The sequence below is a fragment of the Longimicrobium sp. genome, from assembly GCA_036389135.1.
In the GTDB taxonomy this organism is placed as follows: Bacteria; Gemmatimonadota; Gemmatimonadetes; order Longimicrobiales; family Longimicrobiaceae; genus Longimicrobium.
In genome coordinates this window covers 1-56,553 of the sequence record DASVQP010000032.1, presented here as the reverse complement: position 1 = coordinate 56,553, position 56,553 = coordinate 1, and the positions used below count along the sequence as shown (strand labels likewise).

General features: G+C 69.6%; 54 protein-coding genes and 1 tRNA gene (1 of these 55 only partly in view). 23 read left to right on the top strand and 32 right to left on the bottom strand.

Annotated features, from left to right (window positions below; genetic code table 11):
- Window positions 1-761, bottom strand: partial view of a hypothetical protein gene (locus VF584_07900; protein HEX8210095.1) — the 5' portion only. The gene continues 409 nt to the left of window position 1, outside the view; only the first 761 of its 1,170 coding nucleotides appear in the window; its start codon is at window positions 759-761; its stop codon lies off the left edge, out of view.
- A 176-nt stretch (window positions 762-937) separates the two neighbouring features.
- Between VF584_07900 and VF584_07895 the strand changes: the two genes are divergently transcribed.
- Window positions 938-1,162: a PLD nuclease N-terminal domain-containing protein gene (locus VF584_07895; GenBank protein HEX8210094.1), complete on the top strand. Its 225-nt coding sequence runs from the start codon at window positions 938-940 to the stop codon at window positions 1,160-1,162.
- Window positions 1,163-1,244: 82 nt separating this feature from the next.
- Here the strand turns inward: VF584_07895 and VF584_07890 are convergent, their stop codons facing one another.
- A complete protein-coding gene (locus VF584_07890) occupies window positions 1,245-2,057 on the bottom strand; it encodes a PAS domain-containing protein (GenBank protein ID HEX8210093.1) in 813 nt (270 codons plus the stop codon).
- 148 nt (window positions 2,058-2,205) lie between these two features.
- On the opposite strand from VF584_07890, the gene glgX reads away from it, so the two are divergent.
- A complete protein-coding gene (glgX, locus tag VF584_07885; GenBank protein HEX8210092.1) occupies window positions 2,206-4,341 on the top strand; it encodes a glycogen debranching protein GlgX in 2,136 nt (711 codons plus the stop codon).
- Window positions 4,342-4,460: 119 nt separating this feature from the next.
- On the opposite strand, the gene VF584_07880 is transcribed toward glgX, so the two are convergent.
- Both VF584_07880 and VF584_07875 read right to left on the bottom strand, forming a co-directional pair.
- Window positions 4,461-5,405: a hypothetical protein gene (locus tag VF584_07880; GenBank protein ID HEX8210091.1), complete on the bottom strand. Its 945-nt coding sequence runs from the start codon at window positions 5,403-5,405 to the stop codon at window positions 4,461-4,463.
- Window positions 5,374-5,985, bottom strand: a complete 612-nt coding sequence (locus VF584_07875; GenBank protein HEX8210090.1) for a hypothetical protein — start codon at window positions 5,983-5,985, stop codon at window positions 5,374-5,376. Before VF584_07875 ends, VF584_07880 begins: the two co-directional genes overlap by 32 nt.
- Before the next feature lie 203 nt (window positions 5,986-6,188).
- Between VF584_07875 and rocF the strand changes: the two genes are divergently transcribed.
- The 3 genes from rocF (at window position 6,189) to VF584_07860 (ending at window position 8,183) form a co-directional block, all read left to right on the top strand.
- Window positions 6,189-7,097, top strand: coding sequence for an arginase (rocF, locus tag VF584_07870; GenBank protein HEX8210089.1), 909 nt, complete (start codon window positions 6,189-6,191; stop codon window positions 7,095-7,097).
- 71 nt (window positions 7,098-7,168) lie between these two features.
- On the top strand, window positions 7,169-7,699 hold the full coding sequence (locus VF584_07865; protein HEX8210088.1) for a dihydrofolate reductase family protein: 531 nt from the start codon (window positions 7,169-7,171) through the stop codon (window positions 7,697-7,699).
- A gap of 28 nt (window positions 7,700-7,727) precedes the next feature.
- Window positions 7,728-8,183 (top strand): hypothetical protein, encoded by a 456-nt coding sequence (locus VF584_07860; GenBank protein HEX8210087.1) that lies wholly within the window; start codon window positions 7,728-7,730, stop codon window positions 8,181-8,183.
- Between the two features lie 25 nt (window positions 8,184-8,208).
- On the opposite strand, the gene VF584_07855 is transcribed toward VF584_07860, so the two are convergent.
- The 7 genes from VF584_07855 to VF584_07825 form a co-directional block, all read right to left on the bottom strand.
- Window positions 8,209-9,417 (bottom strand): SufS family cysteine desulfurase, encoded by a 1,209-nt coding sequence (locus tag VF584_07855; GenBank protein ID HEX8210086.1) that lies wholly within the window; start codon window positions 9,415-9,417, stop codon window positions 8,209-8,211.
- A gap of 188 nt (window positions 9,418-9,605) precedes the next feature.
- Window positions 9,606-12,212 (bottom strand): cyanophycin synthetase, encoded by a 2,607-nt coding sequence (gene cphA / locus VF584_07850; GenBank protein ID HEX8210085.1) that lies wholly within the window; start codon window positions 12,210-12,212, stop codon window positions 9,606-9,608.
- The gene (locus VF584_07845) at window positions 12,202-13,491 is read right to left on the bottom strand and encodes a M14 family zinc carboxypeptidase (GenBank protein HEX8210084.1); all 1,290 of its coding nucleotides are present in this window, start codon (window positions 13,489-13,491) and stop codon (window positions 12,202-12,204) included. Before VF584_07845 ends, cphA begins: the two co-directional genes overlap by 11 nt.
- Window positions 13,478-13,735, bottom strand: coding sequence for a hypothetical protein (locus VF584_07840; GenBank protein HEX8210083.1), 258 nt, complete (start codon window positions 13,733-13,735; stop codon window positions 13,478-13,480). The genes VF584_07845 and VF584_07840 overlap by 14 nt, the downstream gene beginning before the upstream one ends.
- A 196-nt stretch (window positions 13,736-13,931) precedes the next feature.
- On the bottom strand, window positions 13,932-14,429 hold the full coding sequence (locus VF584_07835) for a hypothetical protein (protein HEX8210082.1): 498 nt from the start codon (window positions 14,427-14,429) through the stop codon (window positions 13,932-13,934).
- 332 nt (window positions 14,430-14,761) lie between these two features.
- Window positions 14,762-16,201, bottom strand: coding sequence for a M20/M25/M40 family metallo-hydrolase (locus VF584_07830; GenBank protein ID HEX8210081.1), 1,440 nt, complete (start codon window positions 16,199-16,201; stop codon window positions 14,762-14,764).
- A gap of 61 nt (window positions 16,202-16,262) precedes the next feature.
- Window positions 16,263-16,697 (bottom strand): hypothetical protein, encoded by a 435-nt coding sequence (locus tag VF584_07825; protein ID HEX8210080.1) that lies wholly within the window; start codon window positions 16,695-16,697, stop codon window positions 16,263-16,265.
- A 111-nt stretch (window positions 16,698-16,808) separates the two neighbouring features.
- Between VF584_07825 and VF584_07820 the strand changes: the two genes are divergently transcribed.
- The 3 genes from VF584_07820 to VF584_07810 all read left to right on the top strand — a co-directional run bounded on the left by VF584_07820 (window position 16,809) and on the right by VF584_07810 (window position 20,281).
- Entirely contained in the window at window positions 16,809-17,588 is a 780-nt protein-coding gene (locus VF584_07820; GenBank protein HEX8210079.1) for an alpha/beta fold hydrolase, read from the top strand.
- A gap of 489 nt (window positions 17,589-18,077) precedes the next feature.
- Complete coding sequence (locus VF584_07815) at window positions 18,078-19,739, top strand: SpoIID/LytB domain-containing protein (GenBank protein HEX8210078.1); 1,662 nt, start codon at window positions 18,078-18,080, stop codon at window positions 19,737-19,739.
- A 77-nt stretch (window positions 19,740-19,816) separates the two neighbouring features.
- Window positions 19,817-20,281, top strand: a complete 465-nt coding sequence (locus tag VF584_07810; GenBank protein HEX8210077.1) for a hypothetical protein — start codon at window positions 19,817-19,819, stop codon at window positions 20,279-20,281.
- Between the two features lie 131 nt (window positions 20,282-20,412).
- Here the strand turns inward: VF584_07810 and VF584_07805 are convergent, their stop codons facing one another.
- The gene (locus VF584_07805; GenBank protein ID HEX8210076.1) at window positions 20,413-20,793 is read right to left on the bottom strand and encodes a VOC family protein; all 381 of its coding nucleotides are present in this window, start codon (window positions 20,791-20,793) and stop codon (window positions 20,413-20,415) included.
- A 52-nt stretch (window positions 20,794-20,845) separates the two neighbouring features.
- Window positions 20,846-21,631 (bottom strand): helix-turn-helix transcriptional regulator, encoded by a 786-nt coding sequence (locus tag VF584_07800; protein HEX8210075.1) that lies wholly within the window; start codon window positions 21,629-21,631, stop codon window positions 20,846-20,848.
- 148 nt (window positions 21,632-21,779) lie between these two features.
- On the opposite strand from VF584_07800, the gene VF584_07795 reads away from it, so the two are divergent.
- On the top strand, window positions 21,780-22,466 hold the full coding sequence (locus tag VF584_07795; protein ID HEX8210074.1) for a thymidine kinase: 687 nt from the start codon (window positions 21,780-21,782) through the stop codon (window positions 22,464-22,466).
- Between the two features lie 84 nt (window positions 22,467-22,550).
- Here VF584_07795 and VF584_07790 read toward each other — a convergent pair whose 3' ends face one another.
- Complete coding sequence (locus VF584_07790) at window positions 22,551-23,162, bottom strand: hypothetical protein (GenBank protein ID HEX8210073.1); 612 nt, start codon at window positions 23,160-23,162, stop codon at window positions 22,551-22,553.
- A 140-nt stretch (window positions 23,163-23,302) separates the two neighbouring features.
- On the opposite strand from VF584_07790, the gene VF584_07785 reads away from it, so the two are divergent.
- Window positions 23,303-23,788, top strand: a complete 486-nt coding sequence (locus tag VF584_07785) for a hypothetical protein (protein ID HEX8210072.1) — start codon at window positions 23,303-23,305, stop codon at window positions 23,786-23,788.
- 58 nt (window positions 23,789-23,846) lie between these two features.
- On the opposite strand, the gene VF584_07780 is transcribed toward VF584_07785, so the two are convergent.
- From VF584_07780 to VF584_07755, 6 genes are all read right to left on the bottom strand, one after another.
- A complete protein-coding gene (locus tag VF584_07780) occupies window positions 23,847-24,047 on the bottom strand; it encodes a hypothetical protein (GenBank protein ID HEX8210071.1) in 201 nt (66 codons plus the stop codon).
- 118 nt (window positions 24,048-24,165) lie between these two features.
- Entirely contained in the window at window positions 24,166-24,480 is a 315-nt protein-coding gene (locus tag VF584_07775) for a HigA family addiction module antitoxin (protein ID HEX8210070.1), read from the bottom strand.
- Window positions 24,481-24,524: 44 nt separating this feature from the next.
- Window positions 24,525-24,818, bottom strand: a complete 294-nt coding sequence (locus tag VF584_07770) for a type II toxin-antitoxin system RelE/ParE family toxin (GenBank protein HEX8210069.1) — start codon at window positions 24,816-24,818, stop codon at window positions 24,525-24,527.
- A gap of 170 nt (window positions 24,819-24,988) precedes the next feature.
- The gene (locus VF584_07765; GenBank protein ID HEX8210068.1) at window positions 24,989-25,825 is read right to left on the bottom strand and encodes an HNH endonuclease; all 837 of its coding nucleotides are present in this window, start codon (window positions 25,823-25,825) and stop codon (window positions 24,989-24,991) included.
- Between the two features lie 502 nt (window positions 25,826-26,327).
- On the bottom strand, window positions 26,328-26,777 hold the full coding sequence (locus VF584_07760) for a hypothetical protein (protein HEX8210067.1): 450 nt from the start codon (window positions 26,775-26,777) through the stop codon (window positions 26,328-26,330).
- A 207-nt stretch (window positions 26,778-26,984) separates the two neighbouring features.
- Entirely contained in the window at window positions 26,985-28,364 is a 1,380-nt protein-coding gene (locus VF584_07755; protein HEX8210066.1) for an erythromycin esterase family protein, read from the bottom strand.
- 294 nt (window positions 28,365-28,658) lie between these two features.
- On the opposite strand from VF584_07755, the gene VF584_07750 reads away from it, so the two are divergent.
- The 3 genes from VF584_07750 (at window position 28,659) to VF584_07740 (ending at window position 31,878) form a co-directional block, all read left to right on the top strand.
- A tRNA-Met gene (locus VF584_07750) sits at window positions 28,659-28,732 on the top strand.
- A gap of 260 nt (window positions 28,733-28,992) precedes the next feature.
- Window positions 28,993-31,131: a beta-propeller domain-containing protein gene (locus VF584_07745; GenBank protein ID HEX8210065.1), complete on the top strand. Its 2,139-nt coding sequence runs from the start codon at window positions 28,993-28,995 to the stop codon at window positions 31,129-31,131.
- A 501-nt stretch (window positions 31,132-31,632) separates the two neighbouring features.
- Window positions 31,633-31,878: a hypothetical protein gene (locus VF584_07740; GenBank protein HEX8210064.1), complete on the top strand. Its 246-nt coding sequence runs from the start codon at window positions 31,633-31,635 to the stop codon at window positions 31,876-31,878.
- A 140-nt stretch (window positions 31,879-32,018) separates the two neighbouring features.
- On the opposite strand, the gene VF584_07735 is transcribed toward VF584_07740, so the two are convergent.
- The 8 genes from VF584_07735 to VF584_07700 form a co-directional block, all read right to left on the bottom strand.
- Window positions 32,019-34,763, bottom strand: coding sequence for an ABC transporter permease (locus VF584_07735; protein ID HEX8210063.1), 2,745 nt, complete (start codon window positions 34,761-34,763; stop codon window positions 32,019-32,021).
- A 2-nt stretch (window positions 34,764-34,765) separates the two neighbouring features.
- Window positions 34,766-35,107, bottom strand: a complete 342-nt coding sequence (locus VF584_07730; GenBank protein ID HEX8210062.1) for a PadR family transcriptional regulator — start codon at window positions 35,105-35,107, stop codon at window positions 34,766-34,768.
- A gap of 173 nt (window positions 35,108-35,280) precedes the next feature.
- Entirely contained in the window at window positions 35,281-37,308 is a 2,028-nt protein-coding gene (locus VF584_07725) for a S9 family peptidase (protein ID HEX8210061.1), read from the bottom strand.
- Between the two features lie 177 nt (window positions 37,309-37,485).
- Window positions 37,486-37,974: a peptide-methionine (R)-S-oxide reductase MsrB gene (msrB, locus tag VF584_07720; GenBank protein HEX8210060.1), complete on the bottom strand. Its 489-nt coding sequence runs from the start codon at window positions 37,972-37,974 to the stop codon at window positions 37,486-37,488.
- A complete protein-coding gene (locus VF584_07715) occupies window positions 37,971-38,762 on the bottom strand; it encodes a type IV toxin-antitoxin system AbiEi family antitoxin (GenBank protein ID HEX8210059.1) in 792 nt (263 codons plus the stop codon). Before VF584_07715 ends, msrB begins: the two co-directional genes overlap by 4 nt.
- Window positions 38,763-39,153: 391 nt before the next feature.
- The gene (gene gyrB / locus VF584_07710) at window positions 39,154-41,112 is read right to left on the bottom strand and encodes a DNA topoisomerase (ATP-hydrolyzing) subunit B (GenBank protein ID HEX8210058.1); all 1,959 of its coding nucleotides are present in this window, start codon (window positions 41,110-41,112) and stop codon (window positions 39,154-39,156) included.
- A gap of 124 nt (window positions 41,113-41,236) precedes the next feature.
- Window positions 41,237-41,584 (bottom strand): DUF721 domain-containing protein, encoded by a 348-nt coding sequence (locus tag VF584_07705; protein HEX8210057.1) that lies wholly within the window; start codon window positions 41,582-41,584, stop codon window positions 41,237-41,239.
- Window positions 41,585-41,737: 153 nt separating this feature from the next.
- Complete coding sequence (locus tag VF584_07700; protein HEX8210056.1) at window positions 41,738-42,310, bottom strand: hypothetical protein; 573 nt, start codon at window positions 42,308-42,310, stop codon at window positions 41,738-41,740.
- 159 nt (window positions 42,311-42,469) lie between these two features.
- On the opposite strand from VF584_07700, the gene VF584_07695 reads away from it, so the two are divergent.
- Together VF584_07695 and VF584_07690 are read left to right on the top strand one after the other, a co-directional pair.
- Window positions 42,470-42,955 carry a low molecular weight protein-tyrosine-phosphatase gene (locus tag VF584_07695; protein HEX8210055.1) on the top strand — a complete coding sequence of 162 codons (486 nt, stop codon included), beginning with the start codon at window positions 42,470-42,472 and terminating at the stop codon, window positions 42,953-42,955.
- A gap of 2 nt (window positions 42,956-42,957) precedes the next feature.
- Window positions 42,958-43,830 (top strand): fructosamine kinase family protein, encoded by an 873-nt coding sequence (locus VF584_07690; protein HEX8210054.1) that lies wholly within the window; start codon window positions 42,958-42,960, stop codon window positions 43,828-43,830.
- 149 nt (window positions 43,831-43,979) lie between these two features.
- On the opposite strand, the gene VF584_07685 is transcribed toward VF584_07690, so the two are convergent.
- Together VF584_07685 and VF584_07680 are read right to left on the bottom strand one after the other, a co-directional pair.
- The gene (locus tag VF584_07685) at window positions 43,980-44,108 is read right to left on the bottom strand and encodes a hypothetical protein (GenBank protein HEX8210053.1); all 129 of its coding nucleotides are present in this window, start codon (window positions 44,106-44,108) and stop codon (window positions 43,980-43,982) included.
- A 59-nt stretch (window positions 44,109-44,167) separates the two neighbouring features.
- Window positions 44,168-44,350, bottom strand: coding sequence for a hypothetical protein (locus VF584_07680; GenBank protein HEX8210052.1), 183 nt, complete (start codon window positions 44,348-44,350; stop codon window positions 44,168-44,170).
- 237 nt (window positions 44,351-44,587) lie between these two features.
- Between VF584_07680 and VF584_07675 the strand changes: the two genes are divergently transcribed.
- From VF584_07675 to VF584_07650, 6 genes are all read left to right on the top strand, one after another.
- Window positions 44,588-45,550, top strand: coding sequence for an FAD-dependent oxidoreductase (locus VF584_07675; protein HEX8210051.1), 963 nt, complete (start codon window positions 44,588-44,590; stop codon window positions 45,548-45,550).
- 57 nt (window positions 45,551-45,607) lie between these two features.
- Window positions 45,608-45,877 carry a hypothetical protein gene (locus VF584_07670; protein ID HEX8210050.1) on the top strand — a complete coding sequence of 90 codons (270 nt, stop codon included), beginning with the start codon at window positions 45,608-45,610 and terminating at the stop codon, window positions 45,875-45,877.
- 6 nt (window positions 45,878-45,883) lie between these two features.
- The gene (locus VF584_07665) at window positions 45,884-46,144 is read left to right on the top strand and encodes a hypothetical protein (GenBank protein HEX8210049.1); all 261 of its coding nucleotides are present in this window, start codon (window positions 45,884-45,886) and stop codon (window positions 46,142-46,144) included.
- 194 nt (window positions 46,145-46,338) lie between these two features.
- Complete coding sequence (locus VF584_07660; protein HEX8210048.1) at window positions 46,339-47,922, top strand: tyrosinase family protein; 1,584 nt, start codon at window positions 46,339-46,341, stop codon at window positions 47,920-47,922.
- 378 nt (window positions 47,923-48,300) lie between these two features.
- Window positions 48,301-50,787, top strand: coding sequence for an ABC transporter permease (locus VF584_07655; protein HEX8210047.1), 2,487 nt, complete (start codon window positions 48,301-48,303; stop codon window positions 50,785-50,787).
- A 213-nt stretch (window positions 50,788-51,000) separates the two neighbouring features.
- Window positions 51,001-53,271 carry an NADP-dependent malic enzyme gene (locus VF584_07650; protein ID HEX8210046.1) on the top strand — a complete coding sequence of 757 codons (2,271 nt, stop codon included), beginning with the start codon at window positions 51,001-51,003 and terminating at the stop codon, window positions 53,269-53,271.
- Window positions 53,272-53,379: 108 nt separating this feature from the next.
- Here the strand turns inward: VF584_07650 and VF584_07645 are convergent, their stop codons facing one another.
- Window positions 53,380-53,556 (bottom strand): type II toxin-antitoxin system HicB family antitoxin, encoded by a 177-nt coding sequence (locus VF584_07645; protein ID HEX8210045.1) that lies wholly within the window; start codon window positions 53,554-53,556, stop codon window positions 53,380-53,382.
- A 517-nt stretch (window positions 53,557-54,073) separates the two neighbouring features.
- On the opposite strand from VF584_07645, the gene VF584_07640 reads away from it, so the two are divergent.
- Both VF584_07640 and VF584_07635 read left to right on the top strand, forming a co-directional pair.
- Window positions 54,074-55,129: a hypothetical protein gene (locus tag VF584_07640; GenBank protein ID HEX8210044.1), complete on the top strand. Its 1,056-nt coding sequence runs from the start codon at window positions 54,074-54,076 to the stop codon at window positions 55,127-55,129.
- A 393-nt stretch (window positions 55,130-55,522) separates the two neighbouring features.
- Complete coding sequence (locus VF584_07635) at window positions 55,523-56,005, top strand: hypothetical protein (protein ID HEX8210043.1); 483 nt, start codon at window positions 55,523-55,525, stop codon at window positions 56,003-56,005.
- 413 nt (window positions 56,006-56,418) lie between these two features.
- Here VF584_07635 and VF584_07630 read toward each other — a convergent pair.
- A partial coding sequence (locus VF584_07630; GenBank protein HEX8210042.1) for an IS701 family transposase occupies window positions 56,419-56,553 on the bottom strand: 135 nt, incomplete at its 5' end.

Below are 56,553 nucleotides of genomic sequence, written 5' to 3'. Positions count from 1 at the left end.
AGCGTGTCGCCCGTGGGGAGGAGGGTGGCGCGGCGGGCCACCGTGGCCAGGGCGGGTGACCAGAGCACGGACTCCTTGAGCTCGCCGCCCTCGGACACGAACTCCACCTCCCAGCCGTCCGGCGCCAGCTCCAGTGGGAGGCCGGGGGCGGCCTTGATGCCGAGCGCGGTGCCGCGGGCGGCAAGGTCGAAGCACCACTCCAGCGACGGCTCGCCGCTCCCCGTCTGGAAGCGGCGGCCGCCGGCGCGGCGGGCGGGGTCCACGAAGGCGGCGGGGATGCCGTCGAGCGAGAGGTCGCGCACGTCGGCGCACACGCACTCCACCGCCGCGCCCACGCCGTTTGCCTCCGCGTTGATGCAGGCGAGGCGGCTGTGGACCGGGTCCAGGTCGGCGGCGAGCACCGAGCGCCCCTCCGCCAGCGCGATGAGGTCGCCGCCGATGCCGCTGCACAGGTCGGCCATGCGGTCGAAGCCGGCGTAGCGGCGCGCGTGGTTGCGGGCCATCCGCTCGGTGGACGCCTGCTCCAGCGCGGGCGCGGTGAAGTACATCCGGTCCGCGTGGGTGAACTTCGCGCGGGCGCGCGCGCGAAGCCTGGCCTGGCCCACCGCGACCGGGACGAGCTCCGGCGGATGCCTCTCGCGCAGCCGCGTGATCAGGCGGATCTCGTTGGCGGCGGTCAGCGGCTCCGCGGCGAGCTCCGCCATCAGCTCCTGCCCGCCCGGTGCCATCAGCGCATCGATCCACCAGGTCGGGTCGTCCATCGGGCATGCCTTCGGCTGGGGAGTGTGGGTGCCGAGGCAAGCTGCGGGGGGCGGGTGGGAGGCGCAATGGAGGGGCTTCTTCCTACCCGCAGGAACTGGCTTGAATCCCGCGTTACATGGCGCGCGGGAGATGCACTCGTCAACTCGGGATGGGCGCGCCAATACAGGAGGGAGCCATGCCGTTTGGATTGGGGTTTATGGAGATGATCCTGGTGATGGCGATGTTCAGCAGCGTGTTCCTGCTGTGGCCTTGGGCTCTGTACGAGTGCCTGGTCAAGGAGAGCAGCGAGGGAAACACCAAGATCGCGTGGGCGCTCGCCATCCTCCTGGCGCCGGTGCTGGGAGCTCTGCTCTACCTCGTCGTGCGGCGTCCGCAGCGGAGGTCCGAGCTCGGCCGTTGATCCCGCTATTGCAACGCGCTGCCGTGTGAATCTCCTGCGTCTCTGCGCCTCTGCGTGAGGCCAGCAGGAGACCGCGCGTAGCTCAACCCGGCCCCTCCCCGTCCGCCGCGGCCGCGCCGCCGCCAAGCCGGGCCAGCACCGCTTCCTGCTCGGCCGCGCGCTGCTCCAGGCGTGAGCGCTCCAGCACCAGGTCGGTGACTTCCACGCTCACGCTGAGCACGCCGTTCACCTGGCCGTCCACCGAGAAGAGGGGCTGGTAGCTGAAGTTGAAGAAACCCTCGTACATCGTTCCGTCGCCCACACGGTCGAAGGCAATGGGAACTTCGCTGCCCTGGAACGGCTCGCCGGAGGTGTACACGCCGTCCAGGATCTCGAACAGCCCCTGCCCCTCGAGCTCCGGGAGCACCGAGCGCACCGTCCTCCCCTCCAGGTCCCGGCCACCCAGCAGCTGCCGGGAGAACTGGTTCATGATCTCCACGCGGTGGTCGGGGCCGCGCATGACGCTGATGGCCACGGGCGCCAGGTCGATCACCTCGCGCACCGCTTCGCGCACCGTCTCCTGCTGGCGCGCGCGGGTCACGTCGGTGACGTCGCGCATCACCAGGAGTATGCCGTCGCCGGAGGGGACGGCCGTCACCTCATGCCAGGCGTAGCGCGGCGGATGGAAGACCTTGAAGTGCCGGGCCAGCCGCCCCGTGGCCACCGCGCGCAGGTCCCGCTCGGCCGGGGAGCCCACCAGGTAGGGAAAGATCTCCCACCACCCCTGCCCCACCAGGTCCACGCTCCGTTTTCCCAGCAGGAGCTCGGCGCGCCCGTTGGCGTACGCCACGCGGAACTCCGCGTCCAGCCCGACCACGCCGTCCGACACGTGCTCGAGCGCGTCTTCGATCTTCATCTCGGTCCCTTTGACTTCGTGGCCCACGCGGAGACGCGAAGTTGCCGCCGCAAGGCGTCCGGGGCAAGGGTGTCGCCGGTCCGGCCCCCGACTTGCCATCACCCCGCGTCCGGCAGCGGCGGGATGGAATCGATCAACGGAGTGACCAGTGGACATCAAGGTATTGCCGGGGACACGCTCCCCGTTGGGTGCTACGTGGGACGGCGAGGGGGTCAACTTCGCCCTCTTCTCCGAGAAGGCGACGGACGTGGAGCTCTGCCTCTTCGACCCCGCGGACCACACGGTGGAGACGGCGCGCGTGCGGCTGCGCGACACCACGGCGCACGTGTGGCACGGCTACATCCCGGGGCTGAAGCCGGGGCAGCCGTACGCCTTCCGCGTGGAGGGGTCGTACGAGCCGGCGCAGGGGCTGCGCTTCAACCCGCACAAGCTCGTGCTGGACCCCTACACGCGCGCCGTGGCCGGCAAGGTGGCCTGGGCGCCGGAGGTCTTCGGCTACCCGCTGGGCGACCCCGGCGAGGACATGGCGCGCGACGAGCGGGACAGCGCCGCGCAGATGCCGCGCGGCATCGTGGTGGACCCCGCGTTCGACTGGAAGGGCGACCGGCGGCCCCGCACCCCGTGGCACCGCACGGTCATCTACGAGGCGCACGTCAAAGGGCTCACCGCCCTTCATCCCGACGTGCCCCAGGAGCTGCGCGGCACCTACGCCGGCGTGGCGCACCCGGCCGTCGTAGAGCACCTCAAGTCCATCGGCGTCACGGCGCTGGAGCTGCTCCCCATCCACGACTTCGTGGACGACGGGTACCTGATCGACAAGGGGCTGACCAACTACTGGGGGTACAGCACCCTCAACTTCTTCTCGCCGGACGCGCGCTACTCCGGGAGCGGCGACCGCGGCGGGCAGGTGAACGAGTTCAAGGAGATGGTGCGGGCGCTGCACGCGGCCGGCATCGAGCTGATTCTGGACGTGGTGTACAACCACACCGCCGAGGGGAACCACCTGGGGCCGACGCTGTCGTTCAAGGGGATCGACAACCCCACGTACTACCGGCTGATGAAGGACGATCCCCGCTTCTACATGGACTACACGGGGACGGGCAACTCGCTGAACGCGCGCCACCCGCAGGTCATCAAGCTGATCAACGACTCGCTGCGCTACTGGGTGCAGGAGATGCACGTGGACGGCTTCCGCTTCGACCTGGCGTCCACCCTGGCGCGCGAGGAGCACGCCGTGGACCGGCTGTCGTCGTTCTTCGACGTGATCCACCAGGACCCGGTGCTCAGCGAGGTGAAGCTGATCGCGGAGCCGTGGGACATCGGCGAGGGCGGCTACCAGGTGGGGAACTTCCCCGTGCTGTGGACGGAGTGGAACGGCAAGTACCGCGACGACGTGCGCACCTTCTGGCGCAGCGAGCCGGGAACGATCAACGAGATGGCGTACCGCCTGACCGGCTCCAGCGACCTGTACGGCAACGACGGGCGCAAGGCGTACGCATCGATCAACTTCATCACCGCGCACGACGGCTTCACGCTGCACGACCTGGTGTCGTACAACGAGAAGCACAACGAGGCCAACGGCGAGGAGAACCGCGACGGCCACGACCACAACATCTCCTACAACTTCGGCGCCGAGGGCCCCACCGACGACCCGGCGATCCTTGCCGAGCGCGAGAAGCAGAAGCGCAACTTCCTGGCGACGCTCCTCCTGTCGCAGGGCGTGCCGATGATCTGCGGCGGCGACGAGATGGGGCGCACGCAGAACGGCAACAACAACGCGTACTGCCAGGACAACGAGATCTCGTGGCTGCACTGGGACCTGGACGAGCGCAACCAGGACCTGCTGGAGTTCACGCGCCGCGTGGCCACCCTGCGGCGCGAGCACCCGGTCTTCCGGCGCCGCCACTTCTTCCAGGGCCGCAAGATCCGCGGATCGGAGCTGGAGGACATCCGCTGGCTGCGCCCGGACGGCCAGGAGATGGAGGACGAGGAGTGGAACAGCGACATGCGCGCGTTCGGCATCCTGCTGGGCGGCGACGCGATGATGGAGTGGGACGAGCAGGGGGAGCGGGTGGTGGACGACACCTTTCTCCTTCTCTTCAACGGCGCCCCGGAGCCCGCCGCCTTCACGCTGCCGGGCACCCCCACCCCGGCGAACTGGGAGGTGATGGTAGACACCAGCCGCCCGGCCGCGGAGCAGGAGGGGCGCAAGCAGGCCCCCGAGTCGTCGCTGGAGATGCCCGGCCGGTCGATGATGGTGCTGCGGAGGCTGGAGGAGCGGTAGGGGGACGGGGCCCTCACCCCCGCTCGTTCCTCGCTGCCCCCTCTCCCGATAACGGGAGAGGGCTGCGCCCTCGCCGTTATCAGGAGAGGGGGCGTTGGTACCGGGCGGGTGGTTCGTGACTACGGGCGCCCAGCAAGCCAGGCGGACAGGGCATCGAGCGTATCGCTGAACGCGCCGAGGTATTGTTCGCCCGGGTAGCGGTTCGGGTCCGGGACCCGTAGCTCCGCGCTCCGGAAGACCCAGCTGTATCGCTCGAACAGATCGCGCGCCTGCGAGCTCAGGACGTATCCGTTCGTGGGGCCGTCTGCCTCGCCCCAGGCGGCTACCGAGAGGAGGAAAGCGTACACGGCAGCCCAGTGGTTCCAGGCGGGTACCCCTACGCCGGGGGAGTTCTCCCACGAGAGGAGGCGGATGAACCCGCGTGCGAACCCGGGGCGCGCCGCGTATTCGACGGGGTAAGAATCCCGCTCGTCCAGGAATCCGCCGAGCACGAGGTCACGGGCCGCCACACGCACGTTCTTGCCGGCGTACCCCACCGCGCGGGCGATCTCCTTCGGGGCGGCGGGCACTCCGTCCAGCGCGAGAAGGAAGGCGAGCACGTCAGGCTTGGCGCTCACTCCAAAACCGGCGCGCAGGCGCAGCAGGAGCGTTCCGGGACCGTTCAGCCCCAGCTCCGATGGACCTTTGCCGGCGCGTACCGTCACCTCCCCGGTTCCCTTCCCCTTCCAGCGCGGGTCGCCGCCCTCGTGGGCCCAGCTCCCAAACTGGTCCAGCCGGCCCGCGACGTGCGCGGGGAAGCCGGCCCGCAGCGTGTCCGTCCGTCGTGTGCTCATCAGCGTCGCTCCGCGCGGCGCCCACCAGGCCAGCACGTCCACCAGGCGGCGCTCCGCCTCCCAGAGACCCAAAGAGGCGAGTACGAGCGCCTCCGGGTCCAGCATGCTCGACGGCTGCTTCGCGCCGCCCCCAAGGAGCATGGGGTTGAGCACGCCCCACTGGGCCCACACCGCCTTGAGGGCGGTCTCCTGCGCCCGGCTAGCGAGTGCGTCCCTGGTGCTTTCGGACATGTTCGAGCGCCTCCGGAATCTGGGCGTGGAAGACATCACTGGCGTCCTGCGAGGCAACCCACGCCGCGGCGCGGTCGAGCTCGTCCGCGTCGGGGTCCAACCTTATCAGGTCCTGCATGTGGACGCTGCGGGGCCCACGGTCCATGGCCGCAAACAGCTTCAGCGCGATCATCGCCTCCCGGCCCGGGACTCCGATGTGCAGGCCCCCGAAGTGATGCCACTCCAGATCCTCGGCGAGCCCCGGAGGCATCCCGGCAAGCCATTGCTTCGCCACGACGGTGTTCATCCAATCGGCGTCTAACCCGAAGTCTCGCGCGACGCGCCGGATCCCCGCCTCCAGTACGTCCGACAGTGGCTCGGGCGTAAAGAGCACCGCGGCCCCACCCCCAACGGCGGGCACCCCTCGGGCGATCACGTCCACATCCGAGGTCCCGCGGGCGGTGAATCCGCGCAGATTCATCGCCACACCCCCAACAACGACCAGGTATTCTGGGTGCCCCTGCGCCTCCAGAAATGCGCCGAGGGCCTGGAGCGCCTTGGCCAGTGGTCCCAGAGTGTCGCCTTGGAATTCTTTTTCCACGTTCAGCGTTCCTGTGAGTTACGCTTATCGTTCCACACAATTACTATAAGAGTAAATCAAACGAAGGTCCAGAGGGCTCCACGTGGCGGGCGCTCCACCGTCATTCACCGGCGAAACGGATAGCGTGCAAGCGCTGGCGCGCGGAGTGCCGCCCCGCCAATTTGATGGCGCGACAGCTAAGAACACGGACCGCACGAGGAGCGATGAATCTGGAGATCGTAGGCGCCCTGATGGACTTCGGCTCGGGGCGCCGGGGTGTGGACATGGGGCCGAGCGCGATCCGGTACGCGGGGCTGCAGGAGCGGCTGGAGGTGCTGGGGCACCGAGTGACGGACCGGGGCAACATCGGCGTGCCGCCCAGCGAGACACTGCAGACCGGCGACCCCAAGCTCAAGTACCTGGAGCCCATCCTCTCCGTGTGCCAGCGCCTGGGGGACCAGGTGGCGGAAAGCACCCGCCAGGGAGCGGTGACTCTGGTGCTGGGCGGCGACCACTCGATCTCGATGGGGAGCGTGTCCGGGGCGGCGCGGGGGCGCAACCTGGGGCTGATCTGGCTGGACGCGCACGGCGACTTCAACACGCACGAGACCAGCCCCACCGGCAACATCCACGGGATGCCGCTGGCGGCGCTCTGCGGGATCGGGCACGAGCACCTGGTGACGGTGGGCGGCACCGCCGAGTCCACGCCCAAGATCCTCCCCAAGAACGTGGCCGTGGTGGGCGCGCGCGACCTGGACACCACCGAGCGCGACCTGATGCGCGACGCGGGGATCGCCGTGTACTCCATGGAGGCCGTCGACCGCTACGGGATCGGCGAGGTGATCCGCCGCGCCATCGACAGCGCGTCGCTGGGCACGGACGGCATCTACGTGAGCCTGGACCTGGACGTCATCGACCCGATGTACGCCCCCGGCGTGGGGACCCCGGTCCCCGGCGGCCTCACCTACCGCGAAGCCCACCTCGCCGCCGAGATGCTCGCCGAGACGGGCCGCATCGTGGGCCTGGACCTGGTGGAGGTAAACCCCATCCTCGACCGCAGCAACGCCACCGCGGACCTGGCGGTGGAGCTGGCGCTTTCGGCGCTCGGGAAGCGGGTGTGGGGGACGGTGTAAGGGTTACAACCGGTTGCATGAACACAATTCAGAACCGCTGCGGATGTGCCCGCGCAAGGATGAAAGTCGGTATGGCTAAGCTCGTGTTCGGAATGAATCAGTCCCTGGACGGCTACGTCGACCATATGGCGTTTGGCCCAAGCCCCACGCTCTTCCGCCACTTCATCGAGGAGGCTCTGGGGCAGGCGGGCAGTGTGTACGGGCGCCAGATGTATGAGATCATGCGTTACTGGGACGACGATCAGCCTGGATGGGATGCAGACGAACACGCCTTCGCGGCGGCTTGGCGGAACCAGCCGAAATGGGTCGTCTCGCGCACGTTGAGTTCGGTCGGCCCCAACGCCACGCTCGTTGGGGATGATCTTGAGGGCGCGATCCGCGAGCTGAAGGCGGAGCGCGATGGGGAGATCGAAGTTGCTGGCCCGCAGCTGGCGCAAAGCCTCACCGAGCTTGGCCTGATCGACGAGTATCGGATCTACCTGCACCCGGTCGTGCTTGGTCACGGGAAGCCATATTTCGCCGGACCGCGGCCGCCGCTCCGCCTCGTCGCTCATGATCGGATCGACGAGGATGTGATCAGGCTGACCTACGTTCCTGCTTGATCCAGCCACTCGCGGGATGGGGAAGCCAATGCGAGAGGACGATGCCGGTGATGGGCGCAGAAAGGGCGCGGCGAGGTGGTGGGTGCTTGCCGCGCTGCTGCTCTTTGTGACGTACTACGCGCGCCAGCACATCCTTGATGGGCGCGGGCTGGTCCGCGAGATGTTGACGGCGCCGGGGGTGCCATCCACGGGAGGGGCCATCTACGTGAGCCCGGTCGTGCTGGCGCACGTGCCGCTCGGCTCCTCGCAGCAGACCGCGGTCAGCACGCTGATGTGGGAAGGATTCTCCGTGGAGGTGTTCCCTGCCTCGCTCTACGAGTGGCTCGGCTACAACTGTGCGGACTGCGATCGCGGCATCTGGGGCCGGTACAACCAGAGCTACCTCACCGGAGGACAACGCCTCGCCGTGGGCATCGGACTGCGAGGCGGGAGGGTCGTCCACCTGGAGGCGTACCGCGCCAAGCGGATCATCGAAGTCCCCTGATCCCGCAGCACTCACGCACTTCCGTTCACGCGATCTTGCGCAGCGCGGCGGCGAGGGCGTCCGCTTCCTCAAAGGTGTTGTAGAAGACGAAGGAGGCGCGCACGGCTTCCTTGACGCCCAGGGCGCGGAGGAGGGGCTCGGCGGCGAGCTTGCCGGCGCGGACGGCGATCCCCTGCTTGTCCAGCTTCTTCTCCAGATCGCTGGGCTGCTGGCCCTCCACCACGAACGACACGATGGAGATGCGGTCGGCGGGGTTGCCCAGCACGCGCACGCCCTCGATCTCGCCGAGGCGGAGGGCGGCGTAGGCGGCGAGATCGCGCTCGTAGGCGGCGATCTTCTCCAGGCCGAGCTTCTGCCAGTACTCGATGGCCGGGTCCCAGGCGGCGACCTCGCTGAAGGCGGGCTCGCCGGCTTCGAACTTGTGTGGGGGCGGCATGGTGGTGTAGTCGTCGAAGCTCACCGACTTCACCATCAGCGACCCCCCGTCGCCCGGCGGCATCTTCCTGAGCATCGACATCTTCCCCCACATGAAGCCGACGCTGGAGGGGCCGCCCATCTTGTGCCCTGACGCCGCGTAGAAGTCGCACCCGATGTCGCGCACGTCCACCGGGATGTGCGGCACCGCCTGCGCGCCGTCCACCAGCACCGGGATGCCGCGCGCCCGGGCCAGCTTCGTGATCTGCTTTACCGGCTGCACGCCGCCCGTCACGTTGGACACGTGGCTCACCCCGAGCACCTTCACGCGGTCGGTGAGCATCGCCTCCAGCCGCTCCAGGTCCACGTCCCCCGCCGCGTCGATGGGCACGGCGCGGACGTGCGCGCCGGTCTCGCGCGCGGCCTGGATCCAAGGGATGATGTTGGAGTGGTGCTCGATCTCGGTCAGCAGGATCTCGTCGCCCCTGGAGAGCCCGTCCATCTCGAAGGAGCGCGCCACCAGGTTGAGGGCCTCCGTGGCGCCGCGGCAGAAGACGACCTCCTCCGGCCTCGCCGCGTTGATCAGCTCCGCCACGCGCTTGCGGGTGTCCTCGAAGGTCTTCGTCGCCTCCTTGCTGAGGGTGTGCCCCTCCTCCGCGCGAGCATACTCCTCCCCGTAGATCTTTGCGATCCGGTCGATCATCACCTGCGGCTTCTGGCTGCTGGCCGCGTTGTCCAGGTACACCAGCGGCTTCCCGTGCACTTTGCGCTGCAGCACGGGAAAGTCCTCGCGGATCTTCTCTACGTTGAGCGATGCCATCGTCGCCCTTGGCTGATGCGAATCTGCACGACCCCCCCAGCGGTCGAGTCGGGGCAAGCGCAGGCGCTATGAATCGCGCCCCTACGGGTTCTGTGCATCCCCACGCCCCCTCTCTCGATAACGGCGAGGGCGCAGCCCTCTCCTGTTATCGGGAGAGGGGGCAGCGAGGAACGAGCGGGGGTGAGGGCCTACCCGCTGAACCCCTCCACCTGCTCCAGCACCTTTTCCGGCTCCGCGGCCAGGATCACCACCACGTCGCCCTCCTCGATCATCCGCAGCGCGTGGATGACGGCCTCCGTCTCGTCGAGCACCTTTTCGTAGCGCTCCGGGGGAAGGCCGCCGGATTCCAGTCCTTCCGCCAGGATTCCCATGGCCTCGCCCACGGGGCGGCCACGGCGGTAGGCCTCGTTCTCCTTGAGGATCACGTGGTCCAGCGCGGCGAAGATCGAGCCGATCTCGCGCATGTCCTGGTCGCGCCGGTCGCCGGCGATGCTCAGGACGCCGATCCGCCGCCGCGCATCCATGCGCACCACGAAGTCGATGAGGCCGCGCACCCCGGCCGGGTTGTGCGCGTAATCCACCACCACCTTGCCGCCGCGCACCGGCAGCACGTTCAGCCGCCCCGGCGTCGCGGCGCGCGAGGGTACAAAGGCGCGCAGCGCTTCGGCGATCTTGCCCGGCGGAATGGCCTGCGCGTGCGCCACCGCGGTCGCCGCCAGGATGTTCTCGAGCTGGAAACGCGCCGCACCCCCCATCGTCAGCGGCACCTCGGCGACCGGGACGACGGGGAGCCGCTCGGAACCGAGGCGCAGGACGATGCTCTCCCGCCCATCCTCCAGCTCGACCGTGACGGCCGCGCCTCCGGACGCCAGGTGCTCGGCGACGGCAGGGTTCTCCGCCTCGCCACTGACCGAGATCAGCACCACGTCGCCGCGGGTGCGGGAGCGCATGCCGAGGACGAGCGGATCGTCGGCGTTGAGCACGGTGTGGCCGCCGGGAGCCACCGCGGCGGGGATCACCGCCTTTACCTCCGCAAGCTGCTCCAGCGTGTGGATGCCTCGCTGGCCCATGTGGTCGGCGGACACGTTGAGCACCACGCCCACGTCGCAGCTCTCGAAGCCCAGCCCCGACTTCAGGATGCCGCCGCGCGCCGTCTCCAGCACCGCCACGTCCACGCGCGGATCGGAGAGCACCACGTTGGCCGCGAAGGGGCCCGTGAGGTCGCCCTCCATCAGCAGGACGTCCTGGTGGTAGACGCCGTCCGTGGTGGTGAAGCCGACCCGCCGCCCCGTGTGCCGAAAGAGGTGCGCGATCAGGCGCGTCGTCGTCGTCTTCCCGTTGGTCCCCGTGATGGCGATCACCGGGATGCGCGTCTCGCTGCCGGGCGGGTAGAGCATGTCCAGGATGGCGCCGGGCACGTCGCGCGGCGTGCCGACGTCCGGATCGGTGTGCATCCGGATGCCGGGCGACGCGTTGACCTCTATGATCGCCGCGCAGTTCTCATCGAAGGGCACGCCCACGTCGTCCGTCAGCACGTCCACTCCCGCGATGTCCAGCCCCACCGCCGCCGCCGCGAACTCGCACAGGGCGCGGTTGCGGGGGTGGATCTCGTCGGTGCGGTCGATGGAGGTGCCCCCGGTGGAGATGTTCGCGGTGCCGCGGAGCTGCACCGCCTCCCCCGCGTCCGGAACGGAGTCCAGCGTGCGGCCGGTGCGCGCCAGGAAGCGCTCCGTGAGGTCGTCCAGCGGGAGCGGGACGAGGGGCGAGGCGGGATCGTGCGGGTTGCGCTTGGGGTTGCGGTTCTCCTCCTCCGCCAGCTCGCGGATGCTGCGCGTCCCATCGCCCACCACGTGCGCGGGTACGCGCTCCGAGACGGCCACCACCCGTCCGGCCACCACCACCACGCGGTGGTCGCGACCGGTGACGAAGCGCTCCACGATCACCCGCGGATGCTCGGCGACGGCGATGGTCCACGCGGCGCGCACGGCGGCCTCCGTGTCCAGCCGGCCGGAGATGCCGCGGCCGTCGTTGGCGTCCAGCGGCTTGAGGAGGACGGGATATCCCAGGTCCTCCGCCAGCTCGACCGCGTCGTCCAGCGAGGTGACCACCTCACCCTCGGGGACCGCGAGGCCGATCCGCTCCAGGATCTCCTTGGTGCGGTGCTTGTCCGAGGTGATGTCGGTGGCGATGACGCTGGTGAAGTCCGTCATCGCGGCGTCCAGCCGGCGGAGGTTGCGGCCCAGGCCGAGCTGCACCACGCGGTCGCCCGGGGCGCGGCGCACCGGGATTCCGCGGCGGCGCGCTTCCGCGATCAGCACCGAGCCCGTGGGGCCGGGGTGCGTGCGCGCGTACAGCTCGCGGAGGTCGCCGACCACTCTGTCCACTACGACCGCCTCGCCGCGGATGCACTCGCGTACCAGGGCGGCGGCTTCGCGCAGGGCTTCGATCCCGAGCGCCTCTTCATCGAAGCCCAGCGCCACCACGGCGGGATCGTCGCCGGCGGCGGGGGCGATGCGGCAGAAGGCGGGCGGCGAGCCGGCCTGCGCCTGGAGCACGGACGCCACGCGCGCGATCACCTCGGGCCACGCCGACCCGTCACCTACCTCCACGGCGGGGAGGACGGCGCGCAGCCGCTCCGCGAAGCCCTCCACTGCCGCGCACGTCGTCCCGGCGAGCTCGCCCTCTTCCACCTCCGCGACGGCGGCGGGGCCGGGCGCCCACAGGCTGCGGCCGCGCAGGGCACCCACGCCGCGCAGGCGGAGCCCATCCGCCAGCTCGCGCGGATCAGACGGCATCGGCGGGCTCCCGCTCGTCCGCGCCGCGCAGCACGCCCTCGCGGATCATGGCGACAAGGTCGCTCTCCGCGTCCGCGCCGCGGCGCACGGTGTACGAGGCGGGGAGCCCCTCCTCCAGCGACGCGCGCCCCGCATCGTCCCGCTCCATCGCCTCGGGCTCGGGGTGGACGAAGCACCCCTCCGCCTCCACCACCACGCGCGCCGTGTAGTCCGCCAGGTCGCCGACCGACGCGGTGGCGCCGCCGGTGACATCGAGCGGTGTGGCGAAGTTGGCCCCGACGTCCGCGCGAAAGGGCTCCAGCCCCGGCACCACGACGGTCCCGCCGCGCACCAGCAGGTCGAAGACGCTGGTGTCGTTCTCCTCCAGTGACTCGTACTCCTCCACCGGCACCTGCTCGTAGCTGCCGTCCGCCAGCGCCTCCAGTGCGGTCAGGATGGCGACGAAGCTGAGCTTGCGCAGGAACTGCTTCTCAGCGTCGTCCGGCCAGTAGCCGCACTCCAGCAGCAGCGAGGCCGCGCCCGAGCGCTGGGTGTATTCGCCGGAGCCGGCGGGGTTGTACTCTTCCTGGAACCGCGCCACGCGCCCCTCCGCCAGCGGCTCCACGGCACGCCGGATGGCGCCGCACAGCCGCTTCGCGCGGATGCGCCGCTCGTCGTCCTCCATGTCCGGATTCCCCGGCGTGGCCAGCATGGCGAGCGCCGTGATCCCGCCCTCCTTCCCCACCCGCTTGCGCACGTCCTGGTCGTGCAGGTTCAGGACAAAGTCGGGGCGGAACTCGTCGTGGAACTTTTTGAACGCCCGCATCTCCGGCGTGCGCCAGGCGCGGGCGTCGCGGTTGATGTCGATCCCCTGCGCGTTGGTGCGGATGAAGCGCTCTGCCCCGTCCGGGTTCAGCATGGGGATGGCGGCGATCGTCAGCCCCTCCGCCAGGCGGCGCACCCGCTCGTCGTCCGGCTCGCGCGCGAAGTAGCAGAGGAGATCGGCGAGGCCCATCGTGTGGCTGGGCTCGTCGCCGTGCATCTGGCTGAAGAGGAGGACGCGCAGCGGGCCGCTTCCGAAACGCACCGCGTAGAGCGGCCGGTCCTCGGCGGAGCGCCCGATCTCCTCGCGCGAAAGGCAGCCCGCCTCGTCCACCAGCGTGCCGAGGATCTGCCACAGCTCGGCGTGGGTGAACTTGCGGGTGGTGAGTGCGGGAAGGGCGTACGCTTCGTGGAGAAGGTCCCGTTCTGCGTCGAACGTCATCCGGCTCGTCTGCTGGGGGTGCTCAAGGCTCGCCATGGAGCTTGGTCCAGCGCGAGGAAGGGCCGGGGGCTCTGGTCCCGGCGAGGATCGCGCGGCCACGCCGCTCCAGAAAGGCCAGGAGGCGCGCCAGCTCGTGCTCGCGCTCGCCGGCGTCCTCGGCCCAGGCGCTGCGCGGGTACGCGGCCCCGCACCGCGCGCACGCCACCGTGCACCCGCCGCGGCCCTCTCCGTGGAGCGTCCAGCTTCCGGTGCAGTCCGGGTGCGAATGGTCCAGCAGCAAGGGATCCTCCTTTGATTTGCCGTGCCGCTCGCAATCGCACCGCGCATGCCCCGTCCGTATCAGCGCGAAAGGCCGGCCTCTTCCTGGGACCGGGCCTCGTTGTTCCTCACACAGAGACACAGAGAGTTACAGCAAGCAAAAAAGAAGAGGTTCTCTGCGCATTGTAGTTCCCCTCCGTGTCCTCTGTGTGATGCCCTCAAAAGCGGAGGTTGAGCCCCACGCCGATCGTCAGGTAGTCGAGCTCGTCGATGGTGCGGTAGCGCACCATCGGGGTCAGCGACAGGTTCTGCCCGACCGGGTAGAAGCCGCCGAGGCCCGCCTCCAGCCCCGTCTCGTCGTCCTGAAAGAGCGCGCCGAGCTGGAAGTACGGGTTGTAGATCCCGCCGCCGGTCCCCAGCGTCACCCGCCCGCCCAGCTCGAAGCCGTCGGACGTGAGCTCGTCATCCAGCCCGTCCACATCGAACTCGAAGCTGCTCCACCCGCCGTACAGCCCGAAGAGCGGGGTGAGCTGGAACGCGCCCGTGATCCCGAACCCTACCCCCGGCTCCAGCACGTCCGCCGCATCGCCCACCGGAACGCCCAGGTCGAGGCGCCCCTCGACGGAGATCGGAATCGTGCTCTGCGCCTGCGCGGCATCCGCCCCCGCCAGCGCCGCCGCCGCGATCACCAGCCCCGCAAAGATTCCCTTCTTCATGTTCCCCTGTCCCTTGTTGGTAGAAGTGACCGTCCGCCGTGGAGGACGGAACCAAGCGCACGCTCCGCACCCCGCCGATCCGCAACCGCAATCCCCACAACGGCATCGCCCCAAATGACGAAGCCCGGCGCATGCGCGTCGGGATTCGAATTGGGCAAGAACCGGGCAGGGAGGAAAGCAGTGCCTCCCGGGCCTGGCGACTGAAGTCGCGGCAACAACAGCAGGAAGTCCGCCTTCGCGGACTCGCCCCGCCGATGTCAGCCCCGGGCCCGCTGTTCTCCCCCTCCCCCACGCTCCCCCGCGTGCGGGGGAGGGGGCCGGGGGGTGGGGGCCTACCGCACCACCCCGCTCAGCACCCGGTACAGGTACTCCGTCGCCCACCCGAGCGCCGCGACCGGCACGCGCTCGTTGTCGCCGTGCATGCGGATCTCGTCCTCCTCCGCGAGCGGCATGGGGAGGATGCCGTAGGTCGGGATCCCCGCGCCACGCAGCACCGCGCCGTCCGTGGCGCCCGTGGACATGAAGGGGAGCACCACCGCGTTGGGCGCCATCGCGCGCGCGGCGGATTCCATCGAGCGGTACAGGTCCGTGGCGACGGGCGAGGGGTCGGGCGCGGGGAGCGGGTCGCCGTCCACCGCGAATCGCACCGACGGCTCGCCGCCCACGCGGTTCATCTCCGCCACGATCTGGCGGATGTCGTCGCCGGGGACGATGCGTACGTTGAAGGTCGCCTTCCCCTCGGACGGGATCACGTTGGAGCGGAAGCCGCCGTTGAGCAGGGTGAGCGAGGCGCCCGCGCGCAGCACCGCGTTGTGCAGCGGCTCGCGCGACAGCGTGGCGGCGGCCTGGTCGATCTGCGCCTGTGTGGCGCCGGGGGCCGTCAGCGCCTGCATCGCGGCGCGCATCTCGGGATTCCGCTCCGTCGCGGCGAGGCGGCTGAAGTAGAGCCGCGACGTCTCGATGAGGCGCACGGGCGGCTTCCACTCGTGCACGCGGGTCACGGCGCGGGCCAGCGCCGCCAGCGCGTTGCCGGGAAGCGGAATGGAGCCGTGCCCGCCCGTGCCCGTGGCCGTGGCGACGACGTTGTAGGGGACCTTCTCCGTCGTCTGGATGTTCACGGTGCGGATGGTGCCCTCGCGCACGCGGATGCGCCCGCCCTCGTTGAGCGCGAACTCGGCGCCGCCCAGCAGCTCGCGGTGGTGCGCCACCACGCTGTCGATCCCAACATTCGGGCCGCCCTCCTCCGCCGCCGTCGCCAGGAAGATGACGTCGCGCGTCATCCGCCCCCGGTCGCGTGACAGCTCCTGCATGGCCACCAGCGCGGCGGCCAGCATCCCCTTGTCGTCGATTGCGCCGCGGCCGTACAGGTGCGCGCCGCGGATGGTGGGGACGAAGGCGTTCGTCTCCCACTTGGTGCTGTCCGCGCCCACCACGTCCATGTGCCCCATGACGATGACGGGCCTCTTTGTGGCGCGCGCCGCGCGGAGCCGGGCCACGAAGTTGGCGCGCCCCGGCGCCACGTTCAGCACGTGCGTCTCCACGCCGGGCACGGTGCGGAAGACGGAGTCGAAGTAGGCCGCCGTCAGCGCCTCGTTCCCCGGAGGGTTCTGGGTGTTGAGGCGGATCAGGTTCTGGAGGTGCGCCAGCGTGGCGCGCCCGGTCGCCGCGCGGTCGTAGCGGGCGGGCGCGGGCGCGGCGACGTCGTACTGCGCCGCCGCCGGTGCGGCGACGAGGGCGGCCAGCGCGGCCGCCACGAGGGTCTTCTTCAGCATCGATGTTCCGCGTTGGGGTGTGGCGGATGTGTACGCCGCGAGGCCCGCGATGGGTCCAGCGTCAGAGCGTGTCGCGTTGGATCAGCAGCGGGACGCCCTCCAGCGCGGAGGTGGTCAACGAGCCCGCGATTGCGTGGCGGTTCTCGCGCAGCACGGCCGGCGTCGTGCCGCTGGGGGGCGCGATGGTGTCGCGCCGGAACGCGGCGTCGAAGGTCAGCGGCACGAACCCCGGCGCGCTGAGCGTCAGGTCCACGTTGGGGAAGCCGAAGATCCCGTCCACCCGCACCTGCACCGTCTGCCCCCGCACGCGCACCGTGCCGCTCCCGGAGATCTCCTCCTCGTTCTGCGTGAGATCGAGGTCGAAGTCGTAGCGGGACGTATCCGCGAGCGTGGTCCCGGTCCAGCGGCCGGTGACGTCGTACTGGCCGGGGTCGAACTCCACGCCACCGCACGCGGCCAGGAGGACGATGAGGGCGAACCCCGCAAAGAAACGCATTCTGATGTCCGTCGGGTGAAGGAAGAACGTGTGCCCGCAAGTTTACCCGCGCGTCTCGTGCACAACAAGCGGTGACCCGCTCCCGGCAGCCTTCTTGCCAAAACCGGGCGCATGTTCAAGAAGCAAATCCATCAGACGACGCGCTCCGAGGGGCCGTGGGACGGCGGGCGGAGGATCGTGGTGGACTTCCGCACCACGGGCGATCCGGTGCCGGCGGTCCTCCTGGTGCCCCGCGACCGCACGCCCGCCCCGGCCGCGCTGCTCCTGCACGGCTACACCTCTCGCAAGGAGCACATGAGCGAGGGCGTGGGCGCCGCGCTCCTCAAACGGGGGATCGCCTCGCTCTCCATCGACCTCCCGCTGCACGGCACGCGCAACGACCCGGTGCAGGCGCAGGCGAGCCGCAACCCGCTGGCGCTGATGAAGATCTGGCGGCAGGCGGTGTCCGAGTGCTCGCTCTCGCTCCGCTACCTGGCCGCCCGCCCGGAGGTGGACGGGAGTCGGCTGGCGGTCGCGGGATACTCGCTGGGCTCCTTCCTCGCCGTGCTGCTGGCGGCGCAGGAGCCCTCGGTCCGAGCCCTCGTCCTCGCCGCCGGCGGCGACCTCCCGTCCGGCACGCCGTTCGCCGCCGTCGCGCGCACCGTCGCCGACCCGCTGCGCGCCATCCGCAAGCTGGACGGCCGCCCGCTGCTGATGGTGCACGGCCGCGGCGACCGCACCATCCGCCCGGACCAGGCGGAGCGCCTCTTCGCCGCCGCGCAGGAGCCCAAGGAGCTGCGCTGGTGGAACGCCGGCCACATCCTCCCCCCCGACGCCATCGGCTACGCCGCCACCTGGCTCGCCGAGCGCCTGGGGGAAGGCGAGGAGCGCTCCCTGGCCTCGGGCGAGTGAACTCGCTGCAACAACAGCACAAAGTCCGCCTCCGCGGACTCGGGGGCCAGATCCGTTCTTCGCCGCGGTTTCCGGTGCCGCGTAGGGGCGTGATTCATCACGCCCGCCCTTGCCCCCACCCCAGCCCCCGCCCCGCGCCCCGAAACCGGTAGGGGTGGACCTGCGTGTCCGCCCGCCCTCGCCCCCACCTGATCCCGTAGGGGCAGCCCCACGTGGCTGCCCGTGTCCCGTCAGTGCGCCGAGCCCCGCACCAGGAGGCGAGTGAACTCGCTGCAACAACAGCACAAAGTCCGCCTCCGCGGACTCGGGGGCCAATGTCGCGTTTCTCGAGCCGGCTTTAGCCGCCTTCCCGTATTTTCAGCCGGGGGATTCATCCCCCCGGTGACGCCGTCCCAGCACCACCCCTTGCGTCCAGCCCCCGCAAGAAGCTTCTTCACATATCCAATCTCAGCCACAAACCGCGCACGCCCAACCCGACCCGAGGCACGGATGAGCTCACGACGGATTCGCATCGCCCTGCTGGGACTCCTCGCCGCCGCGGGCGCGTGCGGCGAAGGGCTGCCGACCGAAACCGGCAACGCGCCGCGCCCTGGCCCCGCGCGCCGCGCAGTGGAGCCGTACAGCGGCACGATTCGCATCGGCGTCGTGCCGTCGGCGGCGTCGGTGAAGGTGGGCGCGACCGGGACGTTCGAGGTGCGTGAGAAGGGGACCAACGCGCTCCTCCTCACCGGCACGGCGGGCGAGCAGGTGACCGTCACGTGGGACACCGTGCCCGTCTCCGTCACCAGCCGGCGGCTGCAGGTGACGTGCACAGGCAGCACCACGGACCGCGACCAGCGGCTGGCGAACGGCACCGCGGCCGGCTTCCCCACCGCCGCCGAGTACGTCTCCGCCTCCGCGTGCTGGCGCGTGTACGTGGGCGAGCGGCCTCTCCCCATCGACACCGCGGCGGAGCGCATCTACAAGGACCGCGTGATCGCCGCGGGACAGGCTACCTCGGCCGCCTTCTGGCGCACGACGACGCTCCCGCAGAACCTGACGCGCTACATCACCACGCGCACCACGGGCGCGCAGGTGCTCTCGGCGGGGGCGCCGCGGGTGGTGCCGGCGAGCGGGCAGGCACTCATCAACGGCGCCAAGTACCGCGGCATCGCGGAGGTGCAGCAGAACGCCTCCGGGCTCCTCGCCGGGATCAACGAGCTGCCGATGGAGGAGTACCTCTACGGCGTCCTCCCCCGCGAGCTGTCGCCGGTCACCTATCCCGAGATCGAGGCGCAGAAGGCGCAGGCCGTCGCCGCGCGCACGTATGCGCACGCAAACCTGGGCAAGCACTGGAACAACGGCTACGACCTGGGCGCCACCGTCGCGGACCAGGTCTACGGCGGCTTCGCGGCCGAGCACGCCACCTCCAACAGCGCCGTCACGGCGACCGCGGGGATCGTAGCGACCTACAACGGCGCGATGATCGACGCGCTCTTCTACGCCACCAGCGGCGGCCACACCTCCAACAGCGAGGACGTTTTCAGCGCCGCCCTCCCCTACCTGCGCGGCACGTGGGACGCGCCGGCCGAGAAGGAGCTGTCGTCCACCGCCGCGCTGCTCACGGACCTGCGCACTCCCACCTGGACGGGCGCGTACGGTGGCTTCCACAGCTACCACCGCTGGAACCACCGCTGGACGATGTCGCAGATCAGCTGCGTGATTGGCGACTTCGCCAACAAGCCGGTCGGCAAGGTGAACGCGATCAACATCCTGGGCCGCTCCCCCACGGGGCGCGTCACGCAGATCGAGTACGTGACCGACGCGGGGACCTTTGTCGACAACAAGGGCGCCATCCGCTCGTCGCTCCAGTACGTCAACGCCGGCGTGCCGACGCTTCTACCCAGCAACCTGTTCGTGGTGGAGCGGCTGACCGATGCGTCCGGCCAGCTCACGGGCTACGCCGTGTACGGCGGCGGCAACGGCCACGGCGCCGGCCTTCCCCAGACGGGCGCCGTGGGCATGGCGCGCGCCGGCCGCACCTACACCGAGATCCTCAAGAAGTACTACACCGGCATCGTGCTGGAGAAGAAGACGGGGACGCGCCGCGACGGCGTCTCGTCCACACCGGGCGGCGGCACGGCGGACCCGTACGACTGCACCAGCGCGTAGGCTGGCACCGCCTGTGCAATCACAGGCGGCCCAACGATAGGCGGGCGCCGCGGGTCCCAACGAGGGCGAAAGGACGGATGGTGGATCAGCAGCAGCACCCGGAAGAGCGCGAGGAGCAGCCGGAGGAGCGTGTACCGCGCCACGCGGGAGAAAAGCCCATCGCGCTGGTGGACGGCTCCAACGTGGCCCATTCCGGCGAGGGCGAGCGGGCCCGGCTGCAGAACATCGACATCGTGGTCGAAAAGCTGATCGAAGAAGGATACCGGCCGATCGTGGTGGTGGACGCGGCGCTCCGCCACCAGATCGACAACCGGCCGCTGTACGAGCAGCAGGTAGGGGATGGGAAGATCCGCCAGGCCCCCGCCGGCACGGACGCGGACTACTTCCTCCTGGCTTTCGCGCGCGAGCTGGACGCCTCCATCGTGAGCAACGACCGCTTTCGCGACCGGCAGGAGGTCTTTCCCGAGGCGCACGAGCGGATGATCCGCTACATGATCGTGGCGGACGAGGTGGTGTTCGAGCGGCGCAACAAGCGGCGGTAGTGCGTTACAGGACCGACAGAAGGGCCTCACACCGAGACACGGAGGAAACGGAAAGGACACAGACAACCTCTGTTGTCCTTTCAGTTCCCTCTGCGGCTCCGTGTGAGGCTCTTTTTTTCTTGTAACTGGCGTCAGGCCCCGAACTGCGCGAAGCCGACGAGGTTCCCCGCGGGCTCGCGCACAAAGATCTCGTCGGCGCCGTAGGGTGTCTTCCGCCGCGGAACCACCCGCTCCACCCCCTCCAGCGCCCGCTCCACGCCATCCAGGTCGTCCACCTCGATGAACAGGAGCGATCCCTCCATCTGCAGCCGCTCAGCCAGCTCGGGAGCGTCGGCGTGCACGCTGTCGCGCGTCTGGTACATCACCTCCACGCCGTCCTTTTGCAGGATGAGGAAGCCGAGATGGTCCTCGTGGGGCACCTCGGCGGTCCGCGCGAAGCCCAGGCGGTCGACCCAGAAAGGGATCGCGGGCTCGATCCGCTCGACGTAGAGGATAGGGGTCAGATTCTTCATGGTTGGCATAGGCGTCGTTTCGGCTTCAGGTGAGTGGGGTGGTCGCATCACACTACGGCGCCCCGGCCGCCGACGCTTGTACGGATGCGACACGCTCGGCGCGCCACACGTGCGGCGCCACCCCCGCGAGCCGCACAAACTCGTGGTTGAAGTGCGCCTGATCGTAGTAGCCCGCCCGCAGTGCCACGCGGCCCAGGGGGAGCTCCGCGCGCGCCATAAGCGAGATCGCCGCTTTCAGCCGCGCCACGCGGGCCGCCTGCTTGGGGGTGAGGCCCACGTGGTCGTGGAAGATGCGCTGCAGCCGCCGCTCGCCTACGCCGAGCTGCGCGGCCAGCTCGCGCACCGGGAGTGCCCCAGCCGTCGAGCACAGGCGGGCCCACGCCGCGGCGGCGATCGGCTCCGGCGCGTCCCGGAACCGTGCCCCGAGCACCTCGGCCAGCACCGGCACGGCGTCGAGCGCGGACCCCGCGTCCAGCACCGGCGCGCAGAGGGAGCCCAGCCCCAGCTCCTCCAGACCCGCCGCCCGGTCCGTCAGCTCGCCCGCGGGGAGTCCCAGCGCGGCGCCGCCGGGGCGGAAGCGGACCCCCACGATCTCCACGCGTCCGGCTACCTGCACGGGGACTGCGCGCGTCATGGCGCCCACCGCGTAGCCGCGCGGGCCGCTGCGTGGCCGCGGCGGCTCGCCGAGGTCGAAGATCAGGTCGGTGCACCCGTCCGGCAGCACCCGGTTGAGCACGGGGGCAGGCAGCGCCCCGTCCGAGCGCAGCGTCCATAGGCACTCCACGCGCGCGGCGAGGGCGGACGGCGGATCGTGTTCGCGGTACAGGGGCGCGGTCATGGGGAGACGATAAGGCGTTTCCTGGCGGTGGACAACGGGCACGGCGTGCGGCGGGGTGCTTGTGGCCGGGGAGCGGCTTCGGTTACAATGGTGGGCCCGCACCGCCCCCGCGGGCGCCTTCCCCGTACCGCCACGCAAGAGCCTTCAGTTGAGAGATGTAGCGCTGTACCACGGCGACGGCCATGGCTGGATCGAGGTCGTAACCGGAGTGATGTTCAGCGGCAAGAGCGAGGAGCTGATCCGCCGCGTCCGCCGCGCGCTGATCGCCCGGCGCAGCGTGCAGCTCTTCAAGAGCGCCCTGGACGACCGCTACCAGGGAGTCACGCGCGTCAGCACGCACAACGGCGCCGGCGTCGATGCGGTCCCCGTGCGCGACAGCCGCCAGGTGCTGGAGCAGGCGCACCCGGAGACGCGCGTCTTCGCTGTGGACGAGGTGCAGTTCCTGGACGACGGGATCGTGGACGTGATCCAGCTCCTGGCCGACCGCGGCGCCCGCATCATCGTGGCCGGCACCGACCTGGACTTCCGCGGCGAGCCCTTTGGCCCCATGGCGCGCCTGATCGCCGTGGCCGAGACGGTGGACAAGCTGCACGCCATCTGCGTGCGTTGCGGCAACGCCGCCACGCGCAACCAGCGGCTGGTGAACGGCGAGCCCGCTCCGTACGAGGCACCGGTCATCCAGGTGGGCGGCCAGGAGGCGTACGAGGCGCGCTGCCGCCGCTGCCACGAGGTCCCCTCCGCCACGCGCGACCAGACGTCGCTGCTCGATCTGCTCGGCTCCGGGTCTCACGAGGCGGTGGTGCTCACGCACGAGAGCCTGCGCAGCCCTGCGTAGCCTCACACCGGAGACGCAGAGGGAAACTGAGAGCCACAGAGAAGACCTTCTCTGTGGCTCTGTGTCTCTGTGTGAGCCTGCCGTTCAGTCGTCCTCGTACAACCGCCGCTCCTCATCGCGCATGATGCGTGTGAGCGCGTCCTCGAACGACACCCGCTCGCTCATGGCCGTGGCCTGCGCCTGGATCCAGAGCTGGCGCATCACCACCCCCAGCAGCGGCACGCCGAGCCCCTCACGCGTGCGCCGCATCTCCGCCACGCGCCGGGCCAGGGGGAGGATCTCCTCCGGGATGTCGTCCTCCGCGGGAACGTAGGCGGCGCCCGCCGTCTCCGGAGTGCGCCCGTCCCCCTCCGGCACTTTGGGCCGCCCGCGCGCACCCCAGCGGCGTGGGTCGCGCGCCACGCGCAGCGCCAGGCTCCCGTCCGCAAAGGGCTGCCACCACTCCACCAGCCCGCCGAGCAGTTCCTCCAGCAGCTTCTCCACCGACACCCGCACCGGCCCCTTGCGCCCGGGCCGGCGCCCGCGCTCCACCACCAGCAGGAGGTCGGCGCCGGGCTCCTCGTGCGCGAAAGTCTGGATCCAGCGCAGCGCCCGCACGCGCGCCGTCTCCGGCCCCTCGTTCTGGAGGTCCAGGCGGCGGGTGGGCGGGTAATGGCGCGCCTCGTACTCGCGGGCAAGCTCGTTCAGTCGCGTCAACGCGGGCTCCTCGCCTGGGGGTACGATGGCCCGCTGTTGCACGGAAAGGGCCGCGCCGGGAACGCGGATTGCACGGCAACGCGCTGAGACACAAGGACGCGGCCCGAGGCGGGCGCGCACACCGCAAGGGAGGGGGAACGATGGCACGCTACGACCGGGGATACGACTACGGCCTGCGCGGCTTCCAGGAAACGACGGGCCCGCAGCGGCGCAGGGTGACGGCGCACTTCGTGGATCACATGCGCGGCTCGGGCGAGGACCCGCGCGACCTGCGCCCGCAGCAGGACATCCGCCGCGGGGTGCACGCGTACGGCAACGACTACGACCGGCCCGGCATGCGCGCCGGCTGGCAGCCGCACGTGAACCGGGTGACCGCCCGCTACAACCTGGATTACGTCCGCGAGCAGCATCCGGGCGAGTACCCCATCAACCCGCACCCGTACGGCGGGGACATGGAGTGGCGCGTGGGCGACTTCAACCAGTACCAGCGCCCGTACCAGACCAAGGGCGGCTCCAGCACCTTCCGCGGCGGCGGACGCCCCGTGGGCTGGGAGCGCGACCGGGCCCGCTACGACTACCTTTACCCGGAAAACCGCGGACGCGGCTACGAAGGCCGCTGGTTCTGACCGCCCCCGCACGAACGACGGCCCGCCCGGAGCTCCGGGCGGGCCGTTTCGCATCCCATCAGGCTCGCACGGACGGTATGGCCGGCGCGTTCCCCGACTCCACCGCCGCCACGAAATACTCCTTCAGCACGACGGGGAAGAGCGCCTCCGCCCTCGACTCCGCCACCACCGAGAACCCCTCCAGCTCCTCGATCGTGACCAGGTAGTACGGCTCATCCTCGGCCGACTCCTGCACCGCCCGTCCATGCACCGTCCACATTCCTCCACGCGGACAAACGTGATCCGCCCCGGAGTTTCCAAGACAGGCCGACGTCCGTTCGCCTGATGGCATGCCGATCACGGTAAGCGGGCCGTGCAGAGACCCTGTCTAGGCAAGTTTACGCCGCCGGCTCGTACCGCTCAATCTCCTGCAGTTCCTCGACCCCCGCCGCATGCATCGCGTGCCAGAGATCGTATCCCTGCTGCAGGTTCAGCCAGAACCCGGCAGAGCTCCCGAACAGCCTCTCTAGACGGAGCGCGGTATCGGGGGTGATGGACCGGCGCCCGTTGATCACTGCATCCAGCCGCTGTCGGTTCATCCTGAGAAGCTCAGCGGTGCGGGTGATGGTCAGCCCGTGCGGACGGATGAACTCCTCCAGAAGGATGACCCCGGGGTGCTCCGGCTCCGCATGGGTAGGTACTCGTACGTTCATGGTCCCTCCAGTGACTGTGTATCCGCTGCCTCATCCGAACGCATTTAGTGGTAGTCGACCACTTGGACATCGGCCGGACCCATCGGCGTCCACGTGAAGCAGATCCGATACTGGCCGTTGATCCGGATACTATGCTGCCCCTCGCGATCACCCCGGAGCGCCTCCATCGCGTTCCCGGGTGGAAAGCGCAAGTCCTCGAGCCGCACCGCCGCGTCAACCATTCTCATTTTCCGGCGGGCGAGTTTCTGAAGCTCCGCAGAGATCGTCTTGCTCGCGGCGCGGCTCGCCAATCCGTTGAACACGTCCTCAGTGCCCTGGTTCCTGAAGCTTACGATCATCCGCGGCAGCTCCGTTGGAGTGACCCGGAATTGTATTGTGGAACGTTCCGCATGTCAATGTTTACTTCCGGCGCGTCGCCGATTTGTACCGCCGCGGCGACAAACACGGGGGCTCCTCCCCGTCACCCGACGGAGAGGAGCCCCGGAACACCCTTACGACCTGAGCGCCGCTACGCCGCCCGTCCACGCGGTGGCCTACTGCGGTCGCGCGCGCCGCGTCCGCCACGCTGGTCCACGCGCGGCTTGCGGCGGCGCCCTCCACGCTGGCGCCGCCATCCGTCCAGCGACACCACGCCGGGGCCTTCCTCCTCCCCGACCGCGAGGGGGTCGCTGTTGCGCAGGGCGGAGCGGCTCCGCTCGCGATCCAGCTCTTCGGCCACGCGCTCGGCGGGAACGTCCCACAGGACCGAGAGCGCGCCGACGAGGGTGGCCAGCGTCTGCTCCAGCGTCGCGCCCACCGTCCCGGCGACGGAGCCGAACGCGGGTAGGGGACAGCCCGGCCCCTGGGCCACGGACAAACGCTCGCGTCCCCGTTCCAGCCGCACGCCCACCGCGCTGACGATGCGCCGCGCGGCGTAGCGCCGGCGATGCAGGCGCCGGCCGCTGCACAGGTGGCGCAGCCGCTCGCGCCAGTCCTCGCCTGAGCCGGCGCTGTCGCCCAGGAGCCAGACGGCGGCGTAGAGCTCGGCGAAGACGCGCAGGTCCAGCTCGCGGACAGTGGCCGGCGGCAGAGTATGCAGGTAGTCGAGAAACGCCGCGATGCGGCGGGGACGGGCGAGGAGAAAGAGGACGACTTCCTGGCAGCCGCGCCGGTGGTTGCAGCGTGCGCAGGCGGGGACGATGATGCGGGTGTCTCGTCTGCGCCCGCCCTTGGAACGGGGGATGACGTGATCGCGGGTGAGGGGGCGGTCCGGTGCCGCGGGGGCCCGGCAGTACACACAACGTCCGGTCTGGATGCGGTGCTCGAGCTCCCTTTGCAGGGCACCGCTTCGGTCGTTTCGCCGCACGAACTCTCCCGGTAATGGGGGTCGGCGGTGCGCGCCCGGGCTGGCGCGTCCTCCGCCTTGCGCGGCCCCGTGGCGGCCTTCCGGGCCGTCGCGGGGTGTTGTGTCACTCTGTGCCTCGATTAGCTAGAACGATGCCACCCCCCGAATGGTTCCGTCACACGTTTGTACCGCTGAAAGTCTGGATTGAATTCGGGCAGGCGCACCGGGGTGAGGAGACGATGGGGAGTGCATCCAGCAGCCGTCCACCGCAATATGCAGCGGTCCGCGCGCCGTGACCAGTATCTTGAAAAAGCCCTCACTCGGAGACGCGGAGGGTGCGGAGAGAAGGGAAAACGAAAGCCGCGGAGAACCCCTCCTGCTGTTCTTCCTCTGTGGCTCTGTGTCTCTGTGTGAGCCATGCAGTTGCAGTTCTCCGCGCCACCGCGTCTCCGCGTGAGACCGGCAGTAAAAACGCCCCTCGGCCGAAAAGCCGGGGGGCGCATCGATGCTCGTGGCGGGTCCGCTACTCCCCGGACTTCCCTTTCACCGCGCGCTTGGCGGGCGCGGCTCGCTTCGGCGCCGGGTACGACTGCTCCGACGAGTACTCGCTCTTCACGTGCCGCAGCAGCCACTGCTCCACCCCGGTGGCCGTCTCCGGCGCGTCGGAATGCTTGCGGATCAGCGCGAACATGGCGCGGATGTCGCCCGTCGCCCGCTCCAGCCCCTTGGGAAGGATCAGCTTGAGCGGCGTGGGCGAGGGCGTCTGCACCAGCGACTCACCGACGCGGTCGCCGCGACCCTGCCGCTCGATGAGCAGGTTGCCCAGCTTCTCCCGCGTACGCGGGTGGGGCACCTCGATCGTACCCGACACGAACTTGCGCACCTGCTCACGCCCGCGCCCGATCAGCCGGCCGGCCTCCCGCAGCCCCATCTCCTGCACCAGCTCCGCCAGGAACGCGCGCAGCACCGGCACCGGGATCTCCGTCCACGACGAATAGCGGCGAGGAGATTCTCCCCCGCCGGCCAAGGCCTCTCGGCCACTCTGTCCACTACGCTCAGAAGGACACTGGGGATTTTACGCCGCCCGCGAATTGCGCGCAAGAGAGGTCAGCGCGCGAAATAAGCGGACATCGCAAACTGGTGTCGCGGTTGGCGCAAAGGGGCGTATCCAGCGTCGTTTTCACCTCAATGGGGCCACCGCGTGCGTGGTGTCGAAGTGGATCACCGCGTCGAACTGCCGCGACAGCGACGCCTGGAAGTAGTGGCTCGCCCGCTCCGTCTCCGACAGGTAGAGCACCCCCACCGCGCGCTCCAGGCGCGGCTTTTCGAGCACGGATTGCAGCGCCTGGTTGCCGCGGAAGACCAGGAGGAAGTTGCCGATCCCCGTGTCGTGGAAGAGCGCGCCGTAACTTCCCGCGAGCGAGGGGCGGAGCGGCCTGCGCTCGGCCCGCCCGCCCCACTCGCGCGCGGCCAGCACCGTGCCGGTGTACGTGGTGAAGCCCACCAGCACCGCGCGGCCGTCGGCGCGCTGCCGCATGAGCTGCCCCACGTTCCACTCCCCCTGCTCCCCCGGCTCGGTCACGCGCGCGTCGCCCATGTGCGTGTTGTGCGCCCACCCGACCACTTTCGGCGTGCGCCCGCCCGCCTGCAGGTGCGCCGTGAGCGCGTCGAGGATCTCGGCCATGTGCCGGTCCCGCAGGTTCCAGGGCGAGATCCCGCCCACGAACGACATGCGGTAGTACTCCTCCGCGTTCTGCACGACGCGCGCGTTCTGGAGAACGGAGAAGCGCGCCTCCGCCTGCGCGGGGTCGCTGGGCCTCGGCATCGCGGCGAAGCGCCGCTGGAGATCGGCGAGGACCGCCGTGGCCTCGTCGCGGCACGACCGGGACTCGCGTGAGGCGGCGGCCTCGCCGTACGCCTCCGGCCGGTCGCGGTACGGCTCGAAGCAGCGCAGGCGCTGGCGCGTGCTGCGCGCGGCCTCGGGATCGATCGTCTCCAGCGTGCGCACGATCGCGTCGACGGACTCGGTCAGGCTGTACAGGTCCATCCCGTAGAACCCCACCTGGGCCTCGGCCGGCTTGCCGGCGTTGTAGCTGCGCAGCCACTCGATCAGGTCCCGAGTGGGCGCGTTGGGCCACATCCACTCGGGAAAGCGCGTGAAGCCGGAGAGCGCCTCCACCGCCGAGCGGTCGTTCCCCATCCCGCGCACGTAGCGGTTGACGCGCTCGGCATCCGGCCAGTCGCCTTCGATGGCCATGGCGGTGAAGCCCTGCTCCTCCACCAGGCGGCGGGTGATGCGGGCGCGCTCCCGATAGAACTCGTCCGTGCCGTGCGTCGCCTCGCCCAGCAGGACGAACGTCGCGTCGCGGGTGATCGCCAGCAACGGATCGTAGTCGCGCGGGCCGCCGCTCAGCCGGTGCGCCGCGGTCCGGATGGCCGCCACCTCACTGCCCGCCGCGGTGTCGGCCGGTGCGCCGCTCTCCCGCAGCGGCGTCGGCTGCGGCGCGGAAGAGCACGATGCAAGCAGGGCGAGTACGAAGACGGGAAAGACGATTCTCATCGCGATTCGCGGGTTCGGGGTTCGCTCCGCGTGGGGCGCAGGGCGCATTCCCCGCCGGAAACAGGCGCCGCGACCCGCACGGGTTGACACAAACCCGTGCAGCGCATACATTTGTCCTCGTTGAGCATGGCTGGGGAGATCTGCGTTTGAGCCGACTCCTTTGAAGCAGTGGGGCTGGTCATCGTGGGGAAGGGGGAGTCCTGAGGGACATCGCCGGAGCCGCGGGACGGTCACCAAACGGATCTCATATCCGGCTTCAAACCGCCTCCCTGGCATGCTTGGCGCCACCCGTGTCGCGGGGTGGAGCAGCCTGGTAGCTCGTCGGGCTCATAACCCGAAGGTCGCGGGTTCGAATCCCGCCCCCGCTATGGAAACGCCCGCTCTCTGCATCGCAGAGGGCGGGTGTTTTCGTTGCATCTTGAACAGCTTGTTTCACACAGAGCCACAGAGGGGACCAGCAAGAAGAACGGAAAGAGTTTTCTCTGCGCCTTGCAGTTCCCCTCCGTGCCCTCTGTGTGATGCCTTTTAGCTGGGGGGAGCGTGTGCAAGCATCCCTCCGCCGTCCGTCGTTCAGGATAGGCGGACGGATGCCGCCTGTTCCGAGCTCAACCCCCACCCCCAGGATGCCATGCGCCCATCTCTCGTTCTTGCACTGGCCGCGCTGCTCGCCACGGGTACCACGGCGGCGGCACAGGTTCCCAGAGCCGCGGCCCCGGAGCGCACTCTCCAGCCGTTCCGCTCCATGGCGGAGCTGCGCGGCTTCGTCGCGGATCTCGCCCCGGCCCGATCCACGCCGCCACCCGTTGCTTCGAACCCTTTGTGTTCCACGCCGGCGGCCTCCGCAGCCGAGCGCGGGACGGTCGCCGGGCGGGTGACCGGGCCGGACGGCAAGCCGCTCAGCGGCGTGAACGTGCGCGTCTTATGCGCCGCGGCCGTGACGAATGCCGAGGGACGCTACACTCTCTCGGCTGCCGCGGGCACCCTTGCCGTCACGGCGTCCGTCATCGGAAGGACAACCCGGCAGGTTTCCGTCACCGTCAAAGCGGGTGAGGCGGTGACGCTGGACTTCGTGATGGCTCCGGCGGCCCTGGCGCTGGAAGGCGTAGTGGTGACCGCCACCGCTACTACGGACGCGGTCACGAACAACCAGCACCAGGGGGTGGACGAAGGCGGCATCGTGAAGACGCACGGCGATCACCTGGTGATCCTGCGCAGGGGGCGCCTCTTCACCGTTCGCGTCGGCGGCCCGAAGCTCACCCCCGTCTCGTCGGTGGATGCCTTCGGCCCCGGAATCGACCCGAGGTCCGGCTGGTACGACGAGATGCTGGTGTCGGGCGACCAGGTGGTGGTGCTCGGCTACAGTTACCGCGGAGGAGGGACTGAGATCGGTCTCTTCGGCATCGATGCCGCCGGGCGGCTCCGCCACCGCTCCACGTATCACCTGCGCTCCAACGACTACTACTCGTCGCGGAACTACGCCAGCCGGCTGGTCGGCGATGATCTCATCTTCTACACTCCGCTCGATCTGCCGCTGGACGGGAGGGACCCCGCCGGATGGCTGCCGGCGTTGCGGCGCTGGCACCCCGGAGCACGGGAGGGAGAGTTCACCCCCATCGCCACCTCCACGCGCGTGTACCGCCCGGCGCGGCCGCTGGGGGATGGCGGCCACCCGGCGCTGCATACGGTCACCACGTGCAAGCTCCGCAGCACCCCCATGTCGTGCGAGGCGACCGCCGTAATCGGTCCGCGGGGGAGCGTGTTCTACGTGTCGCCGAGCGCGGTGTACGTGTGGACCACCGCCTCGCCGTGGGATGGAGCCGAGCGGGCCGGCGAGTCCGTGCTATACCGGATGCCCCTGGACGGGTCCCACCCTTCCGCGCTTGGGGTTTCCGGAAGCCCGGTGGACCAGTTCTCCTTCCTGGAGAGCGACGACCGGCACCTGAACGTGCTGGTCCGCTCCGGCGGCCGCGGCGCGCGGATGTGGTCCGCGGAACGGGGCGCGGGGGCGCTGTCGCTGCTGCGCGTTCCAGTCGCCGACTTCGGGGACGGGCGCCAGGACGCCGGGCCGCTGCGCTACCGGCCGCTTCCCCGCGCGGGATCGGGCGCGGTGCAGAACCGGTTCGTCGGGCGCTACCTGCTCTACGGGGCCGGGAACGGGTGGGACCGTCCCCGGGCGGCGCCGAACGCGGTGGTCTTCGCGGTACCCTGGGCACGCAACGGAACCCCCGTACGGCCCCTTGCTCTGGGTCACGCGGTGGATCGGATCGAGGCGATGGGCGGCGACGCGCTGGTGGTGGGTGCGGATGCGCACGACCTGCACTTTACCGGCGTACGCCTGGCCGCTCGCCCGGAGCTGGGTGCCCTGTACACGCGGCGCGGCGCCTCGCAGGGCGAGACGCGGAGTCACGGCTTCTTCTATCGTGCGGACGGCCCCGCGAGCGGTGTGCTGGGGCTGCCGGTGCGCCGCACGGGGAAGGCGGGGTACGAGCAGCTGGAAGAAGGCTCCGCCTCCATCGTCTTCCTGGCGAACCAGGGCGCGGCGCTCGATGAGCTCGGCGAGCTTGCGGCGCAGCCGGAGCGCGCCGTGGAGGATGGCTGCGTTGCGTCGTGCGTGGACTGGTACGGCAACGCGCGGCCCCTCTTTTTGCGAGGCCGCATCTTCGCCCTCATGGGCTACGAGCTGGTGGAGGGCGTGATGGACGGAAACCGCATTCGCGAAGTGCGCCGGACCGACTTCACCCCCCGTCGCGCTACCGCCTCCCGCTGATCGCAGAGCACAGAGGCACGGAGGCGATCGTCTCCGTGCCTCTGGGTCAGCTCGCGGTCGCAGAGTGCCCCGCGGCGGAATTGTTGGATGCCCTGTCCGCGGCCCACCAGCTCCTCCTGCACAATAAGTGCACGTTTTCGTGTTAAGATGTGACTTACGAGCAGTTCTGCGCGCTGATAGGGAGCGTCCGTGTGGCGCTGCCCGTTGGCTAGAATAACTGGTCACTCACTGAGGAGGACAGCATGGGCGAGTCGGCGACCGCTCGGGTGAGCATCGAGTCCGGTCTAACCAAAGAGGTGGGCAACAACCGACATGGCAGCAAGTGTCCCTTGCAGTGCTTCAACGAAGAGACGGTTGCAATTCTTGGGGATAGTGAGCAGGGCGTGGAGTGGCGCGGTTCGACTCAGCCGGAGCGCTCTTCAAAGATCTCGGGATTCACCAGATCGTTTAGACCGCCCGGTTGACCGCGGCGGGTTCTGTCCACGTGCAGTACTCTGAATCATGCGCAACCCTGACGATAGGTTTGATCATACCGGAAGGCTCCGCCCGCAGGTGGTAGAGCGAATTGGACGCGAAGCAGTCGCCGCCGCCGGGCGCGAACACAAGAGGGCAGGACGGGACATCTACTACACGGACGCGGCTTTTCCCGGCTACGTGATCCGCGAAGCCCCGGACGGCTGCCACGAATCGCTGGAGAAAGATGCGGCCGGCGAGCTTTGCGTCGTTCGTAGCCTGGAAACGGGATGAAAAACGGCGAGAACCGCTCACGCAGTTCTCGCCGTTTCCTCTGTGTCTCTGTGTGAGGCCGCGTTCCCGCGTATTCCTTCACAGAACTTCTGGACAGGTTCGACCGAAGTCCGTGGACCCCGGCGGCCGATCCTCGAATCCTACTCCACCCGCATCGCCACCATCGGCTCCACCCCGAGCGCACGCCGCGTAGGGACGACGCAGGCGAGCAGGCAAACCCCCAGCATGAACGCCGCGTAGGCCGCGAGCAGCGCGACGTGACCTACCGAGAGGGCGCTCGGCGCGCTCGCGAACGCGGCGCTGCGAGTCAGGATCACTGCGCCGGCGGCGATGAGGGAGGCACCCGCCGCGACGCCGAGGCCGACCTGCGTCAGCGGCCGCCGGAACATCGCGGTGAGGATGCGGCGCCGGTTCGCGCCGAGCGCGACGCGCACGCCGATCTCGCGCGTGCGCCGGGCGACGGTGAACGACAGCACCGCGTAGATGCCGGCCAGCGAGAGCAAAAGGGCCACGGCGGTCATCACGAGCGTCGCCCGCAGAAACATCCCGACCACCCACAGGATCGGGCTCGTGACCTGGTCCACGCGCTGGAGCTCGGAGAGCCGCAGCGTGGGATCCAGCGTGCCGGCGATCGCGCGCAGGCGCGGCACGAGCGCCATCGGGTCGCCCTGCGCGTGGATCATCATCACCGGCGGGAAGCCGCTCCCCGGAGTGGCCGGCAGGTAGAGCCCGCTTCCACGTCCGGACTCCGTCGCGCCGACCATGCCGAGCTCCTTCACGACCCCCACGATCTCGTGCCAGGGAAGCGAGTCGGCGCCCGGGCCATCGGGCCGCGTACCGCCGACGCCGATGCGCACCCGCCGGCCGATCGGGTTGCGCCCCAGAAGCACCTGGTCCACGAAGCCCTGATCGACGATCGCCACCCCCGCTCCGGGGGCGAGGTCGGCGCCCTGGAATCCCCGGCCGGCGAGGATCGGCGCCCCCAGCACGTCGAAGTACGACAGATCCACGCGCGCGATCTTCGTGGAGAGCAGCGGCCGCTGACCGGCCGGTTCGCCCGCCGGGGCGGACGGCGCGGCGACGGACGCAGAATCGTCGAGGGCGATGCGGAGGTCGGCGTAGTTGGTGAGCGGCAGCTGGTCCGCGAAGGTGACCCCCGCGACCCCCGGCTCGGCCGCGACGCGCTCGCGGAGCGTCTCGAGCACCGTGACGAACCGCGTGCGGTGGGCCGCCACGGTCGCGCTGTCCGCGCCCGGCGGGGTCTCCATCGCGAGGCTCACCGCCAGGTACTCGTCGGCCGGGAACCCGACGTCGTACGACTGCAACCGCTGCAGTTCCCGAAGCTCCATCAGGACGATCCCCGGAAAGGCGACGGTGACCGCGACCTGCGCCACGATCACCGCGGTCCACACGCCGCCGAACCGCGGGCCGCCGCCGCCGGCCGTACCGGCCCGCAGGCGCGAGCCGAGCCCGCGCGTGATCTTGAGCCCCGGCAGGGCGCCGGCGATCGCGGCGCCGAGCAGCGTCAGCGCGCAGGCGTAGAGCGCGGTGGAGGGCGAGAGACGCGGATCGTACCAGAACGGGACCTGCCCCATGTCCGCCTCCAGGAACGGCAGCCCCCACTGGCGCAGCGCGAGGTGGGCGGCCGCGAGCCCGGCGGCGGCGCCCACCCCGCCGAGCACGAGCGCCTCGGCGAACAGCTGCACGACGATCCGGCGGCGGCTCGCGCCGAGGGCGCTCCGCACGATGATCTCGCTCTCGCGCGTCGCCGCCCGCGCGAACAGCAGCAGCGCCACGTTGCCGCAGACGAGCACGAGGAGCATCAGCGGTAAAATCTGGATCACCGCGAAGGTAGACCCCCCGACGAACATCTGCGCGTACGGCATCACCTGGGGCTGCAGGTGCTCGTGCGTGCCGGGGAGCTCCCGCGCCGCGCGCCGGCCGAGCGCCGCGAGCTCGGCCTGCGCGTCGCCCAGGGTCGCGCCGGGAGCGAGCCGCCCGAAGACGGTGATGCCGGGCCCACTGCGCGGCGCATCGTCGAGCACGTTCGGGCGGAACGGCGTCCAAGCGTCGTGCGCGACCGGAAACGTGAAGCCGTCCGGCATCACGCCCACCACGGTGGCGTACGCATCGCCGAGCTGCACGGTCTGCCCGACGATCGCGGAGTCGCCCGCGAAGCGCGCCCGCCACACGTCGTGGCCGAGGACCACCACCGGCGGCGCTCCGGCCCGCTCGTCCGCCGGCACGAGGGCGCGGCCCAGCAGCGGCGGCGTGGCGGCGATGCGGAACCCCGACGCGGTGATCGCCGCGAGCTGCACCGGGCGGACCTCGCCGTCACGCCCCACGAGGTTGCGCGTGACGTCCTCCCACGCCCCGAAGTCGGTCACCGACCGCATCGTCCGGCGCCAGACGGCGAAGTCGTGCAGCGCGCGGGGCTCCGTGCCGTTCGCCTGCACGTCCCAATTCCGCAGGTGCACGATGCGGTCGCCGTCCGGCAGCGGCAGCGTGGGGCTGACGAACAGCATCACCATCTCGAAGACGACGGCGCCGACCCAGATGGCGAACGCCATCGCGAGCCCCCCGACGATCGTCAGCCCCGGATACTTGACCAGCATCCGGCCGCCGAGCTTGAGGTCGAGCGTCAGCCCGGCGAGCCACCCCAGCCCCCGCGCGTCCCGGCCCGCCTCCCTGTACTTCTCCACCCCGCCGAACGCGGCCGCCGCCTGCCGGCGCGCCTCCGCGGGATCCAGACCCCGCTCGCGCTGGAGCCGCTCGGCTTCCATGTCCACGTGGAAGCGCATCTCCTCGCCCATCTCCGCCCAGAGCTGGTCGGGTCTCCGCAGCCCGCGCCAGAACGACCGAACCCGCGCGAACAGAGTCTTCATGCTCAGATCTCCCGAGGGGTGGTGCGCAGCGACAGCGCAATGGCATCCGCAAGCCGGTTCCAGCTCGCGACTTCCTCGCCGAAGCGCGCGCGGCCGGCGGGGGTGAGGCGGTAGAACTTGGCGCGGCGGTTGTTGTCGGAGACTCCCCACTCGCTCTCGATGAGACCCTGGTGCTCCAGCCGGTACAGCGCGGGGTAGAGCGCGCCCTGCTGGATCTGGAGCGCACCGCCCGAGATCTGCTCGATGCGCAGCAGTACGCCGTACCCGTGCAGCTTCCCGAGCGAGACGGCCTTGAGGATCAGCAGGTCCAGCGTGCCTGGCAGCAGCGAGGCGGAATCGGTCATGGCTCTCTCCTATGGCGGTTAGGAGGAGGATACTCGGCGACTCCTAAGCTGTCAAGGAAAACGGGGAGGAGCGCAGCCTGCGCCCCTCCTCGGACGAAAGAGGCCCCGGGCGTTGTGCCCGGAGCCCTTCTTCCGTTCGCGTGTACGGAAACCGAATTCAGCTCCGCCCCCGGCTACCGGCGGGCCGCCCGCTGCTTCTGAAGCCCCGCGGGGGTCATCCACTCTTCGAACCACTTGCGCAGGTACATCTGCGTGCGCAGGGCGTTGGAGGGGCGCGAGCTTGTGCCGTGCCACTCGTCGTTGAACCGCACCATCCGGGTCGGCACCCGAAGCATCTTCAGCGCCTGGTAGAACTCCTCGGTCTGCGGCATCGGGGTGCGGAGGTCGTTGACGCCCGTCATCAGCATGGTGGGGGTCTTCACGTTTCCCACGTACATCAGCGGCGAGCGGCGCAGGTGCTCGCTAGGGTCCTCCCAGGGCAGCTTCTCGAAGTTGCGGTACCAGCTGGCGCCATCCGTGGTCCCAACGAATGAAAGCCAATTGGTGACGGGGCAGTTGGAGCTCGCGGCGCGGAAGCGGTCCGTCTTCCCCACGATCCACGCGGTGAGCACGCCGCCCCCGCTGCACCCGGTCACGAACAGGTTCTGCGCGTCTACGTAGCCCCGCGCCAGCGTGTAGTCCACCCCGGCCATCAGGTCGTCGTAGTCCTTGCCAGGGTAGGCGTTCTTGATGGCGTTGCCGAAGTCGCTGCCGTAGCCGGTGCTGCCGCGCGGGTTGGTGTACAGCACTACGTAGTCGTTCGCGGCCTGCTCCTGGAAGGCGAAGTTGAACCCCACTCCGTACATGGCGTGCGGCCCGCCATGAATGTGCAGCTGCATGGGGTACTTGCGGTTGGCGTCGAAGCGCGGCGGCTTGATGATCCACCCCTGCACGCGCAGCCCGTCCGGCGCCTGGTACCAGACCTCCTCCACCCGGCCCAGCTCCACCCCCGCCAGCACGTCCGCGTTGACGCGGGTCAGCCGGCGCGGCTCCGGCGCGCGGGCGGTGAAGCGCACCACGTCGCCCGGGTTGTGCGGATCGGACCAGACGCCCATCAAGGCGCCGTTCCGCCCCACGTCGGTGAGCCGCAGGTCGTGCGCGCCGCGGGTGACGGGGCGCACGCGGCCGTCCAGCGACACGGCGTGTACGTTGTACGCCCCCTCGCTCCCCACATTGACCAGCACCTCGCGGCCATCCGCGCTCCAGCGCGGGGCCTCGGGCGAGCGGTCGAAGGCGGAGGTCAGGAGGCGCGACCCGGTGCCGTCGGCGTTCATTACGTACAGGTCCTGGTCCCGGTACGTCGCGTCGGTCGAGTCGTAGCCGAGGTACGCGATCTGGCGTCCGTCGGGCGAAATGGCGGGCGAGTGATCCGGCCCCTTGCGGCGGGTCAGCCGGCGGACGGCACCGTTCGCGGCGTCCACCGCGTAGATTTCGCTCTCGCGCCAGAAGTACTGCGCGTCCGGCTCCAGCAGGCCGCTGAACACCAGCGTGCGGCCGTTCGGCATCCACTCCGGCGCGCCGTGGTTGAACTCGCCGCGCGTCACCTGGCGCGGGGTGCCGCCGTCGGCGGCAACCACGAAGATGTGCTCGTTGCCATCCTCAATGAAGCCGCGGCGGTCGCGGCGGTACTGCAGGTCTTCGATCACCCTGGGCTCAGCCGTCCACGTGGCGCCCTGCGGCTTTCCGGGCGGGCTCACCGACCAGCGCTCCCGGTCGGGCACCAGCATGCGGAAGGCGAGCTGCGTCCCGTCCGGGCTCCACGCCAGGTCGGCGGGAGTTTCCTCGGTGCGGCTGACCTGCGTGGCGCCCCCCGCGTCCAGGTACTTGACCCAGATCTGCGTGCCGTCCGGCTGCCCCTCCGCCAGGTACGCCACGCGCGTCCCGTCCGGCGACCACACCGCGCTGCTCCCTTCCACGAGGAAGCGGTTGCGCGTCCCGTCTGCGTCCATGATCCACAGGCTGGATTGACGGCGGTCCTTCATCTTGTCCACCCACCCGCGCTCGTACACCACCCGCCGCCCATCCGGAGAGATTCGGGGGTTGGCCACGGACTCCATCTCCAGGTAGTCCTCCAGCTTCAGGCGCCGTCCGCCCTCCTGCCCGTGGGCCGCGCTCGGCGCCAGAGCGCCCAGCAGCAGAACCAGTGCCCCCGCTCTCTTCATCTTCACTCCTGGTGGGTGGGTGAGACTCGGTGGCCCCGCAGCGTCCGGGCGGCGCATGGGCCATCCGACACCGGCGCACAGAGTCGCAGTCTCGTAGGGTATACCAACGATGTTCGGGCGCGCGCAAGGGGGGCGCGGGAGACGAACCCCGGGCCCCATCTTCACTTGCGGTGCGGATCAGGAACGCTGCGCCTGCCTTCCGGCGAAGAGCGGCAGAAACCGGCCATAGCCCTCGGCCTGAAGGCGCTCCACGGGGATGAAGCGCATCGCCGCGGAGTTCATGCAGTATCGCAGCCCCGTGGGCGCGGGGCCATCGTCGAAGACGTGGCCGAGGTGCGAATCCGCGCCGCGCGAGCGGACTTCGATGCGCGTGCCCACCCAGCTCCGCTCCTCGCGCTTCACGACGTTGGCGGCGACCAGCGGGCGGGTGAAGCTGGGCCATCCCGTGCCCGAGTCGTACTTGTCGCGCGAGCTGAAGAGCGGCTCGCCGGAAACGACGTCCACGTAGATCCCCGCCTTCTTGTTGTCCCAGTACTCGTTGCGGAAGGCCGGCTCGGTGTCGTCCTCCTGCGTCACAAGGACGGCGATCTCGGTGCTGATCCGTGACTGCGGGGGGCGGTGTCGCGCCACGTGGCCGGCCGTGAGCGAGTGGTTGTCGCCGATCATGCGCCGACCAGGTCAGCGGGGCTCACCGGCAGAATGGTGTCGGCCACATGCCAGTTGGCATCGTAGCGACGCACCTTCCCCCGCGAACCGAACCAGACTGTGCCCGCCGGTCTGATCTCCATACGTTCGACCCAGTCGTGGGCGATACCGCTCAAGAGATATCCTAGTCGCACGTGTGTTGCCATCGGCCGGCCCAGCAACTCCGTCGACACGTCTTCGTACGTGCATGCCGCCAGGAGATCCTCGAGACGCTCCAGAACGCCCGACCAGCTTCGAACGTCCATAGGTTGAGATGCAAGATGGACCAGGATCGTGGCGGGCTGATGGACGGGCACGCCATTCACCACCGTTGGCCCCAGATGCGCGGTGTAGTGCACGACTCGGTAATTTCGTTGTACGCTTACCGGCACGGGGTCTCCAACGGGCACAGCGACCTCGTGCTGGTCAGGGGCGCGCTCCGAGATGTTGAGCAGCCAAAGCGCAGAACCCAAGGCGACAGTAGCTCGGGTCTCAGGATGGTTGGCCAGAGTCGCCTGCAAGGCGAGCAGTGGGTCGCCACCAGAGTACGGTCCGGCACGCTCGGCAGGGGCAAACTCCCATACGCCCCTGACATCCGTGGGCAACAACCACCCGCGCTTAACCAGCCGGTGTGCCACCAGCTTCGCGGGCGTCCGGATACCGTACTCCTCTGCAATCCTGGCGAGCTCCGCCGTCGCAACGACGCGGGGCCGCTCGAGTTCTAGGTGCTCGAGTACGGGCGCGAGTGATGGGGGAATAGACCGGGTCATCTGTCAGTCTAGCCCGTGGAGGTCAATGTCACAGAACAAACTTTGGTTACAGAGTTTGTAACCAGCAAGCTCTCTGTGACAGTAAATCTACCACACGGCGCGTGCGGAGTCAATGAGGCCTACTCGGTTACCGATTCAGTAACCAACAAAGTCCCTATGACACCTCGCACCCTTGAAGCTCGCGTGTCGGCGTCGCTCAGTTCGGGCGTCCGGCCCACCGAAACCTTTTGCAACTTGCGTACGGGGTAACGGGGATGCCCGAGAACCCAAAAACCGCAGTGGGCCGGGGAATGCCCCGGCCCACCGCGGTTCGTGACTGTCCAGGGACTTAGGTCAAACATGGAACTTAGGTGAACCTGTCCAAGAACTTTTGTAACGCGACAGGCATCCCTCAAACGTCGAGGTTCTTGACGTAGCGCGCGTTCTCCTCGATGAACTGGCGGCGCGGCTCCACCTCTTCGCCCATCAGGCGGGTGAAGACCGAGTCGGCCGAGACGGCGTCCTCCATCTCCACCTTGAGGAGGGTGCGCGTGTCGGGGTCCATCGTGGTCTTCCAGAGCTGTTCGGGGTTCATCTCGCCGAGGCCCTTGTAGCGCTGCACGTGCACGCCCTTGGCGTCGCCGTCGGCGCCGCGGTAGCGGCCGATGATCTCGTCGCGCTCGGCGTCGCTGTAGGCGTACTGCTCCTGCTTCCCCTTCTTCACCAGGTACAGCGGCGGCTGCGCGATGTAGATGAAGCCCGCGTCGATCAGCTGCCGCATCTGCCGGAAGAAGAAGGTCAGCAGCAGGGTGCGGATGTGGGAGCCGTCCACGTCCGCGTCCGTCATGATGATGATCTTGTGGTACCGGGCGTTGTTGAGGTCGAACTCGTCCTCGCCGATCCCGGAGCCGATCGCCGTGATGATGGCGCGGATCTCCTCGTTGGAGAGCACCTTGTCGAAACGGGCGCGCTCCACGTTCAGAATCTTCCCCTTGAGCGGGAGGATCGCCTGGAACTCGCGCTTGCGCCCCTGCTTGGCCGACCCGCCGGCGGAGTCGCCCTCGACGATGTACAGCTCGCCGATCTCGGGGTTGTTGCTGGAGCAGTCGGCCAGCTTGCCCGGGAGCACGCCGGTCTCCAGCGAGCTCTTCTTGCGCGTGAGGTCACGCGCCTTGCGGGCGGCCTCGCGGGCGCGGGCGGCCTGGATCGCCTTCTCAATGACGGCGCGGCCGACGCCGGGGCGCTCCTCCAGGTACTCGCTCAGCTTCTCGGCCACGACGCTCTCGACGGCGCCCTTGACCTCGCTGTTCCCCAGCTTGGTCTTGGTCTGCCCCTCGAACTGTGGCTCGCGCACCTTGACGGAGATCACGCAGGTGAGCCCCTCGCGGACGTCGTCGCCGGAGAGCGACTCCAGCCCGCCCTTCTTGAAGAGCCCGCTCTTGCGCGCGTAGTCGTTGATCGACCGCGTGAGGGCGCTCTTGAAGCCGGTGAGGTGCGTGCCGCCCTCGTGGGTGTTGATGTTGTTGACGAAGGTGAACGTGTTCTCGTTGTACCCGTCGTCGTACTGCATGGCCAGCTCGATCTCTGCCTCGGGTCGGGACGCCTCGATGTAGACCACCTCGGGGTGCAGCGGCTTGCGGTTGCCGCGCAGGTGCTCCACGAACTCGCGAAGGCCGCCCACGTAGTGATAGTCGTCGCGCTTGGCCTCGGCGCCCTCGGCGGTCGGCCGCTCGTCCGTCAGCGAGATGCGGATGCCCTTGTTGAGGAACGCCAGCTCGCGAAGCCGGTTGCTGAGCGTCTCGAAGGAGAAGATCAGCTCCTCGAAGATCTGCGCGTCCGGCTTGAAGGAGACGGTGGTCCCGGTCTCCGTCGACTTGCCCGTGACGGCGATCTCCTGCGTCTTGTCGCCGCGAGAGAAGGCCATCTCGTGCACCTTGCCGCCGCGCCGCACCGTCACCCGCGTCCATTCGGAGAGGGCGTTCACCACGGATACGCCCACGCCGTGCAGGCCTCCGGAGACCTTGTACGAGCCGCCTTCCTGGTTCTCGAACTTGCCGCCGGCGTGCAGCGCGGTCAGCGCCAGCTCCAGGCCGGACACGTTCTCGGTGGGGTGGATGTCGACCGGGATGCCCCGGCCGTTGTCCACCACCGTGATGGAGTTGTCGACGTGGATGGTGACGTCCACGCGATCCGCGAAGCCGGCGAGCGCCTCGTCGATCGAGTTGTCCACCACCTCATAGACCAGGTGATGCAGCCCGCGCGCGCTGGTGGACCCGATGTACATTCCCGGGCGCTTGCGGACGGCCTCCAGCCCCTTCAGGACCTGGATCTGGCCGGCGTTGTATTCCCTGGCCGCGATGTTCGGAGCCATGGCCTCTCGTGTGCTGGGGTCAGGCATTCAGACTATGGATTAGATACACCGAATGGGGGCCGAAGGTTCGGGAGAACCGGTGCGTCATGGCGTAGAGTGCGTCGGTGCGCCGGGCGTGAACGCACTAACGGACTAACGCACTTCCCCTCCCCTCGCCGTTCCCCATCACGAACACCAGCTGCCGTATCCGCCCGTCGCCTTTGCCGGCGTTGATGCGGCGCATCAGCTCGCCCTTCATCAGGTTCAGCTCCATCAGCCACGCGCTGGTGGCGACGGCCACGAAGAGCGTGCCCTCGGACACGCGCAGCGCCTCGGTGACGGCGGAGATCTGCGGGCCCACCTTGTCCGTCCACTCGGTGACGATGGAGGCGGCCTCCACCTTGGGAGCGAGGCCGGAGCGGTCCAGGAAGCGGCTGACCAGGTCGCCCACGGACTGGGGCTGGCCGGCGTTTGGATCGCGGGTGCGCTTCACGTTTCGGAGGCCGGGCGAGGCAGGAGGTGCGGACCCTTCAATCTAGCACCTCGGCCCCTCCGGGAATAGGGGAAAATTCGCCGAAGGTGCCCCAACGCACCACGGCCCCGGGCGGGTGCCCGGGGCCGTGGTGGGGGCTTCGCGCCCGGTGCGTCAGTTCTCGTCCGGCAGATCGGCGAGCAGGGCGCCGGAGATCACCTCGCCCTCGTTTACCTCGTCTTCCATCGCCTTGCGCAGACGCGCGATCTGCGCCTGGTTCGCCCGGTAGAACGCCACGTTCTCCGGCGCGATGCGGATGGAGCCGAGCACCTCCTCCTGCTTCCCTCCGCCATCGATCACCCCCTGCGCCACCCCGGCCTGGATGAGCACCCAGCTGGCCACCACCTGCTCGCGCGTGGTGAGCCCCGTCCGCTCCACCGCCGCGCGAAGGACCGGCTGCGCCTCCAGCCTCGCCACCTGCTCGTCGATCGGCAGGGTGATGTGGGCCGCCTGGCTCGGATCCGTCCCTTCCGCCAGCGCCAGGTTCCGCTGCGCGGCGATCACGCGGCGCACCAGGTCCATCGTCAGGCGGTACTCCGCGGGATCCAGCGACTTCACGGCGGCCTCCGCGGTCGCGGCCGGCATGAACCCTCCTGCGATTCCGGGCTCGGCGCGAGGACGGGCGGGCTGAGCATCGCACGCGGCCAGCGCGGCGAGGGCACACAGGGCGAGGGGATAGTACTTCATGGGACCTCTGAGGTGGGAGCACTGCGACATCGAGGAGCGCCAATCTAATCTGATTTCCGGAAAAGGAAACATCCTTATCGCCCCTCCTGCTTGACAGCGCGATTCGCGCGGTGTATCGCACTCCCGTACGAAGCCCGGTCAACCGCAGCCATAAGCCAGATGCCCCACCCCACCCGCATCCTCTTCGTATGCCTCGGCAACATCTGCCGCTCGCCGCTGGCCGAGGCGGTCTTCCGCCACAAGGTGCGCGAGCGCGGCGTGGAGGACCAGTTCGTGATCGACTCGGCCGGGACCTCCGGATACCACAACGGAGCTCCGCCCGATCCGCGCAGCAGCGAGACCGCGCGCCGTCGCGGCGTGGAGCTGGCCGGGCAGAGCCGCAAGCTGGGGGCGGCCGACCTGCGCCGCTTCGACTACGTGATCGCGATGGACGGCGAGAACCTGCGCGATATCCGGGCACTGGAATCCGCGGCCGGCGGTAGCGCGCGCATCCACCGCCTGCGCGAGTGGGACCCCGAGGCCTCTGGCGCGGACGTGCCCGATCCGTACTACGGCGGCCCGGGCGGCTTCGACGAGGTGCACGACGTCGTGGATCGCTCGTGCGAGGCGCTGCTCGACCACCTCCTGGCCGAGCGCCGCGCCTGACCATGCTCCCCGAATCCCTCCGCCGGTCGCTGGAAGCGAACCTCGGCCGCGTTGCAGAGGCGCGGGCGGTGGGAGGTGGGTCGATCAACCATGCGGCGCGGGTGGAGGGGCCCAACGGCGCGTTCTTTGTTAAATACAGCGAAGATGCGCCCGCCGGGATCTTTGCCGCCGAGGCGCGGGGTCTGGAGGCGCTCGCCGCTGCCGGCTCCGGGCTGGTCGTGCCGCGGGTTCTGGCGATCTGCGATGATCCGGAGCCCGGCACGCCTGCGTGGCTGGCGCTGGAATGGCTGGAGCCCGCCCCGCGCGCCGCCGGCTTCGGTGAGCGGCTGGGGCGCGGACTGGCCGCGCTGCACCGCTCGGGCGGCGCGTGGGGTTGGGAGGAGGACAACTTCATCGGCTCGCTCCCGCAGGAGAACGCGCCGGCCGGTTCCTGGGCGGACTTCTGGTGGTCGCGGCGCCTGGAGCCGCAGCTACGCCGCGCCCGAATCGCCGGCCGTCTCCCCGGATGCGAACGCGAGTGGGAGCGACTCCGCGAAGCCCTCCCCCGCCTCCTCGCCGCCGGAGAAGAAGACGGCCCCTCCCTCGTTCACGGCGATCTTTGGAGCGGCAACGTCGTGGCGACGGCGCGCGGCCCCGCGCTCGTGGATCCCGCCACCTACCGCGGCCACCGCGAGGTCGACATCGCGATGACGGAGCTCTTCGGCGGCTTCGGCGCGGAATTCTACGCCGCCTACGAGGAAGCCTGGCCGCTCCGCCCCAGCTACCGCCAGGAGCGTCGCGACGTGTACCAGCTGTTCTACCTGCTCGTACACGTCAACCTGTTCGGCGGCAGCTACGGGACGCAGACGGCGGAAGTACTGCGGCGACTGGTATAAAGTACACCAGCCTTACGGTTCCTGGAACGCGGTGCGATCCACCTTCTGGCGTTGATGCAGGACGCGGAGAATGGGGATATCTTTGGACCGAGGTAGCCTCACGGCAAGGTAGAAGTAGAAGACATTGTACGGGTACCGGCGAACCACCTTCATGCGGATGCCGTTGCCCAGTTCTGGACGAATGCGGCCGATTCCGGCTCCACCCCTGCCCGCCCGCCCGCATCGAAGATCCCCTGCGCCACCCGCCGGGCTGCGGCCGGGTTGCTCTTGACGACCACGTAGAAATCGATGATCTGGTCCAGATCGCGTGCCGCATGGGCGGTAATTCGAAACGAGCTCAGACGCGGGACTCCTCGAAGGCGGCAATGCGCTCAAACGCACGCCGGAACACCTCTTCTCCATCCAAAAGGTCCCCTCGCTCAACGTCGTCCAGCCCGAGCTGGATCTCCCGCCTTAGCTCTTCCACCTCAGCACGGCGCAACTCCTCCTGCTGCAGCCGGTGAAGTCCTTCCTCCGCCATCTCACTCGTCCTTCTCATGCTCCGACCTGATCGCGCTCCATTCCTCCTCCCACATGCGGGTGACGGCAGAGAATCGCAAGGCAACAGTGCGGTGTCAATCTCTCCATTCAACACCGCCAGCCGTTGCACACGCATGGCCGGGGCGCGGCGCGTTGGTAGCGCGCGCATCCCGCCTGCGCGCGGACCGGTTTCGTGCAGCGGGTTGCGTGCGGTTCGAGGTGCGGTTAGCGTCGGCGCATGGCGAGGAACACTCGGGCGGCGGATGCGCTGGTGATCGGCGCGGGGGTGATCGGGCTGTCGGTGGCGATCCGGCTGCAGGAGGCCGGGATGCGGGTGCGCGTGTGGACCGCGGCGCCTCCGGGGGAGACCACGTCGGCGGTCGCGGCGGCGCTCTGGTACCCGTACCGCGCCTACCCAGCCGAGCGGGTAGCGGTGTGGGGGCAACGCACCTTCGAGGAGCTCGCGCGGCTGGCGGACGATCGGGGGACCGGCGTCCACATGGTCCCCGGAGTGGAGTTGTGGAGGCGGTCCGTGCCGGACCCGGAGTGGGGCGGCGCCATTCGGGGGCTGCGCCGCATCCCGCCCGCGGAGCTGCCGGCGGGGTACGCGGACGGGCACGCCGTCACCGTTCCCGTGGCGCGGATGGGGGCTTACCTCGGGTATCTGGCGGAGCGGTTCGCGGCCGGCGGCGGGCGCCTGGAGCTGAGGGCGGTGCGGGTGCTGGCACGCGCTGCGCACACCGCGCCGCTGGTGGTCAACTGCGCCGGGCTGGGCGCGCGCACGCTGGCCGGCGACGACACGGTGGTGCCCGTCCGCGGGCAGGTGGTGCGGGTGGAGAACCCGGGGGTGGAGCGCTTCTGGCTAGACGAGGAGCACCCGGACGGGCTGACGTACATCGTGCCGCGAGGCGAGGACTGCATCCTCGGCGGTACGGCGGAGGAGGGGGAGTGGAGCACGATTCCGGACCTGGAGGTCGCCCGCGCCATCATCCGCCGCTGCGCGGAGCTGGAGCCGCGGCTGGCGGAGGCGCGCATCCTGGAGCACCGCGTGGGGTTGCGGCCGGGGCGGCCCTCGGTGCGTCTGGAGGCGGCCGAGCTTCCCGGCGGCGCGCGCGTCATCCACTGCTACGGCCACGGCGGGGCGGGCGTGACGCTGTCGTGGGGGTGTGCGGACGAGGTGGCGGAGATCGCGATGGGATGAGTGCCAGGTCCCGCCGAGCCGGTCCAGGGCTTCACGAGGTACTGGTCTCTGCAGTTCATGCTCGCAGAAACAGCCGTGATCGTGGAGTTCAAGTACAACATGGGGGAACACGGGATTCCTCGACGCAGGGAGAGCCGCCACCCCATATTCCGGCTCGCGGCCGACGAGGTGGGGACGCTGCACATCAATGGGCGGTTCAGCTACACCTCGGGGCAGTTTTACAAGCAGCACTTCGTAAACATCGCCAACGTGGAGACCGCTTCGCACGACCTCTTCATACGAGCACCCGCGGATCACTTCGTGGACATGACGGTCGACCTATTCTAGAGGATCATGACGGAACCCTGGCACCCCGGCGAAACGCCGGAAGAGCAGGCGGCACGCCGCGAAGCGTACCAGCGGCTGGTGGATGCCGCGCACCGCATCGGCGTCCCGCTCCAGCACCTGCGCGACGGGCTGCGGCAGGTGGCGCACAACGAGGCGGAGACGCGCCGCTTCCTCGCCGAGGACGTGTATGGCGTGCCTGACGACCTGCTGGACGACATGGTCCGCATCCGCTTCGCGGAGCTGGACGAGGGCGGGCCGACGGCTTAGGAACCGCGTGAGACCGTCTCATACGCGCGATGGCACGTGACCGGCCATCATGGCACAAAAGACGTGGTTTCGGTAGGATCGCATGGGAGTTACTAGCCGACAAAAGATGAGTGTTCGGATCGCGGTGGTAACGATGCCGCCGCCGATCTGCGCCCGCCGGCGCAAAGCTGCGTCCCACCGGCTGGAGGTGGTCCATGGAAGATCTTCCCCTGCGGCGCCGTCAGTTCCTGAAATCAGTCTCAGCGGCGGCGGGTGCTTTCGCGCTGGGAGGGGGGGCGCCGGGCGCGCTCGCCGCGCTCTCGCCAAAGCGCGCCGGAGCGGCGGGCGTGGTCCCGTTCGTCCGCCGTAACATCAACACCTTTTCGGCGGCCCAGCTCGCCAGCCTCCGCAACGGGATCGCCGTCATGAAGGGGCGTCCCCCCAACAATCCCACCAGCTGGCTGTACCAGGCGAACATCCACGGCACCTACGACACGCCGGTGCTCCCGGTGTGGAACACGTGCCAGCACGGCCACTACATGTTCCTATCGTGGCACCGGATGTACCTGTACTTCTTCGAGCGTATCCTGAGGGCCGCGAGCGGCGACCCCACTCTCGCGCTCCCGTACTGGAACTACCTTCCGGCCACTGCGCGGGCACTGCCCGCCCCCTTCCGCACCCCGGTGGCGGGGAATCCTCTGTACGTGGCGCAGCGCAACACGGGGATCAACGCCGGCACCACCACGCTCCCGGATTGGGCGGTCTCGAACGCCGCAGCGTACGCGTTCACGAATTTCACCGCGACGACGTCCCCCTGGGGCCAGTCGTTCGGCGGCGGGGTCGTGACGGGCGCCCAGCACTTCACCAACCGCACCGGCTCGTTGGAGTCGATCCCACACAACCAGATCCACAACCTGGTGGGCGGGCCCGGCTGGATGGGCGACCCCAACATGGCGGCGCGCGACCCCATCTTCTGGCTGCACCACGCCAACATCGACCGGCTGTGGGCAGGGTGGATCGCGCTCGGAGGCGGCCGCTCCAATCCGTCCGGCGCCAGCCCCGCGGACATGCAGTGGAAGAATCTCCAGTTCAGCTTCTTCGACGAGAACGGAACCGCGGTGCAGATGTCCGGCCAGCAGGTGGTGAATACGGCGCAGCAGCTCAACTACGTCTATGACACCGGAGTCACCATCGATCCCAAGCTCCAGGACCTGCTGCGCCGGTTGCGGCTCTTCTACGTGGTCGTCCGCTGGCCGCGCATTCCCGACCCCGACCCGGGCCCGCTCCGTCAGCAGGTGCCGGTGGAGCTCGGGAGAGGGGTGACGCGCACGCGGGTGGGCATTCCCCGTGCGGCGCTGCGCGGGCTCACCGCCGCCGCCGCGGGGGAGAGCGCCGAGCGAGTCTTCCTGACGCTGGAGGGAGTGAGCTTCCGTCAGAACCCGGGCGTGGTATTCCATGTCTTCGTGAACGCGCCCGCGGCGGTCCTGGAGCGCCAGCAGCAGTCGCCGGACACCTCCAGCCCGTTCTACGCCGGGACCCTGGACTTCTTCTCACTCCTCGGACAGCTCCAGCACGCGGGCACCGACCGCGCGAGCGCCACTCTGGTGGTGGATGCGACCGAGGCGGTACAGCAGCTTGCCAAGCAGCGGCAGCTCGGCTCCGCGCCGGTGGAGGTCTCGTTCGTCGCGACAGGGCTGGTATCCGCTCAGGGTGGCCGGTCTCTGGCGGCACCGGCCGCGCCAGTCCGCATCGCACGCGCGGGCTTCGTGACGGCGGCCGCCGAGCGCGCGGAGCAGTAGACGCCAGAACGGAGCGGCCCCGGAGGCGGTTGCCTCCGGGGCCGCTCTATCTTGCACTCTGGATCGCGGGGTGCCCGGCCTCGCCGTGCTCGCCCACGACACATCGACCTGAAGGAGGATGACAGAACACTGGCGCGTCCCGGGACGACTTGCTGGATGACATGCTCCGCGATCCCCTTCGCGGAGCTGGACGAGGGCGGCGGAGGAGAGGCCGCGTTCCGCCAGTGGGACGGCGAATCCCACAAACGGACACCCGTGTCCGCGCGCCGGTGGCGCAAGCGAAGGCACGGCAACACGTTGAACTGCACGCAGACGCGGAACGAAGGGTGCCTTTCACGGGGGCGTCCGCTCACGCGCGCCCCTCGCCTGAACCACCTCATGTCAAAGAACCGCATCTCCTGGCTGGACGTGAAGCTCGGCGCCCGCATGCTCGTCAAGCACCCCGGCCTCACGGTGGTGGGCGGGCTGGCGATCGCCGTGGCCGTCGCGGTGTCCACCTCCATGTTCACCTTCATCCACTCGTCGATCTTCCCGGTGCTGCCGCTCCCGGAAGGCGACCGGATCGTCGCGCTGGAGAACTGGGACACCAGGGAGAACAACGAGGAGCGGCGTGCGCTGCGCGACCTGGCGGTGTGGCGCACCGAGCTGAAGTCGGTGCGCGACGTGGCGGCGTTCCGCGACCTCACGCGCAACCTGATCGGTCCGGGCGGGCCGCCGGAGCCGGTGGAGGTGGCGGAGATGACGGCCTCCGGCTTCAGGCTGGCGCGCGTTCCGCCGCTGCTGGGCCGCTACCTCGTTCCCGCGGACGAGCTTTCCAGCGCGCCGGCGGTGGTGGTGATCGGGCACGACGTGTGGCAGGGACGGTTCGCGGGGGACCCCGCGGTGATCGGCCGCAGCATCCGGCTGGGGAGCTCGGTCCACACCGTGGTGGGGGTGATGCCGGAGCGCTTCGGCTTCCCCGTGAGCCACAACATCTGGGTCCCGCTGCGGCTGGACCCGGCGCTGTTCGAGCCCAAGTCGGGGCCGGAGATCTACATCTTCGGCCGGCTGGCGCCCGGCGCCACGCGCGAGCAGGCGCAGGCGGAGCTCACCACACTGGGCAAGCGCGCGGCGTCCGCATCGCCGGCCACGCACGCGCAGCTGGAGCCGCGGGTGCTGAATTACACGGAGCCGATCCTCGACATCCAGGGAATGTCGGTCTGGGACGTGATTCCCATGCAGCTGGCGGTGACCCTGCTCCTGGTGATCGTGGCCGCCAACGTCTCCATCCTGGTGTACGCGCGCACGGCGTCGCGGCACGGCGAGCTGGCGGTGCGCAGCGCGCTGGGGGCGAGCCGCGCCCGCATCGTGATGCAGCTGTTCGCCGAGATGCTGCTGCTGGCGGGCGGCGCCTCGCTGGTGGGGCTGGCGATCTCGCAGGTGGGGCTGCGCCTGATCGATCGCCTCATGTACAACGACCTCGGCACCGGCACGCCCTTCTGGACGGACTACACCGTGTCGCCCCTGACCGTGGCGTGGGTGGTGCTGCTGGCGCTCTTCACGGCGACGGTGGCCGGGGTGGTGCCGGCGCTCACCGCCACCGGGCGGCGGCTGCAGGACAGCCTGCGGCGGGTGAGCGGCGGATCGCACGGCGGAATGGGCGGGGTGTGGACCACCATGGTGGTGATTCAGGTCGCCATCGCGGTGGCGGGGCTCCCGCTGGCCGTGGCGATGGGATGGAAGGTGGTGAGCTCCGTGGTCACGCGCCCGGCGTACGATGGGGCCCGGTACATCGCGGCTCACGTGGTGATGGACCCGGAGGTCCCCATCGGTGCCGATCCGCAGGAGCATGCGCGCGCGATGCGGAGCCGCTTCGGCGCGCTGCGGCCCGAGCTCGCCCGGCGGCTGGAGGCTGAGCCCGGCGTATCCGAGGTGGTGTTCTCCACCAACCGTCCCAGCAACGAGGGGCAGCGCCGCGTGGAGATCGAGGGCGTCGCTGCTCCCGCGGCCGCGAAGGGGCACAAGACGGGGGTGAACCGGGTGGAGACGGATTTCTTCCGGGTATTCGGGGCGCCGCTGCTGGCGGGCCGCGTCCTCACGCCGGCCGACCTGGACACCACCGTCAACACGGTGGTGGTGAACCGCGCCTTCGTCCGCGACCTTCTGGGGGGCGGCAGCGCGGTGGGCCGGCGCCTGCGCTACGCGGACGTCGGCGAGGGCCGACGCGAGCCGCACCCCAACCCCTGGCTGGAGATCGTGGGCGTGGTGGGGGACCTGGAGTCCAATCCGGTGGATGAGGACCACGTTGCGGCGCGCCTGTACCAGCCGCTGCGCGTGGACGGCACCGCCGGCGCCCTGCTCACCCTGCACGTGCCGCGCGGCGCCCCCGCCAACTTCACGGCCCGGCTGCGCGAGATCGCCGCCGGGGTGGAGCCGACGCTGCGCGTGGGCGAGGTGCGCACCCTGGACTCGATGAACAAGCAGGAGGTGCAGATCGTCCAGCTGGTGGGGCTGGGGCTCGGCCTGGTGATGCTGAGCGTGCTCCTCCTTTCCGCGGCGGGGATCTACGCGATGATGTCGTTCACCGTCACGCAGCGCCGCAAGGAGATCGGCATCCGCTCCGCGCTCGGCGCCCAGCCGAGGCGGCTGCTGGCGGGGCTGTTCAGGCGCGCGGCCTGGCAGCTCGCGCTGGGGGTGGCGGTGGGCGTGGGGATCGCGTTCCTCGTGGACCTCGCCTCCAACGGCGAGATGATGGGTGTGCGCGGCGCGGTGGCGGTGCCCGCCGTCGCGGCGGTCATGCTGGTGGTGGGGCTCCTGGCCACCTTTGGCCCGGCGCGGCGGGGGCTGCGCATCGAGCCGAGCGAGGCCCTGCGCGCGGACGGGTAAGGCGCCCGGCTCGGTGCGTGTCGCGAGCCCCTTGCAAGGCACGGTAGATCCTTTGCTCGCGCCAACGATCGCGGACGTGGAAGGGGCGGAGAAGCGCTTCGCTCAGGATGACACATGTAGGGAGGATGCGCACCGTCGCGCTTGACACCCGCCTGCCCTCCTGGGTACCCTGTCCGGCTCGCGGAAACGGAGCCCGGGAGAGGCGGAGCAACGATGTCCGATCGCAGACAGGACGCGCTGGACTACCACAGCAGCGGGCGCCGCGGCAAGATCGCCGTGGTGCCCACCAAGCCCGCGAGCACGCAGCGGGACCTGTCCCTCGCCTACTCGCCCGGGGTGGCGGAGCCGTGCCGCGAGATCGCCCTCAATCCCGAGGACGTCTTCAAGTACACGGCGCGCGGCAACCTGGTGGCCGTGGTCTCCAACGGCACCGCGGTGCTGGGGCTGGGCAACATCGGGCCGCTGGCCTCCAAGCCGGTGATGGAGGGGAAAGGCGTCCTCTTCAAGCGCTTCGCCGACATCGACGTCTTCGACCTGGAGGTCGCATCGGAGAACGCGGACGACGTGATCCGCTTCTGCGAGCTGCTGGAGCCCACCGTCGGCGGGATCAACCTGGAGGACATCGGCGCGCCGGAGTGCTTCTACATTGAGGAGGAACTCAAGCGCCGCCTGGACATCCCCGTCTTCCACGACGACCAGCACGGGACGGCCGTCATCAGCGGCGCCGCCCTCCTCAACGCGCTGGACGTGGTGGGTAAGAAGATCGAGGAGATCCGCGTCGTCTTCTCCGGCGCGGGCGCGGCGGCGATCGCCACGGCGGAGCACTACGTGACGCTCGGGGTGCGGCGCGGCAACATCCTGATGACGGACAGCAAGGGCGTCATCCGCACCGACCGCGACCCCTCCCGGCTGGACCCGTACAAGGCCCGCTTCGCCCGCGACACCGACGCGCACACCCTGGCCGACGCGATGGCGGGCGCGGACGTCTTCGTGGGCCTCTCGATCGCCGGGGCGGTGACGCCGGAGATGGTGGCGTCCATGGCCGAGCGCCCCATCGTCTTCGCGCTCGCCAACCCGGACCCCGAGATCCTCCCCGAGGAGGTGCTCGCCGTGCGCCCCGACGCCCTCATGGCCACGGGGCGCACCGACTATCCCAACCAGATCAACAACGTCCTGGGCTTCCCCTTCATCTTCCGGGGAGCGCTGGACGTGCGGGCGCGCGCCATCAACGACGAGATGAAGATGGCCGCCACCCGCGCCCTCGCCGAGCTGGCGCGGATGGACGTCCCGGAGTCGGTGGAGCGGGCGTACGGCGGCACGCGCTTCCGCTTCGGCCCGGACTACCTGATCCCCACCCCGTTCGATCCGCGCATCATGCTGTGGGTGGCCCCCGCCGTGGCGAAGGCCGCCATGGAGACGGGCGTGGCGCGCATCACGCTCGACCTTGCCGAGTACCGCCAGCAGCTCGAAGGCCGCCTCGGCCGCGGGCGCGAGGTGATGCGCGACATCATGAACCGCGCGCGCCGCGACCCGCGCCGCATCGTCTTTCCCGAAGGCGAGCACGAGCGCGTGATCCGCGCCGCCGCACTGGTGGTGGGCGAAGGAATCGCGGAGCCGATCCTCCTGGGCCGCCCCGAGCGCATCGCGCGCACCGCGGAGGCGCTGGGGGCGTCGCTGGAGGGCGTGCGCATCGTCGACCGCCTGGCCGACGACGCGCAGCTGGAGCGCTACGCCCAGCACCTCTACGCCCGCCGCTGGCGCAAGGGGATGACGCTGGCCGATGCCCGCGCCGAAGTGCGCCGCGCCATTTCCTTCGGCTGCATGATGGTGAACGAGGGGGAGGCGGACGGCCTGGTGGCGGGCGAGGACATGTACTACCCGGAGACGATCCGCCCCGCGCTGCAGGTGGTGGGCACGGCGCCGGGGGTGTCGCACGTGGCCGGGCTGTACATGATGATCATGGAGAACGACCTGATGTTCTTCGCCGACACCACCGTCAACATCGACCCCGACGCCGAGACGCTGGCCGAGATCGCCACGCTGACCGCTGCCTTCGTGCGGCGCCTGGGGCTGGTGCCGCGCGTGGCGATGCTCTCCTTCTCCAACTTCGGCTCCTCGCGCTCCCCGCAATCCGACCGCGTGCGCCGCGCCGCCGACCTGGTGAAGGCGCGCGAGCCTGGCCTGGAGATTGACGGCGAGATGCAGGTGGAGGCCGCCGTGGACCCGGAGCTGCGCCGCTCGGTGTACCCGCACAGCACGCTCACGGGCGCCCCCAACGTCCTGATCTTCCCCAACCTGGACGCCGCCAACATCGCCTACAAGCTGATGATGAAGCTCGGCAAGGTGGAGGCGTTCGGCCCCATCCTCCTCGGCATGGCGCACCCCATCCACGTCCTCCAGCGCCGCAGCGAAGCCGTCGAGATCGCGAATCTCACCGCGCTGGCGGTGGTGGACGCGCAGGAGCGGGGGGAGCGGCAGGGGTGAGGAATCGCTCCTGGGGAATGGCAGAGGGGTGGAACCGTCGCGTGTGGTTCCACCCCTCTCGCGTTTTGCTGTGCTGGTGTGCTCAGACGGCCAACAGCGCGCGGCACTTCAGGTGACCGGAGCGTCGGCGCGGTTCATCTCGAGCGCCTCCTCCAGCGCGGAGCGCAGATTCTCATGCAAATCCTCTCGAGTTTTTGCCTGAGAATTTACACCAGGCACCTCTTCGATCCAGCCGATCCACCAATGGTCTCGCTGCTGGATGACTGCGTTGTAGTTCGCTTTCATGTCGAGTAGTCGCGCTTCACTGCAATCCCACCGGAGCGGTACTCCGCCCGAGCTTCCGGATGACAGCGGCGATTGCAACTTGCTCCGATGCGGAAAGTGCACTTGCCTTCTGGCACGCCTGTCCAAGGAGACGGGTCATGGTTTACGGCCTGGTTCGACGGGCCACCGGCGCCAGAACATACTCCGCTCAGAGAAAAGCAGACTGCGTCACTCGCTCGTCGCGGCCGGGCGTTGCATCGTGAGTTCGAACACTCCGAGAGCTACACTTTAGCAAACCGTAGCCTGAAGAGGAAGTCGTAATCGCAATGAGCAGGCGAAGCCGGCCAGCGGTTGTACGGAGCGGTTCAGGCGGCGGCTGACATGGCCTGCTCTCCGCGCCTTCAATGGCGTGATGCGGGGGAGGTGGGCGGAGCGGGAGACAGGGCGCCCCTCGCATGTTTGCTTGCGGCGAGGACGGGCGGCGCACACACTGCGGCGGTTCTCGCAAGATTCTTCGCATCCCCAGGAAAGGGGTCCCATGACCGAGACACACCTGCCCGCGTGCCTCTCCGCCGGCGTGCTTCGTCGCTGCATCCACCTCGCCTTTCTATTCTTCCTGCTCGCGCTGCCGTCCACCGCCGCGGGGCAGCCCACGCGCGGGCGCGCCCCCGCCGCGCCGCCGGCCGGCGATCCTTGCGCCGTGCTGAACTCGGGCGGAACGGTGTTCGACACCCGCGAGTGCGCGGAGCTAGCCTCCACCGGAATGGTGGTGCGCCCTGCCGCATGGACGATCCTGGCGGGGAGGAGCTACCTCTGGAAGGTCGTCACCGGCGTGGCCACCGGCACGGATACGTCAGGCCGCACCCCCGCTGGGCGGGCGCGTGTGGCGGTCAGCGGGACGTACGCGGACGGAGTGGGGATGCCCACCCTCTCCGCGCGCGGCGGCATGCCGGTGGCGCTCGTGCGGGCGAGCGACCGCTCCGTGGTGGCGCGTGCGGTGACCGCGGCGGACGGGAGCTTCCGCATCGCAGTTCCCGCCGATGCCAGCGGAGAGCTGCGGCTGGTGGGCTTCCCCTGGGTCGGCGCGCCTGCCCCCGAGTACACGGTGGTGTGCAACGGCGCGGGCCAGTGCTTCGACTACTGCACCCTGCCGTCGATGCCGGCTACGCTGGAGCCCATGTGCGTCGAGGACCCGGGAATCGGGCTCCTCGTGGTAGGCGCGCCGGTGGGCCCCACGCAGGGCCCGGCCGGCGCCATCGCGGGGGAGTACGCCGTCGCCATCGCCGCGGCGGACCTCCCCGCCTCCACCCCCGGCGACGTACGGAGCAACGTGGTGGGGAGCTGGCGGCTGAGCTTCAGGCCCCAGGGTGACGTCACGGTGGGGTTGAACGGGCGCGAGGTGGTGCGGTCCGCGTTCGAAGTCCGCGGCAACACCATCCTGTTCCCCGCCACGGACAGCGGGCAGTATGCCTGCCACCGGCCCGCCACCTACACGTGGAGCAGAACGGGCCGGGAGCTGACTCTGAAGGCGGTGGCTGACGACTGCCCCGGGCGCGTCGCAGTACTGACCACGCACCCCCTCGTGACGCAGTAGCGCCAGCCGTCGAATCTACCGACAGGGTGAAAACACGCGGCAGCCGCGGACCGAATGGTTCGCGGCTGCCGCGGTGTGCGTTAACAGGTGTGCCGCGGCGGCGCCCGAACCTGGCGAGCCCGGACATCCAGATGCCCACCTGGAACTTCAGGAACATCTACGCGGGCCTCAACACGGACACCCCGAATTCGTACCCGACGCCGTACCCACTCGTGCCCACGGCGCTTGCCTTCGGCGCCTTCACGGCACCGGGCGCCACCACCACACTGCGCGGCGGCGTGCGCTGGTTCGAATTTTGGGCACGCAGACGGCCCCGCAGCTGATCAAGCTGCAGGGAAGCGGCGGCGGCACCATCCCCAGCACGCTGCGGCTGGCGGTCACCCGGATCCAGTAGTGAAGCTCGCTATGCTGGCTCCCTGCGCGCTGGCCATGGCGTGTGCGCGGGGAGCGCCGCCCCCCTCCGACGCCCGCGCCGCCGCCGACACGCTGCGCGGCCGGGTGGAGGTGGTGGGCTCCGAGCCTGGAACCTCGATCGCGCTCATGGACGCGCGCGGCGGGGCGGTGACGCTGGAAGGGGAGCGCGCCGTCCTCCTGCAGCTCGCCGCACTCTATGTGATGGTGCGAGGCCGCCCCGAAGGCCCGCGCACCTTTCGGGTGGAGCGCGTCTCCGTCCGCGCCGCCGAGGGAGTGGCTGCCGTGGACGGCGTGCTGGCGCGCGACGGCGCCCGCGACGTCCTAGTGATGGACGACGGACGCCGGGTGCCGCTGGCCTTCACCCCGGCGGCGTTGCGCGGGAAGTACGGCGCGCGCGTCTGGCTCGCCGGCCCGCTGGACCGCGCCCCCGACACCTTCGGCATCATCGCTGAAGCACCGTAGAGGGCGCAGGCGGTGTTAGATGTTGGGTTGAGGAGCGCGGCAGAGATGACGCGAATGGCTGAGGGGTGGTACCGCGGGCTGCGGTTCCACCCCTCTCGCCTTTTTGTGCTGGTGCGCCTCCCGGGCTCCACTATGGGAAACGCGCTCTGGCACTTCTTACAAGCGACTTCGGAGACGCAAGTTCAGCCCGGAGATCCTCCCCGGGATAGTCGATTACGGAAATACATGGCGCTTGCACTCGGCCGAGAATCTGAGCCGGAGGCCCGGAAGATTCATGTGTTCTGATCGCCCGTGTTCTGAGCGAACTCAGTCACGCGATGATGCCTGAGACCCGCAACAGGCTTGGTCCCGACACTGAACTTTGCTATCATTGATGGAGAACAGCCTCTTGCGTAGCCTATATCGGTTAGGACTTACGCAGTTGCCCCCAAAGTGAAGCTGGGCTGGGCGAGATAGGTACGCACGGCGTTGCGCGTGATACTCACCTTTGCTTCGACCCAGCTCATTCCGGTGGCGATGCGGTTCCTTTCGAGCCGCAGGAACGCGCG

Coding starts and splice junctions, on each gene's coding strand:
- VF584_07680 (HEX8210052.1), bottom strand. CDS start 44,350: ATGGCGGAGGAAGGACTTCACCGGCTGCAGCAGGAGGAGTTGCGCCGT.
- VF584_07865 (HEX8210088.1), top strand. CDS start 7,169: ATGGCTAAGCTCGTGTTCGGAATGAATCAGTCCCTGGACGGCTACGTC.
- VF584_07830 (HEX8210081.1), bottom strand. CDS start 16,201: ATGCTGAAGAAGACCCTCGTGGCGGCCGCGCTGGCCGCCCTCGTCGCC.
- VF584_07855 (HEX8210086.1), bottom strand. CDS start 9,417: ATGGCATCGCTCAACGTAGAGAAGATCCGCGAGGACTTTCCCGTGCTG.
- VF584_07665 (HEX8210049.1), top strand. CDS start 45,884: ATGACGGAACCCTGGCACCCCGGCGAAACGCCGGAAGAGCAGGCGGCA.
- VF584_07800 (HEX8210075.1), bottom strand. CDS start 21,631: ATGACCGCGCCCCTGTACCGCGAACACGATCCGCCGTCCGCCCTCGCC.
- VF584_07725 (HEX8210061.1), bottom strand. CDS start 37,308: ATGAAGAGAGCGGGGGCACTGGTTCTGCTGCTGGGCGCTCTGGCGCCG.
- gyrB (HEX8210058.1), bottom strand. CDS start 41,112: ATGGCTCCGAACATCGCGGCCAGGGAATACAACGCCGGCCAGATCCAG.
- VF584_07860 (HEX8210087.1), top strand. CDS start 7,728: ATGCGAGAGGACGATGCCGGTGATGGGCGCAGAAAGGGCGCGGCGAGG.
- VF584_07825 (HEX8210080.1), bottom strand. CDS start 16,697: ATGCGTTTCTTTGCGGGGTTCGCCCTCATCGTCCTCCTGGCCGCGTGC.
- VF584_07675 (HEX8210051.1), top strand. CDS start 44,588: ATGGCGAGGAACACTCGGGCGGCGGATGCGCTGGTGATCGGCGCGGGG.
- VF584_07835 (HEX8210082.1), bottom strand. CDS start 14,429: ATGAAGAAGGGAATCTTTGCGGGGCTGGTGATCGCGGCGGCGGCGCTG.
- VF584_07660 (HEX8210048.1), top strand. CDS start 46,339: ATGGAAGATCTTCCCCTGCGGCGCCGTCAGTTCCTGAAATCAGTCTCA.
- VF584_07845 (HEX8210084.1), bottom strand. CDS start 13,491: ATGGCGAGCCTTGAGCACCCCCAGCAGACGAGCCGGATGACGTTCGAC.
- VF584_07895 (HEX8210094.1), top strand. CDS start 938: ATGCCGTTTGGATTGGGGTTTATGGAGATGATCCTGGTGATGGCGATG.
- VF584_07770 (HEX8210069.1), bottom strand. CDS start 24,818: ATGATCGTAAGCTTCAGGAACCAGGGCACTGAGGACGTGTTCAACGGA.
- VF584_07645 (HEX8210045.1), bottom strand. CDS start 53,556: ATGAAAGCGAACTACAACGCAGTCATCCAGCAGCGAGACCATTGGTGG.
- msrB (HEX8210060.1), bottom strand. CDS start 37,974: ATGATCGGCGACAACCACTCGCTCACGGCCGGCCACGTGGCGCGACAC.
- VF584_07815 (HEX8210078.1), top strand. CDS start 18,078: ATGAGCTCACGACGGATTCGCATCGCCCTGCTGGGACTCCTCGCCGCC.
- VF584_07690 (HEX8210054.1), top strand. CDS start 42,958: ATGCTCCCCGAATCCCTCCGCCGGTCGCTGGAAGCGAACCTCGGCCGC.
- rocF (HEX8210089.1), top strand. CDS start 6,189: ATGAATCTGGAGATCGTAGGCGCCCTGATGGACTTCGGCTCGGGGCGC.
- VF584_07880 (HEX8210091.1), bottom strand. CDS start 5,405: ATGTCCGAAAGCACCAGGGACGCACTCGCTAGCCGGGCGCAGGAGACC.
- VF584_07785 (HEX8210072.1), top strand. CDS start 23,303: ATGGCACGCTACGACCGGGGATACGACTACGGCCTGCGCGGCTTCCAG.
- VF584_07810 (HEX8210077.1), top strand. CDS start 19,817: ATGGTGGATCAGCAGCAGCACCCGGAAGAGCGCGAGGAGCAGCCGGAG.
- VF584_07700 (HEX8210056.1), bottom strand. CDS start 42,310: ATGAAGTACTATCCCCTCGCCCTGTGTGCCCTCGCCGCGCTGGCCGCG.
- VF584_07730 (HEX8210062.1), bottom strand. CDS start 35,107: ATGACCGATTCCGCCTCGCTGCTGCCAGGCACGCTGGACCTGCTGATC.
- VF584_07805 (HEX8210076.1), bottom strand. CDS start 20,793: ATGAAGAATCTGACCCCTATCCTCTACGTCGAGCGGATCGAGCCCGCG.
- VF584_07670 (HEX8210050.1), top strand. CDS start 45,608: ATGCTCGCAGAAACAGCCGTGATCGTGGAGTTCAAGTACAACATGGGG.
- VF584_07890 (HEX8210093.1), bottom strand. CDS start 2,057: ATGAAGATCGAAGACGCGCTCGAGCACGTGTCGGACGGCGTGGTCGGG.
- VF584_07780 (HEX8210071.1), bottom strand. CDS start 24,047: ATGTGGACGGTGCATGGACGGGCGGTGCAGGAGTCGGCCGAGGATGAG.
- VF584_07820 (HEX8210079.1), top strand. CDS start 16,809: ATGTTCAAGAAGCAAATCCATCAGACGACGCGCTCCGAGGGGCCGTGG.
- VF584_07735 (HEX8210063.1), bottom strand. CDS start 34,763: ATGAAGACTCTGTTCGCGCGGGTTCGGTCGTTCTGGCGCGGGCTGCGG.
- VF584_07715 (HEX8210059.1), bottom strand. CDS start 38,762: ATGACCCGGTCTATTCCCCCATCACTCGCGCCCGTACTCGAGCACCTA.
- VF584_07755 (HEX8210066.1), bottom strand. CDS start 28,364: ATGAGAATCGTCTTTCCCGTCTTCGTACTCGCCCTGCTTGCATCGTGC.
- VF584_07695 (HEX8210055.1), top strand. CDS start 42,470: ATGCCCCACCCCACCCGCATCCTCTTCGTATGCCTCGGCAACATCTGC.
- VF584_07655 (HEX8210047.1), top strand. CDS start 48,301: ATGTCAAAGAACCGCATCTCCTGGCTGGACGTGAAGCTCGGCGCCCGC.
- VF584_07775 (HEX8210070.1), bottom strand. CDS start 24,480: ATGAACGTACGAGTACCTACCCATGCGGAGCCGGAGCACCCCGGGGTC.
- VF584_07650 (HEX8210046.1), top strand. CDS start 51,001: ATGTCCGATCGCAGACAGGACGCGCTGGACTACCACAGCAGCGGGCGC.
- cphA (HEX8210085.1), bottom strand. CDS start 12,212: ATGCCGTCTGATCCGCGCGAGCTGGCGGATGGGCTCCGCCTGCGCGGC.
- VF584_07640 (HEX8210044.1), top strand. CDS start 54,074: ATGACCGAGACACACCTGCCCGCGTGCCTCTCCGCCGGCGTGCTTCGT.
- VF584_07740 (HEX8210064.1), top strand. CDS start 31,633: ATGCGCAACCCTGACGATAGGTTTGATCATACCGGAAGGCTCCGCCCG.
- VF584_07745 (HEX8210065.1), top strand. CDS start 28,993: ATGCGCCCATCTCTCGTTCTTGCACTGGCCGCGCTGCTCGCCACGGGT.